This window comes from Mycobacterium sp. OAS707, from assembly GCF_014873705.1.
GTDB lineage: Bacteria > Actinomycetota > Actinomycetes > Mycobacteriales > Mycobacteriaceae > Mycobacterium.
Window position 1 is genome coordinate 1 of record NZ_JADBDS010000006.1, and the last position, 57,671, is coordinate 57,671.

The 57,671-nt window shown below is 65.1% G+C and carries 42 protein-coding genes and 1 tRNA gene (1 of these 43 running past the window's edge); 12 read left to right on the forward strand and 31 right to left on the reverse strand.

From position 1 onward, the window contains the following. Window positions 1-247: 247 nt before the first annotated feature. On the reverse strand, window positions 248-1,501 hold the full coding sequence (gene murA / locus GGC64_RS31320; RefSeq protein ID WP_192726508.1) for a UDP-N-acetylglucosamine 1-carboxyvinyltransferase: 1,254 nt from the start codon (window positions 1,499-1,501) through the stop codon (window positions 248-250). Window positions 1,502-1,583: 82 nt separating this feature from the next. Here murA and GGC64_RS31325 point away from each other — a divergent pair, with 82 nt between their 5' ends. Then, on the forward strand, window positions 1,584-2,162 hold the full coding sequence (locus GGC64_RS31325) for a cob(I)yrinic acid a,c-diamide adenosyltransferase (protein ID WP_192726509.1): 579 nt from the start codon (window positions 1,584-1,586) through the stop codon (window positions 2,160-2,162). Here the strand turns inward: GGC64_RS31325 and GGC64_RS31330 are convergent. The 15 genes from GGC64_RS31330 to rpmE form a co-directional block, all read right to left on the reverse strand. Then, entirely contained in the window at window positions 2,159-2,605 is a 447-nt protein-coding gene (locus GGC64_RS31330) for a DUF2550 domain-containing protein (RefSeq protein WP_192726510.1), read from the reverse strand. The genes GGC64_RS31325 and GGC64_RS31330 overlap by 4 nt on opposite strands. A gap of 11 nt (window positions 2,606-2,616) precedes the next feature. Continuing rightward, window positions 2,617-2,982 carry a F0F1 ATP synthase subunit epsilon gene (locus tag GGC64_RS31335; protein ID WP_192726511.1) on the reverse strand — a complete coding sequence of 122 codons (366 nt, stop codon included), beginning with the start codon at window positions 2,980-2,982 and terminating at the stop codon, window positions 2,617-2,619. Between the two features lie 29 nt (window positions 2,983-3,011). Further along, complete coding sequence (atpD, locus tag GGC64_RS31340) at window positions 3,012-4,517, reverse strand: F0F1 ATP synthase subunit beta (protein ID WP_192726512.1); 1,506 nt, start codon at window positions 4,515-4,517, stop codon at window positions 3,012-3,014. 20 nt (window positions 4,518-4,537) lie between these two features. Beyond that, window positions 4,538-5,464 (reverse strand): F0F1 ATP synthase subunit gamma, encoded by a 927-nt coding sequence (locus GGC64_RS31345; RefSeq protein WP_192726513.1) that lies wholly within the window; start codon window positions 5,462-5,464, stop codon window positions 4,538-4,540. Window positions 5,465-5,470: 6 nt separating this feature from the next. Continuing rightward, window positions 5,471-7,117: a F0F1 ATP synthase subunit alpha gene (gene atpA, locus GGC64_RS31350; protein WP_192726514.1), complete on the reverse strand. Its 1,647-nt coding sequence runs from the start codon at window positions 7,115-7,117 to the stop codon at window positions 5,471-5,473. A 52-nt stretch (window positions 7,118-7,169) separates the two neighbouring features. Further along, complete coding sequence (locus tag GGC64_RS31355) at window positions 7,170-8,507, reverse strand: F0F1 ATP synthase subunit B/delta (RefSeq protein WP_192726515.1); 1,338 nt, start codon at window positions 8,505-8,507, stop codon at window positions 7,170-7,172. A 5-nt stretch (window positions 8,508-8,512) separates the two neighbouring features. Next, window positions 8,513-9,025, reverse strand: coding sequence for a F0F1 ATP synthase subunit B (locus tag GGC64_RS31360; RefSeq protein ID WP_192726516.1), 513 nt, complete (start codon window positions 9,023-9,025; stop codon window positions 8,513-8,515). A gap of 9 nt (window positions 9,026-9,034) precedes the next feature. Further along, complete coding sequence (locus tag GGC64_RS31365; RefSeq protein WP_059158422.1) at window positions 9,035-9,280, reverse strand: F0F1 ATP synthase subunit C; 246 nt, start codon at window positions 9,278-9,280, stop codon at window positions 9,035-9,037. 65 nt (window positions 9,281-9,345) lie between these two features. Further along, window positions 9,346-10,101: a F0F1 ATP synthase subunit A gene (gene atpB, locus GGC64_RS31370; RefSeq protein WP_192726517.1), complete on the reverse strand. Its 756-nt coding sequence runs from the start codon at window positions 10,099-10,101 to the stop codon at window positions 9,346-9,348. Further along, on the reverse strand, window positions 10,098-10,547 hold the full coding sequence (locus GGC64_RS31375) for an ATP synthase subunit I (protein WP_192726518.1): 450 nt from the start codon (window positions 10,545-10,547) through the stop codon (window positions 10,098-10,100). Before GGC64_RS31375 ends, atpB begins: the two co-directional genes overlap by 4 nt. Window positions 10,548-10,784: 237 nt before the next feature. Next, window positions 10,785-11,996, reverse strand: coding sequence for an MraY family glycosyltransferase (locus GGC64_RS31380; RefSeq protein ID WP_192726519.1), 1,212 nt, complete (start codon window positions 11,994-11,996; stop codon window positions 10,785-10,787). Between the two features lie 7 nt (window positions 11,997-12,003). Next, window positions 12,004-12,657: an L-threonylcarbamoyladenylate synthase gene (locus GGC64_RS31385; RefSeq protein WP_192726520.1), complete on the reverse strand. Its 654-nt coding sequence runs from the start codon at window positions 12,655-12,657 to the stop codon at window positions 12,004-12,006. Between the two features lie 81 nt (window positions 12,658-12,738). After that, window positions 12,739-13,575, reverse strand: a complete 837-nt coding sequence (gene prmC / locus GGC64_RS31390) for a peptide chain release factor N(5)-glutamine methyltransferase (protein WP_192726521.1) — start codon at window positions 13,573-13,575, stop codon at window positions 12,739-12,741. Then, window positions 13,572-14,645 carry a peptide chain release factor 1 gene (gene prfA / locus GGC64_RS31395; RefSeq protein ID WP_192726522.1) on the reverse strand — a complete coding sequence of 358 codons (1,074 nt, stop codon included), beginning with the start codon at window positions 14,643-14,645 and terminating at the stop codon, window positions 13,572-13,574. Before prfA ends, prmC begins: the two co-directional genes overlap by 4 nt. Before the next feature lie 87 nt (window positions 14,646-14,732). Further along, complete coding sequence (gene rpmE / locus GGC64_RS31400; RefSeq protein ID WP_192726523.1) at window positions 14,733-14,969, reverse strand: 50S ribosomal protein L31; 237 nt, start codon at window positions 14,967-14,969, stop codon at window positions 14,733-14,735. A 265-nt stretch (window positions 14,970-15,234) separates the two neighbouring features. Here rpmE and GGC64_RS31405 point away from each other — a divergent pair, with 265 nt between their 5' ends. Continuing rightward, complete coding sequence (locus tag GGC64_RS31405) at window positions 15,235-15,840, forward strand: TetR/AcrR family transcriptional regulator (protein WP_192726524.1); 606 nt, start codon at window positions 15,235-15,237, stop codon at window positions 15,838-15,840. Between the two features lie 7 nt (window positions 15,841-15,847). Here the strand turns inward: GGC64_RS31405 and rho are convergent, their stop codons facing one another. From rho to argS, 6 genes are all read right to left on the reverse strand, one after another. Then, window positions 15,848-17,758, reverse strand: coding sequence for a transcription termination factor Rho (gene rho / locus GGC64_RS31410; RefSeq protein ID WP_192726525.1), 1,911 nt, complete (start codon window positions 17,756-17,758; stop codon window positions 15,848-15,850). A gap of 292 nt (window positions 17,759-18,050) precedes the next feature. Then, window positions 18,051-18,995 (reverse strand): homoserine kinase, encoded by a 945-nt coding sequence (gene thrB, locus GGC64_RS31415; protein ID WP_192726526.1) that lies wholly within the window; start codon window positions 18,993-18,995, stop codon window positions 18,051-18,053. Between the two features lie 2 nt (window positions 18,996-18,997). Then, window positions 18,998-20,080, reverse strand: coding sequence for a threonine synthase (thrC, locus tag GGC64_RS31420; protein WP_192726527.1), 1,083 nt, complete (start codon window positions 20,078-20,080; stop codon window positions 18,998-19,000). Then, complete coding sequence (locus tag GGC64_RS31425; RefSeq protein WP_192726528.1) at window positions 20,077-21,402, reverse strand: homoserine dehydrogenase; 1,326 nt, start codon at window positions 21,400-21,402, stop codon at window positions 20,077-20,079. Before GGC64_RS31425 ends, thrC begins: the two co-directional genes overlap by 4 nt. Then, a complete protein-coding gene (gene lysA, locus GGC64_RS31430; protein WP_192726988.1) occupies window positions 21,399-22,730 on the reverse strand; it encodes a diaminopimelate decarboxylase in 1,332 nt (443 codons plus the stop codon). The genes GGC64_RS31425 and lysA overlap by 4 nt, the downstream gene beginning before the upstream one ends. A gap of 86 nt (window positions 22,731-22,816) precedes the next feature. After that, window positions 22,817-24,469 (reverse strand): arginine--tRNA ligase, encoded by a 1,653-nt coding sequence (gene argS / locus GGC64_RS31435; protein ID WP_192726529.1) that lies wholly within the window; start codon window positions 24,467-24,469, stop codon window positions 22,817-22,819. Window positions 24,470-24,574: 105 nt separating this feature from the next. On the opposite strand from argS, the gene GGC64_RS31440 reads away from it, so the two are divergent. Continuing rightward, a tRNA-Arg gene (locus tag GGC64_RS31440) sits at window positions 24,575-24,647 on the forward strand. Between the two features lie 131 nt (window positions 24,648-24,778). On the opposite strand, the gene GGC64_RS31445 is transcribed toward GGC64_RS31440, so the two are convergent. The 4 genes from GGC64_RS31445 to GGC64_RS31460 form a co-directional block, all read right to left on the reverse strand. Further along, window positions 24,779-25,201 carry a nitroreductase family deazaflavin-dependent oxidoreductase gene (locus GGC64_RS31445; RefSeq protein WP_192726530.1) on the reverse strand — a complete coding sequence of 141 codons (423 nt, stop codon included), beginning with the start codon at window positions 25,199-25,201 and terminating at the stop codon, window positions 24,779-24,781. Window positions 25,202-25,240: 39 nt separating this feature from the next. Continuing rightward, window positions 25,241-27,178: a M48 family metallopeptidase gene (locus GGC64_RS31450; protein WP_192726531.1), complete on the reverse strand. Its 1,938-nt coding sequence runs from the start codon at window positions 27,176-27,178 to the stop codon at window positions 25,241-25,243. 13 nt (window positions 27,179-27,191) lie between these two features. After that, window positions 27,192-27,794, reverse strand: a complete 603-nt coding sequence (locus GGC64_RS31455) for a LemA family protein (RefSeq protein ID WP_192726532.1) — start codon at window positions 27,792-27,794, stop codon at window positions 27,192-27,194. A 124-nt stretch (window positions 27,795-27,918) separates the two neighbouring features. Beyond that, entirely contained in the window at window positions 27,919-32,172 is a 4,254-nt protein-coding gene (locus GGC64_RS31460) for an Ig-like domain-containing protein (protein ID WP_192726533.1), read from the reverse strand. Window positions 32,173-32,558: 386 nt separating this feature from the next. On the opposite strand from GGC64_RS31460, the gene GGC64_RS31465 reads away from it, so the two are divergent. The 3 genes from GGC64_RS31465 to GGC64_RS31475 are packed head-to-tail and all read left to right on the forward strand — an operon-like array spanning window position 32,559 to window position 36,229. After that, window positions 32,559-34,181: a class I adenylate-forming enzyme family protein gene (locus GGC64_RS31465; protein WP_192726534.1), complete on the forward strand. Its 1,623-nt coding sequence runs from the start codon at window positions 32,559-32,561 to the stop codon at window positions 34,179-34,181. Continuing rightward, window positions 34,178-34,948 (forward strand): class II aldolase/adducin family protein, encoded by a 771-nt coding sequence (locus GGC64_RS31470; protein WP_192726535.1) that lies wholly within the window; start codon window positions 34,178-34,180, stop codon window positions 34,946-34,948. Before GGC64_RS31465 ends, GGC64_RS31470 begins: the two co-directional genes overlap by 4 nt. Before the next feature lie 12 nt (window positions 34,949-34,960). Beyond that, window positions 34,961-36,229 (forward strand): amidohydrolase family protein, encoded by a 1,269-nt coding sequence (locus GGC64_RS31475; RefSeq protein WP_192726536.1) that lies wholly within the window; start codon window positions 34,961-34,963, stop codon window positions 36,227-36,229. Here the strand turns inward: GGC64_RS31475 and GGC64_RS31480 are convergent. Then, on the reverse strand, window positions 36,226-40,452 hold the full coding sequence (locus tag GGC64_RS31480) for an Ig-like domain-containing protein (RefSeq protein WP_192726537.1): 4,227 nt from the start codon (window positions 40,450-40,452) through the stop codon (window positions 36,226-36,228). The genes GGC64_RS31475 and GGC64_RS31480 overlap by 4 nt on opposite strands. A 527-nt stretch (window positions 40,453-40,979) precedes the next feature. On the opposite strand from GGC64_RS31480, the gene GGC64_RS31485 reads away from it, so the two are divergent. After that, on the forward strand, window positions 40,980-41,354 hold the full coding sequence (locus tag GGC64_RS31485; protein ID WP_192726538.1) for a hypothetical protein: 375 nt from the start codon (window positions 40,980-40,982) through the stop codon (window positions 41,352-41,354). 334 nt (window positions 41,355-41,688) lie between these two features. Next, a complete protein-coding gene (locus GGC64_RS31490; RefSeq protein WP_192726539.1) occupies window positions 41,689-42,081 on the forward strand; it encodes a hypothetical protein in 393 nt (130 codons plus the stop codon). 3 nt (window positions 42,082-42,084) lie between these two features. On the opposite strand, the gene GGC64_RS31495 is transcribed toward GGC64_RS31490, so the two are convergent. Beyond that, window positions 42,085-43,167 carry an aldo/keto reductase gene (locus GGC64_RS31495; RefSeq protein ID WP_192726540.1) on the reverse strand — a complete coding sequence of 361 codons (1,083 nt, stop codon included), beginning with the start codon at window positions 43,165-43,167 and terminating at the stop codon, window positions 42,085-42,087. 160 nt (window positions 43,168-43,327) lie between these two features. On the opposite strand from GGC64_RS31495, the gene GGC64_RS31500 reads away from it, so the two are divergent. Both GGC64_RS31500 and GGC64_RS31505 read left to right on the forward strand, forming a co-directional pair. Further along, window positions 43,328-44,227 (forward strand): AraC family transcriptional regulator, encoded by a 900-nt coding sequence (locus GGC64_RS31500; RefSeq protein ID WP_192726541.1) that lies wholly within the window; start codon window positions 43,328-43,330, stop codon window positions 44,225-44,227. 287 nt (window positions 44,228-44,514) lie between these two features. After that, window positions 44,515-44,961, forward strand: a complete 447-nt coding sequence (locus GGC64_RS31505) for a hypothetical protein (protein WP_192726542.1) — start codon at window positions 44,515-44,517, stop codon at window positions 44,959-44,961. Here GGC64_RS31505 and GGC64_RS31510 read toward each other — a convergent pair. Next, entirely contained in the window at window positions 44,947-45,837 is an 891-nt protein-coding gene (locus GGC64_RS31510; protein WP_192726543.1) for a LysR family transcriptional regulator, read from the reverse strand. The two genes, GGC64_RS31505 and GGC64_RS31510, sit on opposite strands and share 15 nt — an antisense overlap. A gap of 98 nt (window positions 45,838-45,935) precedes the next feature. Between GGC64_RS31510 and GGC64_RS31515 the strand changes: the two genes are divergently transcribed. Next, window positions 45,936-47,033: a zinc-binding alcohol dehydrogenase family protein gene (locus GGC64_RS31515; protein WP_192726544.1), complete on the forward strand. Its 1,098-nt coding sequence runs from the start codon at window positions 45,936-45,938 to the stop codon at window positions 47,031-47,033. Here GGC64_RS31515 and GGC64_RS31520 read toward each other — a convergent pair. Together GGC64_RS31520 and GGC64_RS31525 are read right to left on the reverse strand one after the other, a co-directional pair. Then, window positions 47,030-51,295: an Ig-like domain-containing protein gene (locus GGC64_RS31520; RefSeq protein ID WP_192726545.1), complete on the reverse strand. Its 4,266-nt coding sequence runs from the start codon at window positions 51,293-51,295 to the stop codon at window positions 47,030-47,032. The two genes, GGC64_RS31515 and GGC64_RS31520, sit on opposite strands and share 4 nt — an antisense overlap. 178 nt (window positions 51,296-51,473) lie before the next feature. After that, the gene (locus GGC64_RS31525) at window positions 51,474-55,637 is read right to left on the reverse strand and encodes an Ig-like domain-containing protein (RefSeq protein ID WP_192726546.1); all 4,164 of its coding nucleotides are present in this window, start codon (window positions 55,635-55,637) and stop codon (window positions 51,474-51,476) included. A gap of 1,054 nt (window positions 55,638-56,691) precedes the next feature. Between GGC64_RS31525 and GGC64_RS31530 the strand changes: the two genes are divergently transcribed. Next, a protein-coding gene (locus tag GGC64_RS31530) for a hypothetical protein (RefSeq protein WP_192726547.1) crosses the window boundary here: on the forward strand, window positions 56,692-57,671 show its 5' portion. It continues 574 nt past the right edge of the window; the window shows 980 of its 1,554 coding nt (coding positions 1-980); its start codon is at window positions 56,692-56,694; its stop codon lies beyond the right edge, outside the window.

Below are 57,671 nucleotides of genomic sequence, written 5' to 3' on the forward strand. Positions count from 1 at the left end.
ACCCCCCAAACGGGAAAAAAGAGGGCGGCAAAAACAACAACAAACAAAAACCACCAAACACACTATTGAGTTCTCAAACAACACACCCGCGCTGCAGGCAACCCTGCCACTGTACTCCACGTGGACAGAGACGTCAAACCCCGTCCTCCAGTCCTAATGCCCTGGGGCCGTTGGCTTCTCGATAAACAATACGCCTTTGTCCCACCAACCCCAAAACGGGCCTACCGGCCGTCTCAGGGAGCGAGATTCAGACCACTCGCTCGATTTCCGCGCCGAGACTCACCAGTTGCTCGACGAACAGCGGGTAGCCGCGATCGATGTGGAAGACGTCGTGGACCTCGGTGTCACCATCGGCGACCAGCCCCGCGAGCACCAGGCCGGCACCGGCCCGAATATCGGACGACCAGACCGGTGCGCTGGACAACTGCGGGATGCCCCGGACCACCGCGTGGTGGCCATCGGTCCGGGCATCGGCGCCCAACCGGATCATCTCCTCGACGAAACGGAACCGCGCCTCGAACACGTTCTCGGTGATCATCGACGTGCCATCGGCGATCGAGGCCAGGCCGATCGCCATCGGCTGCAGATCCGTCGGGAAACCAGGGAACGGCAGCGTTGCGACGTTGACCGCCTTCGGCCGCTCGTACTGCACCACGCGAAACCCGTCGTCGGTCTGCGTCACGGTGGCGCCGGCGTCGTGCAACTTGTGCAGCACCAATTGAAGGTGCTGCGGGTCGACGCCCGTCACCGAGATGTCCCCACGAGTCATCGCGGCGGCGATACCCCACGTGGCGGCCACGATGCGGTCGCCGATGACCCGGTGCTCGGTGGGATACAGCCGCTCGACTCCGGTGATGGTCATCGTCGGCGTTCCCGCACCCGAGATCTGGGCGCCCATCTGGTTGAGCATCGTGCACAGGTCGACGACGTCTGGCTCGCGCGCGGCGTTGTGGATCGTCGTGACGCCCTCGGCGACGACCGCCGCCATCAGAATGTTCTCCGTCGCACCCACCGAGGGGAACTCCAGCTGAATCTCCGCGCCTCGCAGGTGCTCCGCCTCGGCCACGACACAGCCGTGCTCGATATTGCACCGCGCACCCAGCTGCCGCAGACCGGCCTGGTGCATATCCAACGGCCGCGACCCGATGGCGTCGCCGCCCGGCAGCGCGACTTTGGCCCGCTTGCACCGTCCGACCAAGGGGCCGAGAACACAGACCGACGCGCGGAACTGCCGGACCGCCGCGAAGTCCGCGTCATATTTGGGTTCGTCGGGCGAGGTGATCCGAACGGTGTCACCGTCAAGCTCGACTGTCGCACCCAGACCGCGCAGCACCTCCGCCATCAGCGGCACGTCCAAGATGTCCGGGCAATTGGTGATGGTGCTTGTTCCCTCGGCAAGCAGCGTTGCGGCCATCAGTTTCAGGACACTGTTCTTGGCGCCCCCGACAGCAACTTCGCCCGATAACCGGTTTCCACCGGTCACCACGAATCGCTCGCTCACGCGGCTTAGTGTAAACAGCGGCACCCGACGGTGTCAGATTCCCGACCATTGTGCGAGCCACCGTGCCCGGTACGGTTTGACCATGGCAGTTCACCTGACCCGCATATATACCCGGACCGGCGATGACGGCACCACCGGCCTGAGTGACTTCAGCAGGGTCTCAAAGAATGACGCGCGACTCGCCGCGTACGCAGATTGCGACGAGACCAATGCCGCGATCGGCGTGGCGGTTGCGTTGGGTAACCCCAGTGAGCAAATTCGCAAGGTGCTGCGGCAGATTCAGAACGACCTTTTCGATGCGGGCGCTGACCTATCGACTCCGGTGGTGGAGAACCCCGAACACCCGCCGCTGCGAATCTCGCAGAGCTACATCGACCGACTGGAATCGTGGTGCGACGAGTTCAACGAACCGCTGCCGGCGTTGAATTCGTTTGTGCTGCCGGGCGGTACACCGCTTTCGGCGTTGCTGCATGTGGCACGCACGGTGGCCCGCCGCGCCGAGCGGTCGGCCTGGCAGGCGGTCGACACGCACACAGACTCGATCAGTGTGCTGCCCGCCAAGTACCTCAACCGGCTGTCGGATCTGCTGTTCATTCTGTCGCGGGTCGCCAATCCGGACGGTGACGTGCTTTGGCAACCGGGCGGTCCCGCAACAGATTAGAACGTACGGCGCCGTGCCCGTGGTGACGGACGCGACTCCAACCACGACAGGAACGCGGTCAGCGCACCGCGATCCAGCGCCACTTCGTAGCCGCGGCGACGTTCGGGATCCGTGTCTCGCAGTTCCAGTACGACGATCTCTTCGGTCATGATGTCGAATTCGTCGCCCCGAGGCGATCGGCGCGACACGATCTCCAGCCCGCGACGACTGAGTGTTCGATCGGGCCACCACCGCAGGCTGGACAGCCGATAGAAGCCGGCTTCCCCACCCCGGTAACGCATTACACCGTGCCGCCAGCCATGACCGCCTACGGCCGGAACGTCACGCAGGATCGCGGCCGTCCCGCCCACCTGGCGCAGCTTCCACAACCGGTAACTGAGTGCGATCGAGACGCAGAGCAGTACACCGATCAGCGCGACCATCAACAGCATGGACGCGCTCATCGGCGGGACCTCTAGTCGATCTGGCCCAGGGCGCGAAGTCTCGCTCGGCCCTTGGCAGCAGTTGCGGGATCGTCGGATTCGGCATCACGCTGCGCGGCGGCTTCGTCGATCTCCGAATCGAATTCAGCGCTCTCGGCGAGAACGGTCACGGCCTGCTCGGTGACAGACAGGAAGCCCCCGTCGACAGCGATGCGCAAGTCGTCTTCGCCTTCACGCTCGACCCGCACCATCGCGTCGTCGACCAACTGCGCGACCAACGGGATGTGGTTGGGCAGAATGCCGATCTCTCCCGAGGTGGTGCGAGTGAACAGGAAGGTGCCCTGGCCCGACCAGATCTTGCGATCGACCGCGACGATGTCGATGTTCAGTTCGGCCATCTCACATCACCTTTCGGTGTGGGCAGGAGCTAGGCATCCTTCTTCTCGTCCTCGTCCGACTTCGAGGAGCCGTTGCCGCCACCCTCGAGCTCCACACCAAAGCCCTTGGCCTTCTTTGCCAAGTCGTCCAGACCACCGATCAGGAAGAATGCCTGCTCGGGGACGTGGTCGAATTCGCCCTTGGTGAGTCGGTCGAACGCCTCGATCGTCTCCTTGACCGGAACCGTCGAGCCTGGCTGGCCGGTGAACTGCTCGGCCGCCATCATGTTCTGGCTCAGGAAGCGCTCGATGCGACGGGCACGCTGCACCAGCTGCTTGTCCTCTTCGGACAACTCATCGATACCGAGGATCGCGATGATGTCCTGGAGGTCCTTGTAGCGCTGCAGGATTCGGATGACTTCCTGCGCCACGCGGTAGTGCTCGTCGCCGACGACCGAGGGGTCGAGGATCGTCGAGCTGGACGCCAGCGGGTCCACTGCCGGGAAGATGCCCTTCGAGAACACCGCGCGGGACAACTCCGTCGTGGCATCCAGGTGCGCGAACGTGGTCGCGGGCGCCGGGTCGGTGTAGTCGTCGGCGGGCACGTAAACGGCCTGCATCGAGGTGATGGAGCGACCACGCGTCGAGGTGATGCGCTCCTGCAGCTCGCCCATCTCGTCGGCCAGCGTCGGCTGGTAACCCACGGCAGACGGCATACGGCCGAGCAGCGTGGACACCTCCGAACCGGCCTGGGTGAACCGGAAGATGTTGTCGATGAACAGCAGCACGTCCTGTTGCTGTTCATCGCGGAAGAACTCCGCCATGGTCAGCGCGGACAGCGCGACGCGCATACGCGTGCCGGGCGGCTCGTCCATCTGACCGAACACCAGCGCGGTGTCCTTGAGCACATCGGCGTCGGCGAGCTCGACCCACAGGTCGTTGCCCTCACGGGTGCGCTCACCCACACCGGCGAAAACCGAAGTGCCGCCGAAGTTGCGGGCAATACGGTTGATCATCTCCTGGATCAACACGGTCTTACCCACGCCGGCGCCGCCGAACAGGGCGATCTTGCCGCCACGCACGTACGGGGTCAGCAGGTCGACGACCTTGAGGCCGGTCTCCAGCATCTCGGTGCGGGGCTCGAGCTCACTGAAGGCCGGAGGCTTGCGGTGAATCTCCCAGCGATCGAAGTCTTTTCCGTACTCCGTGTCGTCAAGGCAGGCGCCAAGCGCGTTCCACACGTGGCCCTTCACGCCGTCACCGACGGGCACCGAGATGGACGCGCCGGTGTCGACGACGTCGACGCCGCGGACCAGGCCGTCGGTCGGCTGCAGCGAAATGCAGCGCACCAGGTTGTCACCGAGGTGCTGTGCCACCTCGAGGGTCAGCGTCTTGGCGAGCTCCTCGAAGGTGACCTCGGCGTGCAGCGCGTTGAACAGTTCAGGCACCGAGCCGCGCGGGAACTCGACGTCCACCACGGGGCCGGTCACCCGCACCACGCGTCCGTTGCTGTCCTTTTTCTTTGCCTTGGCTGGCTTTTCGGCGGTAGCAGTCATCTCTTCTTCTCTCTAATGGGCTAACGTCCGGCGGCGTCGGCCAGCGCGTTAGCACCACCGACGATCTCGCTGATTTCTTGGGTGATGTTGGCTTGGCGCTCCCGGTTGGCCATCAAGGTCAACTCTTTGATGAGGTCGTCGGCGTTGTCCGTCGCCGACTTCATCGCCCGCTGACGCGACGCCAGCTCCGACGCCGCCGACTCGAGCAGCGCGGCATACACGCGTGTGGCCAGATACCGCGGCAGCAACGCGTCGAAAAGCGTTGTCGCGTCCGGCTCGAACGAGTACAGCGTGCGAGGGCCCGAGTCCTCTTCGACGTACTCCACCACCATCGGCGCGATGCGATGCGCGACCGCGTTCTGCGACATCATCGACTTGAACTCGGTGGAGACGATGTGCAGCTCGTCGAGTCCCAGGATGCCGTCGGGCCCCGGGTCGTCGCCGTGGTCGTCGGCGCCCGCCATGAACGCATCGACCAACGTCGAAGCGATCTCCTGAGCGTTCTCATACGTGGGCTGCTCGGAGAACCCGTTCCACGAGTCGGTGATCTTCCAGTTGCGGAACGTGTAGTAGTTCAACGCCTTTCGCCCGACGGTGTAGACGATCGGCGTCTTGCCCTCCTGCCGGATCAGCGAGAACAGCTCCTCGGCGCGCCGGAACACGTTCGAGTTGTACCCGCCACAGAGCCCGCGGTCCGACGAAACCACCAGCACGCCTGCCCGTTTCGGATCTTCCCGCTCAACCAGCAACGGATGATCGAGCGCCGCCTCATTGCCGAGGTTGGTCAGCATCGCGGTGATCTCGAAAGCGTACGGCCGCGCCGCCTGAAGGCGGTTCTGCGCCCTACCGATACGCGAGGTAGCGATCAGCTCCTGAGCCTTGGTGATCTTCTTGATCGACCCGGCCGAGCGGATGCGCCCGCGCAATTCGCGAAGTGTGGCTGCCATGGTTGCTTACTTCTTCTTCGGCGCCGGCTTGCGGACCTTCACCGATTCCTTTTCGAGGTCAGCTTCGTCCAGTGCCTCGACGTGCTCATCGGGAACGACCGAGCTGCCGTCGGAGGCGGCGAAGCCCTTCTTGAACTGGTTGATGACCTCGACGAGCTTCTCGCTGAGTTCATCACCGAGCTTGCCCGATTCCCGAATCTGCGTGAGGATCTCGCCCTCCGAAGCCCGCACGTGGTCGAGGAGCTCGGCCTCGAACCGGCCGACGTCTTCGACCGGGACCGAGTCGAGATGGCCCTCGGTACCGAGGAAGATCGACACGACCTGCTCCTCGACGGCCAGCGGTTGGTACTGCGGCTGCTTGAGCAGCTCCACCAGCCGGGCGCCTCGCTCCAGCTGAGCCTTCGACGTGGCGTCGAGGTCCGAGGCGAACGCGGCGAACGATTCCAGTTCGCGGTACTGCGACAGGTCGAGGCGGAGACTTCCCGCTACCTCTTTCATCGCCTTGATCTGTGCGGCGCCACCGACGCGGGACACCGAGACGCCGACGTTGATGGCCGGCCGCACACCCTGGTTGAACAGGTCGGACTCCAGGAAGCACTGGCCGTCGGTGATCGAGATGACGTTCGTCGGGATGTAGGCCGAGATGTCGTTGGCCTTGGTCTCGATGATCGGCAGTCCGGTCAGCGAGCCGCCGCCCAGCTCATCGGAGAGCTTCGCGCAACGCTCGAGCAGCCGCGAGTGCAGGTAGAACACGTCACCCGGGTAGGCCTCGCGGCCCGGCGGGCGGCGCAGCAGCAGCGAGATCGCGCGGTACGCCTCGGCCTGCTTGGACAGGTCGTCGAACACGATCAGCACGTGCTTGCCGTTGTACATCCAGTGTTGGGCGATGGCCGAACCGGTATACGGCGCAAGCCATTTGAAGCCGGCGGAGTCCGATGCGGGCGCCGCGACGATGGTGGTGTACTCCATCGCGCCGCCCTCTTCCAGGGCGCGGGCGACCGAGGCGATCGTGGTGCCCTTCTGGCCGATGGCGACGTAGACGCAGCGCACCTGCTTCTTCTCGTCGCCCGACTCCCAGTTCTGCCGCTGGTTGAGGATGGTGTCCACGCAGACCGCGGTCTTACCGGTCTTGCGGTCACCGATGATCAGCTGGCGCTGGCCGCGACCGATCGGGGTCATCGCGTCGATGGCCTTGATACCGGTCTGCAGCGGCTCGCTCACGCCCTGGCGCTGCACCACCGACGGTGCCTGAATCTCAAGCGCGCGACGGGTTTCGGGCTCGATGTCTCCCTTACCGTCGATCGGCTGGCCCAGCGGGTTGACCACGCGACCGAGGAACTCGTCACCGACGGGCACCGAGAGCACCTCGCCGGTGCGCTTGACCTGCTGGCCCTCTTCGATCTTCTCGAAGTCGCCGAGGATAACGGCGCCGACGCTGTGCTCGTCGAGGTTGAGCGCCACGCCAAGCACGCCGCCGGGGAACTCCAGCAGCTCCTGCGTCATCACGGAGGGCAGACCCTCGACGTGGGCAATACCGTCGCCCGCATCGATGACCGTACCGATCTCCTCGCGCGCGGTGTCGGCGGTGAAACTCGAGACGTAGTCCTCGATCGCACCCTGAATGTCGTCAGCGGAGATGGTCAACTCTGCCATGGGTTTTCGTCTTCCTGCTCTTACGGTGTGGGGTCTTGTCGGTCGTTGTCTGTCAGTCGGGCAGCTTGGTCTGGGCGGCCGCCAGTTTCGATGAGAGCGTGCCGTCGATCACCTCGTCGCCGACGGTGATGTTCAGCCCGCCCAACAGGTCGGGGTTGATGTGCAGCTGCACCGAAACCGGATGCCCGTAGATGCGGGTCAGTACCTCTGTCAGGCGCGTGCGCTGGTCGTCGCTGAGGCTCGCCGCGGCGCTGACGTGAGCCACCACCTCGCCTCGACGGGCCACCGCAAGCTCGGCGAGATCGAGGACCGCCTCGTCGGCGCGTTCGCCACGGAGCAACTCGATGGTCTGCGAAAGCAGTTGAGCAGTCGTCTTGTTTACGCTAGAGCCGCGGGGCAGCACGTCTTTCAGCAGCTTGATACGACCCTCGGCAGGCGCGCTGTAGTCGCTGAGCAGCGTGCTCAGCTGTGGCTGCCCGTCGAGAATCCGGTTGAACCGGAAGAGTTGCTCTTCGACGTCGCCGGCAACGTCTTCACGCTCGGCACGCACCAGCAGTGCCAACCGCGCGACGTGCTCGACAGCGTCGACCAGGTTCGCGTCCGACGACCAGCGTCCGGACACCGCGGCCTTGAAGATCTCCAGCGCCGTGTCGCCGATCTTGCCGTCGAGCAACGTGTCGACGAGGCCGAGCTTGGCCGACGGGTTGTCGGCCGGGTCCGCGAGATGACGAGTCAGGATCGGCTCGCTCGCCAGCAGCTTGGCGACGGACGCCAAATCGTCGGCTACCGAGGACAATTGATCGGCGCCAAGGTCGGCCGTCAACTCGTCGAACTTGTTGACCAGTGCCGCCAGCGACTCCCTGCTCGCCGAGCGCAGCCGTGCCGTCGCGCGGTCTTCGATCACCGTGTCGGACGGCGCCATCGCATCGAGTTCGTCGATGAATCGGTCGACGGTGGCCGACTGGGCATCGGCATCCGAGACGTGGTCTTTGACCAACTCGGTTGCGCGACGAACCGCCTCGGCTCCGAGGTCACCACGAAGCTGACGAACCAGCTGGGCACGCAACAGCTGAACCTGCTGCGCGCCTTGCACTTTGATCCGCTCGACCTCGGCGTCGGCCTGGGCGTGCAGCTGCTCGACGATGCGTTCGGCGTCGACCCGCGCCTCCTCGGTCACCTGCTTGGCCTCTGCCTTGGCCCGTTCGAGCGCCTTCTCGTGGGCCTTCTCGGCCTCGCCCAATCGCTTCTTGGCCTCAGCGCTGTCCTCGAGCTGCTTGCGCACGGTCTCCTGCTGGTTGGTCATCATTCGACGCACCGGCGGGACGACGTAGCGCACCACCAGGAACACGATGACCGCGAACCCGACGAGCTGACCGATGAATGTCGACATTTGCCTTACCGTCCCGAGGCCGTTGTGGCCGCGTTGATTTCGACGCCGAGCACCCGGCTGGCCAAGGTCGTGGACAACGTGTCGACCGACGACCGAAGGTCCGCCTGGATCGCGAGGGCTTGATCCTTCAGCTCCGAGTCAGCCTCCTGCAGCGTCGACGACACCTCATCCGAGGCCCGGCTCCGCATGTCCTCCAAGACCTTTCGACCTTCGGCGCGCGCCCCGTCACGAAGTTTCGAGGCCTCGCCGCGCGCCTTGGCCATCTCGGACCGATAGTCGTCGTCGGCCGCGGTGAACTGGTCTGCTGCCTTGCGGCTGTCCTCGACGGTCTTCTTCACCATCGCGTCGCGTTCGTTCAGCACCTTGGAGACAGGTGGGACTACCCACTTGCCGATCACGCCGAGCACGATCAAGAAGATGAACAGCACGACGAAGAAAGTGCCGTTGGGGATGAGGAAGTTGCTGGTACCTCCCCCGCCTTCCTCAGCCGCCAAAAGGACGACGTTCGGGTCAGCCATGCCGGCGAACTACTTGACCGGCGTGGCGAACACGAACAGGGCCATGAACGCCAAGTTGATGAAGTAGGCCGCCTCGACCAGACCAACCGTGATGAAGAACGGCGTGAACAGTCGGCCTTGGGCCTCCGGCTGACGGGCGATACCGGCGATCAGCGCGTTACCCGCAATACCGTCACCGATACCGGCACCGATTGCGCCGCCCGCCATGATCAGTCCACCGCCGATAAGCGCGCCGGCAGCGATTGTGGGATCCATTCCTTATCCTCCTTGATAACTGGCAGTGGTCCTACCAGGTTGTGGGTCCTGCATATTCGGGTCGGCTAGTGATGGTCCTCTTCGAGTTCCATCGATTGGCTGAAGTACAAGATGGTCAGCAGCGCGAAGATGAACGCCTGGATCGCACCGACGAACAGGTCGAAGCTCTTCCAGATCGCGTTCGGCAGCCACAGGATGTACGGCGGGAACAGCGCGATCAGCGCGACCAGGATGCCGCCCGCGAAGATGTTGCCAAAGAGTCGCAGCGACAACGAGATCGGCTTGGCCAGCTCCTCGACGAGGTTGATCGGCGCCAGCAGCGTGACGTGTCCCTTGAGCAGCTTCACCGGGTGGCCGATGATGCCGCGGCGCCAGATGCCCGCCGCGTGGTAGCAGATGAAGACGAACAGCGCGAGCGCCAGCACGAAGTTGATGTCCGATGCCGGCGGCTTGAGTAGCTCGTGAATGGCGCCATGCTCGTCGGTGTACTGCACCGGGATCACCGAGAGCCAGTTGGCGATCAGGATGAACACGAACAGCGTCACCGCGAGCGGTAGCACGAACGGCGCGATCTTCATGCCGATCGCACCCTCGATCTGGTCGCGCACCTGAACCGTGATGGCTTCCCAGAACAGCTGCACGCCACCGGGAACGCCGGTCGATGTGACCTTTGCCTTCAAGAAAAATGCCAGCGCGAGCACGATCACCGCGGCGATGGCCGTCGCCAGCACGGTGTCCGTGTTGACCGTCAGCCCGAACCAGTTGGCCTCCGTGTGGTGGCCGACCTCGATCGCGCCCTCGGCTTGGTACGTCTGGGTCATTGCTGCGTGGCCTCCCCTTCGAGTCCTTCATCAGCGGCACCGGCCTTGATCTTCTTCATCACGGGCAGCGCGGTCGCGAGGACCAGCACCACCTGGAAGAGGGCCATTCCGAATACGACGCCAAGCCCCTGCGGTCGGAAGAGGAAGGCGATCGTCAGGCCGATCACCGTCATCACCAACAGCCGGGTGGCGGAGTTCAACGCCATCTTGCGTTTGAGCGGGTGCGCCTCGGCGGTGATCGATTCCACCGACCGCTGCACGAGCACCGCGTTGAGCAAACCCAGTCCGAGGCCGATGCCGAAGAAGACACCGACCATGACGTGGCCGAGAAGTCCGGCGGCGAGCATCACCAGACCGGTCAGCGCGACACACACTGCAAACAGGCGCAGCGGCCTGAAAGCAACGGACGGAAACACCAACGGCGCGTCTTGCGCTGGCGTCGTCACTGCTTCACCTCAATCCCGCGGTCACGAGTTGCTGTCCCGATGATCCTGTGATTCGCGCCACGAGCGTATCGGAGGGCGACGGGCTCGCTGGAATCACCCACGGGGCAGCTCCCTTTGTCGGTCGTTGTTCCGTTCCAATCGGCGGCAAACCGTTGGTCTGGAGGCCGGCAACCCGCGAGGTTTTTTCGGGTTCTAATCGAACCCTAACACATGGTTAAGGGCAGATAAGAGGGCCTACTACTTTTCGTCGTACATTTCCCCGACGGGGTCTTCGCGACGCCGCAGAAGCGGAATCAGGGTCACCACGATCGCGACCAGAATCGCTGCCAGCATGACGGCTCCGGTGTAGCGGGGATCGAAGAAGATCGTGCTCGCCGCGCCCAGCGCGATGATGCCGACCCACAGATAGACGAGCAGCACCACTCGCCGGTGCGAATGACCGATCTGCAGCAACCTGTGGTGCAGATGCATCTTGTCCGGCGTCGAGAAGTGCACACCGGCGCGCGTCCGGCGGATGACAGCCAGCAGCATGTCGAGCGCGGGCACGAACATCACCGCAACCACCAACAGGAACGGCGACAGCAGAGCGAACACGTCGCGGGCGCCGTATGCGGTCTGCGAGATCGGCCCGGCCGCGGTCGTGGACGCCGCGGCAAGCATCAGCCCGATCAGCATCGAGCCGGAGTCGCCCATGAAGATCTTCGCCGGGTGAAAGTTGTGCGGCAGGAAGCCGAGGCACGCGCCGGCCAGCACGACCGAGATGACCGCGGGCGGGTAGAACAGGACGTCGCCGCCGTGGTCGCGCAGCAGGCCCACCGAGAAGATGCAGATCGCCGACGCGGTGATCAGCCCCAGACCCGCGGCCAACCCGTCGAGGCCGTCGACGAAGTTCATCGCGTTGACGATCGCGACGGTCAGCGCCAGCGTCAGCAGGATCGACGACACCTGGTCCAAGACGATGGTGCCGACGCCGCCGATCGGGATGTACAGCACGCTCCACGCGACGCCCATCGTGACGAGCACGCTGGCCGCGGTTATCTGGCCGGCGAACTTGGTCAACGCGTCCAGACCCCAGCGGTCGTCGATCAGCCCGATGAACATGATCAGTCCCCCGGCCACCACGACCGCGGGCATGCCGGACGAGTAGACGAAACCGCGAGTGAGCGCCGGAAGTTGCGACGCCAACAAGACCGCTGCGACCACGCCGATGTACATCGCCAGCCCGCCCATCCGCGGGATCGGTTGCAGATGCACGTCGCGTTCGCGTGGATAGGCGACTGCGCCCAGTCGACGTGCCAACACCCGCACCCACCCCGTCGCGAAGTAGGTGATGATCGCGGCAGTCAGCCCGACGAGGGCGAGCTCACGCAGCGGCACACCGGCGCCGCGATCGTTGAGCGCGAGCAAGCTTTCCGCGGCATAGACCACCGTCGCACCGTACTGCTGCACGCTGAGATCAATCCGTGAGCGACTCGGGTTCCACGCCGAGCACCTTCGCGATGGCCTCGAGCGTGACGGGGCCTTGTCTCAGCACGCGTGGATGCGCGCCGGTGAGGTCGACGATCGTCGACGCTGCCTGCTCTTCGGCGACTCCACCGTCGAGATACACCTCGACGAGTTCGCCGAGTTGATCGCGCGCCTGCTTGGCGGTGACCGCCGCGGGGCGCCCGGAGATGTTCGCACTCGACACGGCCATCGGCCCGACCTCACGCAGCAGTTCGATCGCGATGGGATGGTTCGGCATGCGCAGCATCACCGTGCCGTGCGCATCGCCGAGATCCCACTGCAGCGACGGGGCCTGGCGCACCACCAGACTCAGCGCGCCCGGCCAGAACGCCTGAATGAGTTCGCGCGCACTGTTGGGCACCGAGTAGACCAAGCCGTCGATGGTGTGCCACGAACCGACCAGCACCGGGACCGGCATATCGCGGCCGCGTCCCTTCGCCGAGAGCAAGGCGGCGACGGCGCCGTTGTCGAAGGCGTCCGCACCGATGCCGTAGACGGTGTCGGTGGGCATGACGACGAGTCGACCGCCCTTGAGCGCGCTGATCGCCGAGGCGATGCCGGTCGCACGCTGGGCGGGGTCGCTGCAGTCGAACAGTTCGGTCATGCTCGACTCCCCGCTCGCTCCGGTCCTCGCTCGTACCTCGCTGCGATCCTCACTCGCGGTCGCCTTCGGTCGGTCACGTTGTCAGCCTCTCACGCGTCTCGCGGTGACGAACCGCGGCCGGCCGGTCAAGTCGTGTCGCGCGGTGACATCGACGAATTGGCCTGTCCGGGTGAACGCTTCGACGGTGCGGACCGAGGTGGTGTCGTCGTGTTCGACCGCGCAGACCCCGCCGTCGCGCAACAGGCGCGCTGCGTGGTCGACGATGCTGTTGATGACAGCCATGCCGTCCGGGCCGCCGAACAGTGCGTGCGCCGGATCATGTTCGGCCACTTCGGGTTCCAGGTCCGCATCGTCGGGAATGTAGGGCGGATTGGCCACGATCAGGTCCACTTGGCCGTCGAGGTCTGCGAGCAGGCCCGGCGCGGTGACGTCGGCGAGGATCAGTTCGACCGCGGTCCCGGTGGTGTTGCGTCGCGCATAGGCGAGCGCGTCGTCGGAGTCGTCGACGGCGATGACGCGGGCGTCGGGCCATGCCCTTGACAGTGCCAGCGCCAGCGCACCCGAGCCGGTGCAGAGGTCGACGACCATCGGTGAAGCCGAAAGCTGTTGCCCGGCAGCCCATTCCAGCAATGATTCCGTCTCGGGCCGTGGGATGAACACCCCGGGGCCGACATGCACCGTGACCGGTCCGAACGCCGCGGTGCCGATGAGGTGTTGCAGCGGAATTCGCTTGGCACGCTGGGCGACCAGCCCGTCGTAGCGCTCCTGAAAGTCAGGTCCGGCGTCGGTGAATGCCAGCCGGCCTCGGTCGATGCCTGCCACGTATGCAGCCAGCAGTTCGGCATCGGTGCGGGGTGAGCCGACGCCCGCCTCGGTCAGCGCCGCCTCGGCGGCGTCGATCACCTGGCGCAGGGTCATGCCTGTTGCAGCCTGGCTTGCTTGTCGGCGGCGGCCAGCGCGTCGAACAACGGGTCGAGGTCACCGTCGAGAACCTGATCGAGGTTGTGCGCCTTGAAGTTGATGCGGTGATCGGCGATCCGGTTCTCCGGGAAGTTGTACGTGCGGATGCGCTCGCTGCGGTCGACGGTGCGGATCTGGCTGGCGCGGTCGGCGGACGCGTCGGCCTGCGCCTGCTCCTCGGCCAGCGCCTGCAGCCGCGCGGCGAGCACCTGCATGGCGCGGGCCTTGTTCTGCAGCTGGCTGCGTTCGTTCTGGCAGGTCACGACGATGCCGGTGGGTAGGTGCGTGATGCGAACAGCAGAGTCGGTGGTGTTGACGCCCTGACCACCCTTGCCCGAGGACCGGTAGACGTCGATGCGCAGATCGGACTCGTCGATCTGAACTTCCTCGACCTCTTCGGGTTCGGGGTAGACCAGCACGCCCGCGGCAGACGTGTGCACACGGCCCTGCGACTCGGTGACCGGTACCCGCTGCACGCGGTGCACACCGCCTTCGAACTTCAGCCGCGACCAGACACCGTCGGCGGAATCGCCCTTGCTTCGGATCGACAGCGTCGCGTCCTTATAGCCGCCGAGGTCCGAGGTGGTCTCGTCGAGCACGGTGACGGTCCAGTTATGCCGCTCGGCATAACGGATGTACATGCGGGCGAGGTCGGCGGCGAACAACGCGGACTCCTCGCCGCCCTCCCCGGACTTCACCTCGAGCACGATGTCATCGGAGTCGTGCGGATCGCGGGGGGCCAGCAGGTCGGTCAGGTGTCGGTCCAGCTCTTCGACGGTCGACTCGAGGCCGGGAATCTCGGCGGCGAACGATTCGTCGTCGGCGCCGAGTTCTCTGGCAGCTTCCAGGTCGCCGCGGGCGGTTTCCAGCTTGCGATAGGTCGAAACGATCGGCGAGAGCTGCGCGAAGCGCCTGCCCACTTTGCGGGCCGCCGCGGGGTCGGCGTGCAGGTTCGGATCGGAGAGCTGCTTCTCCAGGTCGGCATGCTCGGTCAGCAACGCCTCAATTGCCGGCGCAGTGTCCGTCATGTCGCCCTCCTTCGGAGAATCCTTTCGCCAAACGCAAACCGACGCCCGGCCTGCGCATGAGCGTCAGATCGGGCGTCGGAAAGGTAGCTATTTGTCGTCGGCCTTATCGGCAGCAGCCTTGCGCTTGCCGTAGCGCTTCTCGAAGCGGGCCACGCGGCCGCCGCTGTCGAGGATCTTCTGCTTGCCGGTGTAGAAGGGATGGCACTGCGAGCAGACCTCGACGTGGATCTGTCCGCTCTTCTTGGTGCTGCGCGTGGTGAACGTCGCGCCGCAGCCACAGTGCACCGTCGTCTCGACGTAGTCAGGGTGAATACCCGTCTTCATGGTTTTCCTCTGCAATCGTGGCCCGGGTCGCCCCTCCCCGATTGGGAGGTTTTGGCGTGAACCGGAACCGAGGGGTCGGCGGTCCATTATGCCAGTTCAACCACCAGCAGCCTAAACGCCTGCCGAGCCCCTGGTATTCCGCGCGAACGTGGGTTACCCGCACGCTTTCGCGCCCTCAAGCGTGACGGTAACCCACGTTCGCGCCGCAGGGGGTATTGCGCGGTGAACACATCCCGAAAAGTGTCTACGGTGGCACAATGCTGAGGTGACGACCGCTACCGCAGCCCGCAACGTCCGCGATCGGCTGATCGACGCCGCGGAAGTCTGTCTTCGCGCGAAGGGTATCCGGGCGACGACGGTGTCCGAGGTGGCCGAGGTCGCCGGGGTTTCCCGCGGCTGGCTGTACCGGCATTTTCCCGACAAGGTGACGCTGCTCGGCGCTGCGATCGTGCGCCTCAACGACGCCTATTGGTCCGAGGCGCATGCGGTGCTGGAGCAGATCGAGGGCCTCGATCGCCAGATGGGCTTGGGCATTGCTCGCGCCCGCGGCGCCTACGACGATCCCGGCACGCTGCTGATGAAGCTGCGGATGGAAGAGCCCGAGGAGTTCGCGGCGTGTGCAGGCGCAGGCGTGCAGGGGTTGGTGCCCGACCTGGCCGACTTCTGGTCGCGCTATCTGATCGCCGCTCGCGACCGCGGTGAGATCCACGAGCGCACCGACATCGCCGAAGCATCGGAATGGATTGCGCGCGTTGTGCTTTCGCTCGCGACGGTGCCCGGCGACAAACTCGACCCCAGCGACGCCGACGCGGTGGCGGCACATATGCGCCGCTACGTCATGCCGGGCTTGCAGGCCGAGCCGGCGGTGTGACCTCGAGTTAGTCGGCGTCCATCGAGCCCGGCGCGGTCTTGGAGACCTGCACCAGGAACTCGTAGTTGTTCTTGGTCTTGCGCAGCTGGCTCATCAGCAGGTCGATGGCCTGATGCGGATCGAGACCTGAAAGCACGCGACGCAGCTTGTGCACGATCGCGAACTCATCCGGCGACAGCAGCAACTCGTCCTTACGGGTGCCGGACGGGTTGACGTCGACGGCCGGGAAGACCCGGCGCTCGGAGATCTTGCGGTCGAGCTTGAGCTCGGCGTTACCCGTGCCCTTGAACTCCTCGAAGATCACCGTGTCACCGGTCGAACCGGTTTCCACCATCGCGGTGGCGATGATCGTCAGCGAGCCGCCCTCTTCGATGTTGCGGGCCGCGCCGAGGAAACGCTTCGGCGGGTACAGCGCGGTCGAGTCGACACCACCGGACAGGATCCGGCCGGACGCAGGCGACGCGTTGTTGTACGCGCGGCCGAGGCGGGTGATCGAGTCGAGCAGCACGACGACGTCCTTGCCCTGCTCCACGAGCCGCTTGGCGCGCTCGATTGCGAGCTCGGCGGCCTGGGTGTGGTCTGACGGCGGCCGGTCGAAGGTCGAGGCGATGACCTCACCCTTGACCGAGCGCTGCATGTCGGTGACCTCTTCCGGACGCTCGTCGACGAGCACCACCATCAGGTGGCATTCCGGGTTGTTCTTCGTGATCGCGTTCGCGATGTCCTGAAGGATCGTGGTCTTACCGGCCTTGGGCGGCGACACGATCAACGCACGCTGTCCCTTGCCGACCGGCATGATCAGGTCGATCACGCGGGTGGTCAGCTTCTCGGTGGTGGTCTCCAGGCGCAGCCGCTCGTTGGGATAGAGCGGGGTGAGCTTGGTGAAGTCGGGCCGCTTCTTGGCCTCTTCGATGGGCTTGCCGTTGATGGTGTCGAGCCGAACCAGCGGGTTGAACTTCTGGCGCTGGTTGGGCTGCTCGCCGTCCTTCGGCACGCGCACGGCACCGGTCACCGCGTCGCCGCGACGCAGGCCGTTCTTGCGCACCATGTTCATCGACACGTAGACGTCGTTCGGGCCTGCCAGGTAGCCGGACGTGCGAACGAAGGCGTAGTTGTCGAGGACGTCGAGGATGCCGGCGACGGGCTGAACGACGTCGTCCTCACGCAGTTCGGTGTCGCGGTCGCCACCGCCGCCGCCCTCACCGCCGCGCTCGCGGCGCCTGCGGTCGCGGAACCGACGGCCACGACGGCCGCCACGGCCCTCGCCGTCGTCATCGGCGTTGCCGCCGCGGTTCTGGCCGCCCTGATCGCCTTGCTGATCGCCGTCGGCCTTATCTGACTTGTCGGACTTGTCGGGCTTGGAATCCTGCTTCGGGGCCCTCTCACCCTCGGTGGCGGGCTTGTCCTGCTGCGCGGACTCCTGCTTGTTGTCGTCTTTCTTGTCGTCTTTGTCGTCGGCGCCGCCGGGTGAACCCGGGCCACGCGAGGCGCCACGACGCTCGCGGCGCGGCGGGGCCTGCTGCTCGGCGGGCTGCTCAGGCGCTGCGCTCTCGGTCGCGGTGTCGGCTGCCGCAGTGCCATTGGCCTCGCTGGCAGCTTCGGTCTTCGGGCGGCCGTTGGAATCGCCGCGACGCTCCTTGATGGCGGCGACGAGCTCGCTCTTGCGCATGCCGGACGCGCCCTCGACGCCGATCTCCTTGGCGAGCGCACGCAGTTCGGGCAGCACCATGGTCGACAGCGCCGCACGGCGGTCGCCCGACGCGACGTCGGCGGTCGGCGCGGTTTCCGCGGTGCCGTTCGTCGCGTCCGCACCGGAGGTGTCCGGGGCGGTTGAAATGTCTGAAGTCACGGATTGGTTTTGCGGCAGCTCAGTGCTTTCGCTGCTGCCACCAGCCGTGAAGAGGTCCGTTTCTGTCACGGATTTCCTTTCTGATCCCCCGCTGGTCAAGCCGACGCGAGGGTCCGGGGCATTCAGCTGATGCGCTGAATGCGGAGGTCCCACCATTGCCTCTGCAACGGTGATCGCCGGGATTCGCCGGTATGCGGCGAACCGTCAGTCCACAAGATTGAACACCTAAAAGGGAAGTGGTCGTCCTAGTGTCGGCGCAGGCAGAGACGCTGCGATTGCTGGACAGCTGCGAGAATAACCCGCATTGGAGCCGGAAGCAAGAAACACGCTGATTCGCATGTGACTCGTGTGATCCGCAAAGTCAGCTCCTGGCGGCCACGCCGGACGTCCACCGGACGCCCGCGCCCACTGCCATCTTGTTGACGGTGAACCCGTTGGCGGCGCCATACTCCAGGGCCTCTGCAGGCAATTCTGGCTGGGAACTCAGCGCCAATACCGCAGGACCAGCCCCGGATAGCACCGCTGCAACCCCACAACGCCGGAGGATCCGCAGGTATTCCGCGGAGGCAGGCATGGCTGCTGCTCGCTGCGGCTGGTGCAGCACGTCCTCAGTCGCTTCCATCAGCAGATCCGGACGCTCGGTCAGCGCCAGGACGAGCAGCGCCGCCCGGCTGAGGTTGAACCGGGCGTCGGTGTGGCTGACGTGGTCGGGAAGCAGCACGCGGGTCTCCGCCGTCGACGAGCGCACCTCGGGGATCGCGGGAAACAGGTGGATGTCGGGGTGCAGCCGCAGCGAGGCGGCCGCATATCGCGGCAGCACTCCCTCGTGCTCCGTCCACGACACCACCGCGCCGCCGAGGACTGCCGCCGACGCGTTGTCCGGATGCCCCTCGAACTCCGACGACAGCTGGATCAACTCGGACTCGCTCAGTGGAGTCGAATTCGCTTGCGCGACAAGGCCGTTGACGACGGCTAGACCGCCGACGACGGCAGCGGCCGATGATCCCAACCCGCGGGAGTGCGGAATCTCGTTGCGGCAGAGGACCTTGAGGCCGCTGGCGGTGACGCCGGCTGCCTGCAGGCCGTGTTCGATGGCGCGCACCACCAAGTGCGTGGCATCGAGTGGAACCTGGCCGGCGCCCTCGCCTTCGACCTCGATCGCGAGGCCGGATTCGGTTGTCTCGACGACGATTTCGTCGTATAGGCTCAGCGCAAGACCCAGGCTGTCGAAACCGGGTCCGAGGTTGGCGCTCGAGGCCGCCACGACGGAGCTGGCCGTCAGCCCGGCCGGCAGGGTCCTTGGCACGTTCAGACCAAACCCAGTTTCTCGACGACGACCGAGGGATCGACGGGCACGGGCGTGACGGACGGCATGCCCTTGAGCGCGGTGTCGGGATCCTTCAGCCCGTTTCCGGTCACTGTGCACACCACGGTCGAGCCCTTCGCGACCCAGCCATCCTCGATCGACTTGAGCAGGCCGGCGATGCTGGCCGCCGACGCCGGCTCGACGAACACGCCTTCAGTGCGCGCCACCAGGTGGTACGCGGCGAGGATCTCCTCGTCGGTGGCGGCAAGGAAGCGGCCGTTGGACTGCTGCTGCGCCTCGACGGCGGTGGCCCACGACGCGGGCGAGCCGATGCGGATCGCGGTGGCGATGGTCTCGGGGTGGCTGACAGGCTCGCCCAGCACCAGCGGGGCAGCGCCTGCGGCCTGGGTGCCGAGCATGCGCGGCAGCCGGTCCGATACCCCGTCGCGGTGGTACTCGGTGTAGCCCTTCCAATACGCCGTGATGTTGCCTGCGTTGCCGACAGGCAGGGAGTGCACGTCGGGGGCGGTGCCGAGCGCGTCGACGATCTCGAACGCGGCAGTCTTCTGGCCCTCGATGCGGTACGGGTTGACGGAGTTGACCAGCGAGACCGCGGGATAGTCAGCGGTGAGCTTGCGGGCAAGCTCGAGGCAGTCGTCGAAGTTGCCGTCGACCTGAATGATCTTCGCGCCGTGCATGACTGCCTGCGCGAGCTTGCCCATCGCGATCTTGCCCTGCGGAATCAGCACCGCACACGTGATGCCGGCCCGCGCGGCGTAGGCCGCCGCGGACGCCGACGTGTTGCCCGTCGACGCGCACAGCACGGCCTTCTGACCGCGGGCCACCGCCTCGGTGACGGCCATGGTCATGCCGCGGTCCTTGAACGAGCCGGTCGGGTTGAGGCCTTCGACCTTGAGATGCACTGTGCAGCCGGTGTATTCGGATAGCCGCGGCGCGGACACCAACGGGGTGCCGCCCTCGAGAAGGGTGATCGCGGTCCAGCTGTCCTCAACGGGCAGGCGGTCGCGGTAGGCGGCGATCAGGCCCGGCCAGGGCTGGTGCACCGCGGTCCTGGGTGCGCTCATTCCGTCGTTCCTTCCATGCGCAGCACGCTGTTGACGCTCTGCACAACATCGAGATCGGCCAGCGCTGCAACGGTTTCCGACTGTGCTGCATCCGTGGCCCGGTGCGTGACGACCACGATGCGCGCCCCGCACCGCTGACCGCCTTCGTCGACCATGCCTTCCTGCCGCACTTCGGCGATGCTGACTTCACGCTTGCTGAATTCAGCTGCCACAGCGGACAACACGCCGGGCCGGTCGGCCACGTTCATGCTGACGTAGTAACGGGTCGGGATGAAGCCGATCGGCGAGATCGGCAGCTTGGCGTATTTCGACTCGCGCGGTCCGCGGCCGCCCTGTACGCGGTTGCGGGCCGCCATCACAACATCGCCCATCACTGCCGACGCCGTGGGCGCACCACCTGCGCCCTGGCCGTAGAACATCAGTCGACCCGCGGCCTCGGCCTCCACGACGACCGCGTTGAACGCACCGTTGACGGTGGCCAACGGGTGCTCGAGTGGCACCAGCGCCGGGTAGACGCGGGCCGAAACCCGTTCCTGCCCTTCGTCGGTGGTGAGCCGCTCGCAAATCGCCAACAACTTGATGGTGCAGCCGAGTGCGCGCGCCGACTCGAAGTCGGCGGCCGTCACGTTGGTGATGCCCTCGCGGTAGACGTCGTCGGCGGTCACCCGGGTGTGGAACGCGATCGAGGCGAGGATCGCGGCCTTGGCGGCAGCGTCGTAGCCCTCGACGTCGGCCGTCGGGTCGGCTTCCGCGTAGCCGAGCGCGCTGGCGTCGGCGAGCGCGCTCGCGTAGTCGGCTCCGGTGCTGTCCATCTCCGAAAGGATGTAGTTGGTGGTGCCGTTGACGATTCCGGCAACGCGCAGCACCCGGTCACCTGCCAGCGACTGGGTCAGCGGGCGGATGACGGGGATGGCGCCTGCGACGGCGGCCTCGAAGTAGAGGTCGACGTGAGCGTGCTCGGCGGCCTGGGCGAGTTCGCCAGTGGAGATTGACATCAGCGCCTTGTTCGCGGTCACAACCGACTTACCCTGTTCCAGCGCACTGAGAATGGCCTTGCGGGCGGGCTCGACGGGGCCCATCAGTTCGACGACGATGTCGACGTCGTCGCGCGAGACCAACTCTTCGATGTTGTCGGTGAGTAGGTCGACGGGCACCCCGCGATCGTCGGCAACCCTGCGCACCCCGATACCGCGCAACTCGAGCGGCGCGCCGATGCGCGCAGCCAGGTCTTTCGCATCCTCCTTGATGATGCGGACCACTTCACTGCCGACGTTGCCGAGGCCCAATACGGCTACGCCGATGGGCTTTTCGTGGTTGGTCATTTCGTTACCTCCAGACTCAGCAGATCGTCGACCGTCTCCCGGCGCAGAATCAGGCGGGCCTGCCCGTTGCGCACGGCCACCACAGCGGGGCGGCCGATCAGGTTGTAACGGCTCGACATGGAATAGCAGTAGGCGCCCGTTGCCGCGACACCGAGCAGGTCGCCGGGCGCGACGTCATCGGACAGCCAGGCGTCTTTGACGACGATATCGCCGGTTTCGCAATGCTTTCCGACGACGCGGGACAGGGTGGCGGGCATTTCGCTCACGCGCGAAACCAGGCGCACGTCGTATTCGGCGCCATACAGCGACGTGCGGATGTTGTCACTCATGCCGCCGTCGACGCTGATGTAGCGGCGGTGCTTGTCGGATGCGATGTCGACGTCTTTCACGGTGCCGACCTGGTACAGGGTGATGGTGCCGGGGCCGGCGATGGCGCGGCCGGGTTCGACCACGAGTCGCGGCGAAGGCAGGCCGACCGCGGCGGATTCGTTGCGCACGATGGCACCGAGTTTGGCGGCCAGATCAGTGATCGGCGGCGGATCGTCCTGTGGCAGATACGAAATGCCGAGACCACCGCCGAGGTCGACGGTCTCCAGTTGGCTGGTCTTGTCGACGCCGAACACGGCCACGACATCGCGCAGCAGGCCGATCACCCGGTGGGCGGCCAGTTCGAAGCCGTCGACGTCGAAGATCTGTGAGCCGATGTGGCTGTGCAGGCCGACCAGGCGCAGGTTGTCGGTGGCGAACACGCGGCGAACGGCGTCCATCGCGGCGCCGCTGGCCAGCGACAGACCGAACTTCTGGTCCTCGTGGGCAGTCGAGATGAACTCGTGGGTGTGCGCCTCGACACCGACGGTGACGCGCACCAGGACGTCCTGAACCACACCGGCCGCGCCGGCGATCTCGTCGAGACGCTCGATCTCGATCATCGAATCGAGCACGACGTGACCGATCCCGGCCTTCACGGCGGTCGTCAGCTCATCAACAGATTTGTTGTTGCCGTGCAACGTGATTCGATCAGGAGGGAAGTCGGCGTGCAATGCGACTGCGAGCTCACCGCCGGTCGCTACGTCGAGGGAAAGCCCCTCCTCGGCCACCCAGCGCGCCACCTCGCTGCACAGGAACGCCTTGGCGGCGTAGTGCACGTTGTCGCCGCCGCCGAACGCCTCCGCGATTTCGCGGCAGCGGGCGCGGAAGTCGTCCTCGTCGATCACGAAGACGGGAGTGCCGAATTCGGCGGCGATGTCGGTGAGGGGAACGCCTGCGATCGTCACGACACCGTCGTCGCCGCGAACGGTGCTGCGCGGCCAGACGTTCGGGGCGAGCATCAGCACATCCGCTGAGGACTGCGGCCGGGGTGGGGCGCCGCCGTGGTGGATCTCCTCAGCGTGCCGGGGCCCGGCGGGATGAGCGATCACATCCGCTCCGGAGCGGTAACGCCAAGGATGCCAAGGCCGTTCGCGATGACCTGGCGGGTGGCCTGGCACAAAGCGAGGCGGGCGGCGTGCAGATCGTTGGGTGCCTCGTCACCTTGTGGCAGCACCCGGCAGGAGTCGTAGAACCGGTGGTAGTCGCCGGCCAGATCCTCCAGGTAACGGGAGACGCGGTGTGGTTCACGAAGTGCCGCAGCGGTTTTCAGGACGCGCGGGAACTCGCCGAGGTTACGGATCAGCGTGCCCTCCTTGTCGTGCGTCAGGAGGTCGAGGTGCTCGGTGCTGGGGCTCAAGCCGAGTTCGGCGGCGTTGCGGGCCAGCGCTGACAGCCGGGCGTGCGCGTATTGCACGTAGTAGACCGGGTTTTCGTTGGAGGCCGAGGACCACAGTGCCAGATCGATGTCGATCGGGCTGTCGACCGACGACCGGATCAATGAGTAGCGCGCGGCATCCACGCCGATGGCCTCGACGAGGTCGTCAAGGGTGATGACGGTGCCTGCGCGCTTGCTCATCCGGACGGGTTGGCCGTCGCGGACGAGGTTGACCATCTGTCCGATGAGGACCTCGACGGTGGCGGGATCCTCGCCGAGCGATGCGGCGACGGCCTTGAGTCGGGCGATGTAGCCGTGGTGGTCGGCGCCGAGCATGTAGATGCACAGGTCGAATCCGCGCTGACGCTTGTCGAGGTAGTAGGCGATGTCGGCGGCCACGTATGCCGGGTTGCCGTCGCTCTTGATGACGACGCGGTCCTTATCGTCGCCAAAGTCGGTGGTGCGCAGCCAAACTGCGCCGTCTTTCTCATAGATGCTGCCGGCCTCGCGCAGCTTGGCGATGGCCTGCTCTACACGCCCGGACGTATGCATCGAGTCTTCGTGGGTGAAGATGTCGAAGTCGGTGCCGAAATCGTGCAGCGACTGCTTGATGTGGGTGAACATCAGGTCGACGCCGATGGCGCGGAAGGTCTCGCGCATCTCGGCGTCGGGCAGGCTCAGCGCGTCGGGCTCCTTGGCGAGCACCTGGGCGGCGATGTCTTTGATGTAGTCGCCCGCGTAACCGTCGTCGGGGGTGGGCTCGCCCTTGGCGGCGGCGATCAGCGAGTTGGTGAACCGGTCGATCTGGGCGCCGTGGTCGTTGAAGTAGTACTCGCGCACGACGTGCGCACCTTGGGTCGCGAGCAGGCGGCCGAGCGCGTCGCCGACCGCGGCCCAGCGGGTGCCGCCGATGTGGATGGGCCCGGTCGGGTTGGCGGAGACGAACTCGAGGTTGATGTTGTGGCCCTTGAACGCGTCGGAGTTGCCGTAGCCGGGGCCAGCCTCGATGACGTTGCCGACGATGACGTTCTGGGCGGATGCGTCGAGGCGGAGGTTGACGAAGCCGGGTCCGGCGACGTCGGCGGCGGCGATGCCGTCCTGCGCGGCGAGGGCGGAGGCGAGCCAGCCGGCCAGCTCACGAGGGTTGGCGCCGACCTTTTTGCCGAGCTGAAGGGCAATATTGGTGGCGTAGTCGCCGTGCTCGGGATTGCGCGGGCGCTCGACGGTGACCGTCGCCGGAAGTGCTGAGGTGTCGAGGCCGTGCTCGGCCAGCACCGCGGCGGCGGTGGCCTTGAGCAGTTCGGCAAGGTCGGCGGGCGTCACGAGGGTCCATCCTATGGTCTGAGGTGGTCAGGCCCCGAATCCGTTTCCGGTCGCTCGGATGCGTTAGGCTGTCCCCTGCCCATCGGCGCAGTGACTTCTATATGCGCCCCCGTAGCTCAGGGGATAGAGCGTCTGCCTCCGGAGCAGAAGGCCGCAGGTTCGAATCCTGCCGGGGGCACTTACTTCACCGCAGCTCACAGTGCCTTATTGGCCGTCACGGCACGACACGCGTACGTATCGCAGCAACGAATCGTCGGCCTGCTGAATGTAAGTCGTACTCGCGGCTCGCAATACCGCCGTTGTGCCGGGTTATTCGACGACGAAGACGGGAATCTGTCGCGAGGTCTTGGCCTGGTACTCGGCATACGGCGGGTAGGCAGCCACGGCCAGCTTCCACCAGTGTTCGCGCTCGGCGCCTTCGAGCTCGCGCGCGGTCCCGGAAGTGACCTTGTCGCCATCCTGCACGGTGACCGCGGGGTTGGCCCGCACGTTGAAATACCAACTCGGGTGTTTGGGATCACCGCCCTTGGACGCCACCATCGCGTACTTACCGCCCTCTTCGACCCGCATGAGCGGTACATAGCGGGCCTTGCCGGACTGCGCGCCGATCGTCGTGAAGAGGACGACCGCGCGGTCCAAGATCTCGACGCCATCCGTCGTGCCTTGCGCCAAGATGCGCTCTGTCTGTTCGCGTACCCAGTCCGTCGGGCTCAGTTCCGGTTGCGTGCTCACAGAGCGGCCAACGCGGCGACAGCCCACGCTATTCCGCTGTCACGACAGCAATGCAGGAAGTGGAACGTGCATCAACCCGCACGCCGCGCGCAGCAGTTCGGCCTCCGCTGCTGTCACGGTGCCATCGGCGAGCACCGACACCACCATCGCCTCGACGAGCGCCTGCTTGGCCTTCGGCTCCAGTGCGTCCAGCGCGGGCCAGCCGCCGTCGAGTGTCTGCTGCCAGCTGAGTCGACGCGGGCTGTCGGCCGTGGCCGTATCGCCGTAGAGGCGTCGCATCGCGCCGTGAAATGCTCGCTCTCCGGTGTCTTGGTCGCCGCCGCTCGCGACTGCAAGCGTCGCCAACAGGGTCCTGACCACTGGGCGCACGTCATTCAGCGAGCCGTTGCCGACCTTGCTGCGACGCGAAGGGTCGGCCGTGTCCAGCAGGTAGTTCCACACCAGGCGGGTGACGCAGTATTCGAACATGGTGACCGTGCCGTCGGCGACCGCGAGATCGTTCAACACCGCAACCAGACGGTCGTGGTAGTCGCGGGGATGATCCGCCAACTGCGGCAGGGCCAACGCGACGAACGGCAGGCGCAACTCATGCGGCAGCTCCGCCATCCGGCCGCCAAGGGCTGCCGCCTCCCGGGCCTGCGCGGGTCCCAGTCGCTGAGCGATCGACGTGAGCTGGCGAGCCTGCAGCGGTTCACCGGGCGGAGCGAGGAGCATGGCGATGACGGCCACGGGCGCCGTGGTCGGCTGGGTGGCGAGCTGTCGGACGTCGTCCGGCAACCGCGCCTGAAGGGCGGCACCGTATTTCAAGTCGGCCGGGGTGAAAGTGCCTGCCCGGGCGACGACCTGCTCGGGGCTGAGGACGTGCCTACCAGCCGCGGGGTCAGGTGCCGGGGGCTGGGTCGGACGGCCCAATGCCGTTCCGGCGGGGGCGAATCCGGCGGCGAAGTCCTCAGCCAACCCGTCAGGCGGCTGCTGCGCATAGCGCTGTTGCAGCTCGGTGATCTCGCCCGGGTCGAAGCTCGGGTTGAGCGCCTTTATCCGAGACGTCAGCGGCGGATGCGTCGCGAGCAGCGAGGCGAACGACTTTCGCACGCCCTCCCCGAACAGCATGTGGCTGACCTCGTTCGCACCGCGGGCGTCGCGCAGCCGCGAGCCGGTCGGGATGCCGCCGATCTTTTTCAGTGCGCCCTCGAGCCCGTCGGTCTGACGCGTGAACTGCACAGCGGACGCATCCGCGAGCCACTCGCGCTGTCGCGACACCGCCGCCTTGATCAGGTTCGCAAAGAACACGCCGATGAATCCCAGCACCATCATGGCGAACGCGACGATCACGATCGGTGCGGCGCCTTTACTGTCGCTTCCGCGGCCTCCGAACTGCAGGACCCGCAACCCGATCATGCCGATCAACAAGATTCCGGAGAGCAGCCCGATCAGGCGGATGTTCAGCCGCATGTCGCCGTTGAGAATGTGGCTGAACTCGTGCCCGATCACGCCCTGCAACTCGTCGCGGTTGAGTTGGGCCAGCGCTCCTGCGGTGACCGCGATGGCGGCGTCGGCCGGTGTAAACCCCGCCGCGAATGCGTTGATGCCGGTCTCGCGCGGCATGACGAACAATCGCGGCGCGGGAACGCCCGAGGCAATCGACATCTCCTCGACGATGTTGACGAACCTGCGCAGCTGTGGATCGGTGCTAGTGGGGTCGACGGGCACCGCCCCGACCGACGCGGCGACGGCCGCTCCTCCCTGACGGAGCGCGATCGTCTTGAAGAGCATGCCGCCGGCGATCACCAACAGCGTGACCACCGTGACGACGATGACCACGGCGAGAATCGATGAGGCATCGGCATTCTCGTATCCCATCGCGAGCGCGGCGGCGGCGTCGACGCCTGCGACCAACGCCAACACAGCTGCGGCGAAGAGGAACACCAGCTTCAGCGTGGTGCCCTTGGCCGCCCGCTGGTGATCGAAGAAGTTCATGACCGCCGATCGGTCAGAACTGTACCTTCGGGGCGTCCCGCATCTCTGGGCGATCGGGCGGGATCTCCAAAAGCGCTGCGGGGGTGAAGTTGAACATGCCCGCATAGACGCTGCCCGGGAAGGTCTCCCGCTTGTTGTTGTAGTTCATCACCGAGTCGTTGTATGCCTGCCGAGCGAACGCGACCTTGTTCTCCGTGGAGGTCAGCTCCTCCGACAGCTGCATCATGGTCTGGCTGGCCTTCAAGTCGGGATACTGCTCGACGACCACGTTGAGTCTGCTCAGGGCGCCCTCCAGCGCCTGCTGCCCGGACGCCAACTGCTGCATCGCTGCCGGGTCGCCCGGATTGGCCTGGGCAGCCGCGAGGCCGTTCATTGCGGCGCCGCGGGCCGCCACCACAGCCTCCAACGTCTGGCGCTCGTGTGCCATGTATCCCTTGGCGGTCTCGATCAGGTTGGGAATCAGGTCGAATCGCCGCCGCAACTGGACGTCGATCTGCGCGAAGGCGTTCTTGTATGCGTTGCGCGCGCGGACCAGACCGTTGTAACCGGCGATGACGAAAACGGCGAGCAGCAGCAGTATTACGACGACGACGATGATGCCGATGGTGAGCCCCACGAAACATACCTCCAGGTCAGGCCTGCAAAGTTGTGCGGTTTGCCGAAGCTTAGCTGCTCGCGGTACCCGCCGCGTCGATTCTCGTTGGCGCCGAACGTCGAGCTCGGATGTGCTGCGGTCACCCCTACAGCACGTTGTTGTTCGCAGCGGCCTCGATCGCGTTGTTTTCCGCAATCACCTGCTCGACCGTGGTGAGCGCCGGCTTCGGCGTCCAGTCCTGATGGAACAACCCCATCGACGCCTGAATCGGGTCACTCGACGGATAGTCGGCCAGCGTGTGGATGAACGCGGGACCGGCGAATTCGAGAGTGCGCCACGTCCGCAGGAAGTCACCGACGAACGCCGACTGATTCGCTTCGGAAACCACCGACGACGGCTGACCATACTCCGTCGCCCAGATCTTCTTGTTCCCATCGCCATTGGCGACCATCACCGCATACAACTGCTCCGCCTGCGTGATCGGCACACCCGCATGGCCCTCCCCCGCCGAGAACGGAACCGAGTAAAAGTACGGGTGATACGAGATCGCATCGAAGTATCCGCCGGCGCCCGCCGCGTACATCTCCGACAAGTACGTCACCGGGTTGATCGTCGGACCGCCCGGCGTCTCAGCTGCCGAAGCGACCGACGCCGCAATCACCGTCGCATTCGGATCCGCGGCCTTGATCTTCGTGTACGCCACCTTCAGTAGTTCGGTGTACTGCTGCGCAGACGGAGTGGGAGCCCAGAAGATGTTGGCGTTGGGCTCATTCCAGATCTCGTAGTCAGCGACCTTGCCCTTGTACCGCGTCGCCACCGCAGTGACGAAGTCACCGAACGCGTTCAGGTCCGCCGGGTGTCCCGCCCACGTCGGCTGGTCGGGAACCGCCGCCCAGTCAGGTGTCGAGTTCAGCACGGCGAGAACCTTGATGCCTTTGGCGTTGGCGCTGTTGATCATTCGGTCCGTCGCGGCCCAGTCGAATGTATTGTCTGCGGGTTCGACTCCGGCCCAAGGCATCAGGATCCGGATCGTGTCGATGCCGGCATCCTTCAGCAGACCCATCGCCTTATCGGTGTCGGTCTGCGAGTAGAAGTACATCTGCTGGGCGGTGACGGCAATCTCCGTTGGCCGCTGGTCAATCGCCGACGCCGACGGCGGCGCGATGTTGACATTCACCGTCGTGGTGGTCGTTCCACCCCACGGATCGCTGATCTTGACGACGAAGCTGTCCGTGTCGACGCCCGGCGTCACCAAAGCCCGATACCTGGCGTCCACGTCGGGTGTGTAGGTGAACTGTCCGGTGGGCGTCACCTTCACCGTTCCGAAGGCCGGACCTGAACCGAGGCTGTACGAAAGATTGTCGCCGTCTGGATCGGTGGCCGTCACCGTACCGGTGACCGTTCCGATCGCCGTCGACGTACCCGTGACTGTCCCATGGCCATTCGTCGGCGCCGTGTTGGTTGTCGGGTTCGGCGCAATGGAGACCTTGACCGATGTTGTTGTGGTGCCGCCGAATCCATCGCTGACGGTGACGGTGATGGTTTCCGACTTGGTGGTCGACGATGCCCCTGCCGCCGAGGCCGCCGTGCGGGCCGCGGCCGTCGGCGTATAGGTGAACGTGCCGTTGGGGTTGATGACGATCGTTCCCTTTGTCGTCGCGCTTGCCTTGTACGACAGCGGATCACCGTTCGCGTCCGTCGCGCTGATCGCACCGGTGACGACGCCGGTGCGCGGGTTCGGGTTCGACACCGTCGACGTTGCCCCCGTGGGTTTGGCGTTGGCTGCGCCGATCCTGACGTTCACCGTCACCGGCACCACACCGCCGTGGCCGTCGTCCACCGTGACGACGAACGTATCCTTCGTGGCGTCGTACGGTGCACCGGGTGCCGTCGCGGCAGCACGCGCCGCCGCCGTTGGCGTGTAGGTGAAGGAGCCGGTCGACGTGAGGGTGACCGTGCCCTTCGCCGGCGAACCGGTCACGGTGTATTTCCGGGTGTCGTAGTCACCGTCGGTGCCCTTGACACTGCCCGTGACGACTCCTGTCGAGCTGTTGGGAGTCCCGATCGTCGTCGTCACGACCGGCACCTTGTTCGCAGGCGGAATCGCGACGGTGATCGTCTCGGTCAACGAGCCGTTGCGACCGTCGGAGACCGTGACAGTGAACGAGTCCGTCTTCACCGAATCGGGCGCGGTCGGTACGGCCGCCGCGTGCCGGGCCGTGGAAGTCGGTGTGTACGTGTATGTTCCGTCAGCCTTGAGCACCAAGGTGCCCTTCGTCGGCTTGGTGTTCACCACATATGTCAGCGGATCACCGTCGTAGTCGACGACTCCCACCTTGCCGCTCAGCACGCCCGTCGACGGGTTGGACACGCTGTAGTACGGATCGCTGGAGAACGGCGACGTATTGGGCGGCACGAGCGAGACCACGTGGACACTGTCGGTGTCGTAATCGGTGACGAACATCAGCGTGCCGTCGGGGCTCAGTACGACGCCGGGTTGGACCGACATCGGCGTCGCGGTGTTCCGAATACTGATCGCTCCCAACGTCGAGCCGTCGGTGGAACTCAGTGCGGCGACGAGGCCGGTGTTGCTCGTGACCATGACCGCGCTGCTGTCGTTGGTGACCGCGAGACCGGCGAGCGGAACACCGAGGTTTCTGGTGATCGCGGTGCCCGCCGCAGTGTCGATGACGGTGACCGCACCTGCGGTGTCGGCGACGAACAACCGAGGATAAGTCTGACTGATCGCGATACCCGTTGGCGCACCGCCGATGTCGGTGATCGACGTCGCCGTGGTCGCCGAGGACGCGAACACCGAGACGTTGCCCCCGCCGGTCGACTTCGTGCTCGCGACGTAGATCTTGGTGCCGTCGGGGCTCACCACGAGCTCCGTCGGCTTCAGACCCGTTGGGAGTTTGACCACGCTGCTCGAGATCGTGTTATACGCCGTACTGATCTTGCTGATCGTCCCTGCGCTGCCGCTGGCGACGTACACGGTGGTGCCTGCCGGATTGATCGCGATCGCAGTCGGATTGGCGATCGTCAGCGTCTTCTTCGTGGCGCCGGTCGCGGTATCGATCACGGTGACCGTGTTGTTGGTCGAACTCGACACATACAGCCGCGTGCCATCCTTCTTGACCGCGATGCCATCGGGTGATGCGCCTACTTGATACGTGCCGACGACGGTGTTCTTGACCGTGTCGTAGACGGTGACGGTGCCTGCGCTGCGATTGGTGATGTACGCGCGGTTGCTCGTGACCGCAACGGCGCTCGGGTCGCTGACGTTGGTGAAGTCGGTGCTCTTGTAGAACGGCGACGGGCTCACCGGGATGTTGATCGGCACGTCGACGGTGTTCGTCCCGTCGGACAGCGTGATCGTCATCGCGATCGTGTCATTGGGATTGGACGTCGTCGCGGCGACGAAACGCTGTGCGCTCGTCGGGGTGTACGTGATGACCTTTGTCGTGGCGTCGTAGGCAAATGTGCCCGCGCTCGGACCGCTCTTCAGCCCGACCGTGACCGCCTGCCCTTCGGGATCACTGGTGCTCAGCTGCCCTAACACCTTGCCCGTCGTCGCATCGGGCCTGCCCCAGGCCACCGACGCGGTCGGCGGTTGGTTCGCGGCCGCCGCCGCAAGGGTTTGGCTGACCGCCATCTGCTGAGCGGACAGGTTGGTGACGTCCTCGGTCTGGCCCACTTGACGACGGGCCGCGGCAAGCAACACCCACGACAGCGGTGACTCCGTCGAACCGCCGGGAAGCATGCCGAGGAACGTCGACAACACGGGCCGCACGACGCCGTCGAGCAGGCTGCTCATCCATGTCTGAACCGGGTTCGGCACAGTCGGCTGCACCGCCGAGAGCGCAACGGGCACCTCGGCGACCGACCGCTGCGTCGCGGCGACCGAGACGGTGGCCTGCGCAGTCGGGCCCGAAACGTCCTCGGACGCCGTGATACCGGTCGTCGTCTGGGCCTGCGCCTGCTGAGCGGGCTCGCTTGTCGTCGTTGCGGATTCGGAAACTCGGGCGTGAGGTTTGAAAGTCGACTTCTTCTTCGGCTTCGGCTTCGGCTTGGCTGTCTCGTCGGAATGCGCACCGCCGGAACTCGACACGGTGACCCCAGGTGCCACCTCTTCGGAACTCGAGGAGCCCGGTGTCGCGCCGGCGGGTTGGGTGGTTGTCGATTCGGCAGTCGGCGGCGTGACTGCGGCGCCGCCGGCGGTTTCGGTGCTCGCGCCGGGCTCCTGGGTAGTCCCGTCGGTCCCAGCAGTCGTGGTGGCAGTCGAATCCTCAGGAGCGGCCCACGCGATACCGGCCGGGGCCGCGACAGCGGATCCGATCCCAAGCGCAACGGCCAGGGCGCCGACGCGTCCGACATATCTGCCGTATCGCAATTGCATTGTTTCCCCTAATTGCCCAGTAAACGTAGGTTGCTGAGCATGGGCGGCGGCTTAGCTCGGCGAAACGTCACGAATCGCTGGCCAGTGTAGCGGCTTGCACATACCCGCCGGAATGGTCTTCAAGAATTTGCCGTAATCAGTAAGAGATGCACCTATTACCAGCTAGATCGTCATATTGGCTGAGTATCTGCGGTCGCTCGGGCGACCATCTTGAGTTGGCGACCGGAAGTCCACTGAAAAACCGACGAAAAAGGTTTGGCATCGCCACGGTTAACCAGCCGGTTTGCTGATCGAATTCCGCTTGCGCGCGTGTCTCTGCAGTTCAGGGTCAGAGAAGCGGCCCGATACCAGTCTGACCCGCGTCTCCAATCCATATGATCTTGCGAATGGGCGTCGACGCGGCCGCCGTTACGAGTGAAGAGGCGGCGCACTACCGGGCTGCCGGTTGGTGGACCGACACCACGCTGTCCGACTGCGTCAGGCGCAATGCCAATCAGACACCGGACAAACCCGCCTACATCGACTTCTCACTCCACTCCCCCGAGACGGTGCTCACCTGGTCCGAGTTCGACCACGCCGCCACCAACCTCGCCAAGCGCCTGTTGACGTTCGGCGTCGCACCCGGTGACGGCGTTGCCGTTTGGCACAAGGACACATCGGCCGTCCACGTCCTGCTGGTCGCCATCGAACGCTGCGGCGCGACCGCGGTTGGCCTCGGCGCCCGATCCGGCGTCCGCGAAGCCACCGCGATTATGCGCACCGCTCAGCCGACTCTCGTCGTCACCGACCAAGAACGCCTCGCACCCGCGCAGCAGGCCGCCGCCGAGGCTGACGCGAGGCTGCGGGTCGCGGCCATCGCCCACGACCTCGACACCACACCCGAAGTCGACGGAACGAACGGCCTGACGCCCATCGGCCCCGACGACGTCTTCCTGATCAACTCGACGTCCGGCACTACAGGACTGCCGAAATGCGTTGTGCACAGTCAGAATCGGTGGCATTACTTTCACCAGAAAGCGGTGGCCAACGGCGAACTCACTCCCGACGACGTCTTCCTCTCGGTCCTGCCCATGCCGTTCGGCTTCGGCATCTGGACCTCGCACACCACGCCGATCTACCTGGGCGCCACCGCGATCAGAATCGAGAAGTTCGACGCCGCGGCGGCATGTGCCGCGATCGCCAAGCACCAGGCAACCGTATTGTGCTGCGTCAGTACGCAATTGGCGATGATCCTGGCGAACCAAGCCTCGCGCGAGTACGACCTGACCAGCCTGCGCGTGGTGTTCACCGGCGGTGAGCCACTCCCCTACAGCCAGGCCGCCCGGTTCGAGGAGTTGACCGGCGCCACGATCCTGCAGTTCTACGGCTCCAACGAGACCGGGATCCTCAGCGCCACCACCGTCGCGGACCCACTACACCGACGGTTGCGCACCGCAGGCCGGATAGTGCCCGAGATGCAAGTCCGCCTGTTCGACGGCGACCGCGACGTCACACAGTCGGGGCGCGGACAACCCGCGTGCCGCGGTCCGGCCCTGAGCCTGGGCTATCTCGGCGGCACCGATCACGACAAGTTGTTCACCAGGGACGGCTGGATGCGGATGGGCGACATCTGCGAACTCGACGCCGACGGCTATCTCACCCTGACCGGCCGAACCTCGGACTTCATCCTGCGGGGCGGCAAGAACATCAGCGCGGTGCAGGTCGAGGAGGCCGTCGCCACCCATCCCGCGGTCGCCGTGGCCGCGGCGGTCGCGATGCCCGACGCGGTCTTCGGCGAGCGTGTCTGCGTATTCGTCGAGCTCACGGACGCCGCCGCCCTGGATCTGCCCACCCTCGTCGAACACCTTCTGCAACAGGGCGTTTCCAAGGAGCTGCTGCCAGAACGCCTTGAAGTTCTCGACGAACTGCCGCGCTCGTCGGGCGGCAAGATCGCCAAAGGCCAACTTCGCGACAGAATCCGGTCAACACTCGAGGAGAGCCTCGAAATTCAGCAGGAGCAGGTGAAATGAGCAGCGAAGTGCGACAGGGCGGCCTCGAAATCTGGGCGCCGGCCAAGACGCCGCCCATCGGGGTCGACCTGACCGACGAACAACAGATGGCGGTCGCGTTCCGCCATCTCGCCGAAATCGGCTTCGCCGAAAACATGGCCGGGCACATCACCTGGCAGCCCGACGGTCAGACCGACATGTACGTCAACCCGTGGGGGCTGTGGTGGCAAGAGCTGACCGCGTCGGACATCTGCGTCGTCGACGAAGACGCGCGGGTGGTCCGCGGCCGCTGGGACGTCACACCTGCCATCCACATCCACACCGAGCTCCACCGGCTCCGGCCCGACGCCCGCGTGGTCATCCACAACCATCCCTACTACGTCAGCCTGATCGCGGCCCTCGGCAGCCTTCCCGAGCTGGTTCATCAGACCGGCGCGCTGTTCCTCGACGACATGTATCTGGTCGAGAAGTATGACGGCGAGATCGACGCCCCTTGGCGCGCAGCCGAACTCGCGCAACAGGTCGGTTCGGCCAACCTCATCATCCTGGCCAACCACGGTGTCATCGCCACTGGCCGCAACCTCGCTGAGGCCGTCTATCGCGCCGTGTCCATCGAACGGGTCTGTCATCTCGCGTACGACGTGATGGTGACCGGGCGGACCCCGACGAAGATGAGCCGCGGCGACATGGTCGGCATGCAGGCATCGCTCATCGAACGCGCCGCCGACGTGTATTGGGCGGGCGCGGCACGCATGACCATCAAGGCAGACCGCAGCGTTCTGACGTAGAGAGGATCAGCCATGGCCTCGATCGACGAGATGTCGGCGAATCTGAATTTCACCACCGCCAAAACCGGAGGCGACCGCAGCGTCACCTTCCTGGCCGAACCCGAGCGGGCCGACCGCCTCTACACCGTGATCTCCGTCGACGACCACATCGTCGAACCCCCCGACACCTTCGAGGGTCGGGTGCCGCAGAAGTTCGCCGACCGCGCCCCACGGGTCGTCGACACCGACGACGGCGGACAGACCTGGATGTACGACGGACAGTCGCTGCCGAACGTCGGCTTCAACGCGGTGGTGGGCCGCCCGGTCGAGGAATACGGGTTCGAACCGGCCCGCTTCGACGAAATGCGCCGCGGCGCTTGGGATATCCACGAACGCGTGAAGGACATGGACCTCAACGGCGTCTACGCGTCGCTGAACTTCCCGTCGTTCCTGCCCGGCTTCGCAGGGCAGCGACTGCAGCAGGTCACCAACGACCGTGACCTCGCGATGGCATGCGTGCGCGCCTGGAACGACTGGCACATCGAGGCGTGGGCAGGCTCCTATCCGGACCGGATCATCCCGTGCCAGCTCCCGTGGCTGCTCGACCCCGAGGTCAGCGCGAAGATGATCTACGAGAACGCCGAACGCGGCTACCACGCGGTCACATTCAGCGAGAACCCGGCGTTGCTCGGCCTGCCGACCATCCACTCCGGATACTGGGAGCCGATGCTGGCGGCATGCGCCGACACCGGGACAGTGGTGAACCTGCACATCGGTTCGTCAGGTACCTCGCCGTCGACGACCGACGACGCTCCACCCGACGTCGTCGGTGTGCTGTTCTTCGCCTACGCCATCTCGGCGGCCGTCGACTGGCTGTATTCGGGCGTCTGCACCCGGTATCCCGACCTCAAGATCTGCCTCTCCGAGGGTGGGATCGGTTGGGTGGCAGGACTTCTCGATCGACTCGACCACATGCTCAGCTACCACGAGATGTACGGCACGTGGCGGGCGCTCGGTGAAACGCTGACACCCGCTGAGGTGCTGAAGCGCAACTTCTGGTTCTGCGCGGTCGAGGATCAGTCATCGTTCATCCAGCACGACCGGATCGGTTCGGACAACATCCTGCTCGAGGCCGACTACCCGCATTGCGACTCCACCTGGCCACACACCCAGCGAACGATCCACGAGCAGATCAACGGACTGCCCGCCGACATCATCCGAAAGGTCACCTGGGAGAACGCGTCTCGGCTCTACCAGCACCCGGTTCCGGCCGCGATCCAGGCAGACCCTGACGCGTTCTAGAGGTTGGTCGCGGACTGGGCTTCCTCCTCGGCGATGATGGCTTGGTTCTCCTCGATGATCTGCTCGATCACGGCCACGGCCAGCTTCGGAGTCCAATCCAGGTGGTACACACCGAGAGTCGACGAATTGTCGTCGGCGCTGCCGGTGTCTTTGATGGTGTCGATGAACGCGGGTCCGGCGTACGACAAATTGCGCCATGTCCGCAGGAAGTCGGCGATGTAGTCGGCCTGGTTCTGCTCCGAGACGTAGTCGGAGGGCTGGCCGTACTCGGTGGCCCAGATCTGCTTGGCGCCGTCCCCGTACTCGACCATGATCGCGTGCATCGCTTCGACCTGATTGATCGGCGCACTCGCATAGGGGCTGGGCGTCGAGAACAGTTTGGAATACAGGTACGGGTGGTAGGCGACTGCGTCGAAATACCCTTGTGCCCCAGCGTCGTACATCTCCTGAAGGTAGGTGACCGGGTCGATGGTCAGCGTGCCGAAGGAGATCACCGAGCCGAGGCCGGCGGCGATGACGACCGCGTTCGGGTCCGCGGCCTTGATCACCGGATAGGCCGCCTTCAGCAGTGCCGTATACGCCGCGGCATCGGGCGCAGGCGACCAGAACTGGTAACCGTTCGGCTCGTTCCAGATCTCGTAGGCACCGATCTTCCCCTTGTACCGCGTGGCGAGCGCGCCCATGAACGAGGCGAACTCGGCCGGATCGGCGGGCGCGGCGGACAACGGCGCCCCGCCGGAGACGCCGGCCCACGTCGGCGTCGAATCCACCACACCGAGAATCGTCATATCGTGTGCGACAGCGGAATTCACCATCCGGTCGATGGCCGTCCAGTTGTAGGTGTTGTTGGTCGCCTCGACGCCCGCCCACGGGATCAGCATGCGCACGCTGGTGACGCCGTCCGCCTTCAACAGGTCGAACGCCTTGTCGGTGTCGGCCTGCGAATAGAAGTACATCTCTTGGACGTTCATCGCGACGGTGGTGCCGCGCTGATCGATCGACGAAGCCGACGAATCCGGCGGTGCCACGGTCACGGTCACGGTCGTCTGGACGGTGTTGCCCGCGTTGTCGGTGATGTTCACCGTGAACGAATCGGTGTCCGCGTCTGTGGTCGCCGCCGCGAGATACCGGGCCGCAACGTCGGGGGTGTAACTGAACTTGCCTGTCGTCGCATTCAGGGCCACGCTGCCCAGATTCGGTCCTGTCTTGACGGTGTAGCTCAGGGCGCCGCCCTCGGGGTCGGTTGCAGACACGGTGCCGTCCACCTCACCGATTGCCACCGTCGGGTTGTTCACCGACGTCTGCACGTTGGTGGGCGCCTGGTTGACGGTGCTGTACGGAGTCACCGGCAGCGAGAACGCGACCGTCGTCGTGCCACCGTAGCCATCGGAGATGGTGAAGGTGACCGGATCGACCTTGGCCGAGTCCGGGGCGGTCGCGGCCGACGCGGCCAGGCGCGCCGCGGCCGTCGGCGTGTAGCTGAAGGTGCCGTCGGAGTTGATGGTCAGCGCTCCCTTGCCGGGCGCCGAGGAGGTGACGGTCAATGCGTCGCCGTCGGTGTCTACCGCGGTGACCTTTCCGGTGACCGTGCCCGTGGTGGTGTTGGTGCTGGTGACGGCGGCCGACCCGCTGGTGGGTGCGGCGTTGGCGCCGGGGATCGACACTGTGACCGTCACGGTCGCGGTGCCGCCGTGGCCGTCATCGGCGGTGATGGTGAACGTGTCGGTCTTGTCGGCCGCGGTCGCCCCGACCTTGGCCGCTGCGTGCCGCGCCGCGGCGGTGGGCGTATAGGTGTAGATGCTGCCCGAGAACGTTACGGTGCCCTTGGCAGGCGTGCTCGACGTGTACGTCAGCTTGTCCCCGTCGGCGTCGCTGCCGACCGCCTGGCCCTTCGACTGGCCGGTCGTGCTGCTCGCGATCGGGGTGGTGGACCGAACCGTCGGGACGGTGTTGGTCGGCGAGATGTTGATCGTCACGGTCGCGGTCGTCGTCCCTTGTCGGCCGTCGGACACGGTGACCGTGAAGGTGTCGGTGGTCAGCGACGTGGTCGCGCCGGTGGTGGCCGCGGCGTGGCGTGCCGTGGCGGTCGGCGTGTAGGTGAACGTGCCGTCGGCGTTGAGGACCAGCGAGCCCTTCGTGGGCGCACCTGCGACGGTGTAGGTCAGCGAGTCTCCGTTCGGGTCGCTGCCGTTGATCGCTCCCGACACCGCACCCGTCGTGGGATCTGCACTGCCAACCGTCGGCGCCGCCACCGGAGGTTGGTTGACGGTGCCGCCGCCCGCAACGGCGGTCAATGACACCACGCGGACTCGATTGAGGTCGTAATCGGTCAGGACGAATTTCGTCCCGTCCGGGCTCATCGCGAGGCCGGGCAGTTGCGACATTGTTGTTGTCACCGAGCGCGTCGACAGCGTGGAAAGCGTTGCGCCCGTTGCCGAATTGAGCGTGGTGATCTTGCCTTTGGTGTCTGCGACGATCAGTGTGCTGCCGTCGTTGCTGACGGTGACGCCCGAGAGCACACCGCTGACCGCGAAACTGCCGACTGTGGCCTTTGTCGTGGTGTTGACGACGGTAACCGTGCTGTTGGTTCCGTTGTTGGTGGTGATGTACAGCCGCGAGTTGTCCGGACTGACAACGGCACCCGTCGCCGTACCGCTCAGGTTTGTCCATGCCGTTGCCGACGAGGACGACAAGGCGAACGCGGACAGCCCGGTCGAACCGTCAGCCATGACGCTCAGCACATAGATCTTGGTCTTGTCGGGGCTGACCGTGATCTCGGTAGGATGCGAGCCCGAAGGCAACGTGACGGCCGCGCCGGACACCGCATTGGTGGTCGTGCTGATCTTGGTCACGGTACCGGCGTCGTAGTTGGCGACGTACAACACGCTGCCACTCGAATTGATCGCCATCGCAGTGGGTTTGGCCACGGCGATGGTGGTCACCACCGTGTTGGTCGTGGTATTAACCACGGTCACCGTGTTGCCGTCGGTGCTCGACACGTAGAGCCGAGTGCCGTCGGGTTTCACCACCAGGCCGTCCGGTGTCGCGCCGACGTTGATGGTGCCGACGACGGTGTTGGTCGTCGTGTCGATCACGGTCACGGTGCCGGTGCTCTTGTTGGTGACGTAGGCCCGGTTGTTGGTGGTGGCGACCGCGCCGCCACCGGTTACGGTCAGGTCGCCGGTCTTGGTGATGGCGGCTGCGCCGACCGGAATGTTGATCACGGAGGCCACGGCATTGGTCCCGTCGGACACCGTGACTGTCATCGCGATGGTGTCGTCGGCGGTGGTCAGTCCCGCGCTTATCCGCTGGGCCGTTGTCGGGGTGTACGTGAAATTCCCTGTCGCACTGTCTAATGACAGAGTGCCCGAACTCGGCGCACTGCTCACGGTGTACGACAGCGGCTGGCCCTCGGGATCGGTCGCTCCCAGCTGACCGGTGACCGTGCCCGTCGTGGGATCTGGCGTGCCGAACGTCGGTGACACCGTGGGCGGTTGATTCGTCGCAGCAGCCGCCACGACGGCGGACGTCGTCGTCGCGCTCAACGTCGTCGTGGTTGTCTCTTCGGTTTCGCCTATCTGTCGTCGCGCCGCGGCCAGGAACACCCATGCCAATGGTGACTCCGATACACCGCCGGACACTGCTCCGAGGAACGACGACACCAGATTGCGCACGACGGCGGCGACCGGGGACGCAACCGTCTTCTGCACGGACTCCTGGCGTGTGGTCGTCGTCGCCGGGGACGTCGTCGCGGCGGCGGTGGTGACGACGGCCACCGAATCCTGTTGGACAGCAGCAGAAGTAGCGGTCGACGCTGGCGCCTTGGACTCCGCGTCCTTCGCGGGCTTCACCCTGCGGTTGTCGACGTGCGTGGTGGCGCCGCTGGTTTCACGAGTGGTCTTGCGTGCAGTCGGCGGCTTCTTCTTTTTCACGCTCTGTTCGGCGGTGTCGGACTTATGTGCTTCACCTTCACCGGTGCTCGACGCGGTGGTGGTCTTGGCGGTCGATGTGGATTCGGCTGTTTTCGAATCAGTTTCGGCGTTCGACGGTTGATCCGCCGTCGCCGCACTGGAATCCGACGTTGCGGTCGAGGTGTCGGACTCGGTCGGCGTTGCCCACGCCGATCCCGCAGGCGCCGCGATGGCGGTCCCGATGCCTAGCGCGACAGCCAACGCTCCGACGCGTCCGATGTATCTACTGTGCCCCGCCCTGCTGCATGCCATGGCCACCGCCCCTTTTCGTCGCTAGTCGTCAGGACGCGAGTCCGCTACACGGCAAACTACTGTTTGCTGCGCAAGCTATTCGGTTCGGGCAAAGCTGTGCGTAACGGCTCGATGAATCCTGACAGTAATCTCTCAAAATTCAACGAAACCGTCAACACTCCAGCTCAAAGCTATGAAATTGCTGTGGGGCCCGTGCGCGAGCGAACGCGCCGTGGAATGCTGATTCCCGACGCCGCACGCAGGCTAAATTTGCTGTACCCACTAACGTACCGTGTTTGCTGGATTTGCTGAGCAACACGATTAGTCGAGTTGAGACGCAACGTAATCGATGGGCCCGCTGTCGCGGCGCCGTCTGTCAGCAAGCTCGGTGACGACGGCGTTGGCAGGGGATTCTCAACGACATCAGAGGTTCGCACAGCGTGGTCAGGCCGTCACAGCACTCCTCAAGCGCACATTGTTCGCGTTCCCAACCAATCGACTTAGCGTCGAGATGCATTGCACCACTGGGTAATGAAGGGAGTAGATCCGTGTTGAGAAGACCATCGCTACATGCGCTTGCGGTGGCGGCAGCAGGAGTGTCGATCGCAGCCACCCTGGTCGCACCTGGCGTCGCATCAGCGGCAGTTCCCGTTGCAGCAGCGGGCGGCTTCGCGACCGACTGGGGACCGTACGGGCCGGGTCGACCACACCCGGGCGACTGGCATCACCCGGAATGGGGCCCGGGCTGGAACGACGGCTACCCAGCACCCGGTTGGGTGCCGCCGATCGGCTGGGCGCCACCTCCGGACTGGACCCCACCTGCAGGCTGGTATCCACCGCCAGGCTGGGCACCGCCGCCAAGCTGGGTCGGGCCTTGTGCCGGACCACTTTTCGACCTGTTGCACCCCCTGCGCTGTGCATAGCCTCCGCCCTGAGCCTGCCTCGTTGGGGGCAGGCTCAGGGGTGGACTGCAGAATTCCGATGATCGCGCAGCAGTTTGGAAGTTCGTCGCTAACGACTGCTTACTTTGCCACCGTGCACGGGCGGTGTGCCGACAGCAAGGTCTCTACCCGTTGGCTGCCCCCGAAGGACATTGCCCGCGTTGACTCCGGCGATAATTGACGCCGCCGCCCGAAGTCGAAATCGGCTTGGTCGCAGCGACATTCGGCATTTCTACGCCTATTGTGAGCGGGTCGACACCTAGGAGTGATCTTGAACTTGAGGCTCATCGTGGCTGGAGCAACTGTCGGAAGCGCGATGAGCTTGAGCGCACTGCTCCACGGCGCCGGTATCGCGGGCGCTGATCCGGCCGGTCCGGAACTAGCCACCGAACAGACCGCGGCGTCCGATCCCGCCAACCACGAAGGCGAGAGCCAGCGCGACGAACAACAGGCCGAACCCATCCACGACAACGGGCTGCCGTGGCCGCTGAACAACTTGGATCTGCCTCCGGCACCGTTCGACGTTCCGCCTCCGCCGCCGATCGACATTCCGTCGCCGGTGCAGGTTACGGTCCCGGTCGGGGTATCGCTCGGTCTGCCCGCGATCCCGCTGGGGCTCCCGCTGCCGCCTCCGCCGCAGCTGCCGCCCCCGCCCGAGGTGCCGCTGCCGCCCGCGCCGTCGATTCCGTTGCCGCCGCCGCCGTTCTGACGGTCAGTAGCGCATATCGCTTGCGAGGAGGGGCGGATACACGGTGGAAGGTTCACCGTCGACCGTTGTCCCCGCGAACTGCAGCATGGACCGGATCGTCCCGTTTACTTCTGCCGGATAGTTGAGTGTCGGCGCCGAGACGGCGTCGAGCGCACGAAGGTGCTCGGCAGTCAGTGTCACGTCGAGCGCGGCGAGATTGCTCTCAAGGTGGTGCAACCGGCGGGCTCCGACGATCGGCACCACGGTCTGCGACCGTGAAAGAAGCCACGCTAAAGCTACTGCGGCTGAAGGTGTTTCGAGGGCGTCGGCAATCGCGCTGACGGTGTCGATCACGTCGAACTCTTCGTCGGTTGGCCCACCGACGAAGGCGGCGCGCGCCGAGTCGACCACGTCGGCACCCCGCCGATACTTGCCCGACAGGAAGCCGTTTTTCAGCGGGCTCCACGGAACCAGCGCCATGCCTTGTTGTTGGGCCAGCGGCGCGATCTCACCCTCGACTGTGCGGGCCAGCAGCGAATATTCGACCTGCAGGGCGATGAGAGAAGTCCAACCCCGCAGCATCACGGTGGTTTGCGCTTGCGCAGTCACCCATGCCGGCGTGTTGGAGAACCCGATGTAGCGGATCTTGCCTGCCCGCACCAAGTCGTCGAGAGTACGCATCGTCTCCTCGATCGGCGTGTGCCGGTCCCAGTTGTGCAACCAATACAGGTCCACGTAGTCGGTGTTGAGGCGGCGCAATGACTCATGCAACTGGGCGATGATCGAGCCGCGGCCCGCCCCGCCACCGTTCGGGTCGCCGGGAAACATGTTGCCGAAGAACTTCGATGCGACGACGACGTGCTCGCGCCGACCCGGATGCGCCGCGAACCAGTCGCCAAGGATCTTTTCCGAGTGGCCATTGGTATAGAAGTTCGCGGTGTCGATGAAGTTTCCGCCGCGATCGAGGTAGGTCTCCAGGATCTTCTCGGACTCCTCGACACTGGTGCCGGCGGCGCCAGGATCCTCGCCGAAGGTCATCGCGCCGAGTGCAAACGGGCTGACGCGCAACCCAGACCGGCCGAGGGTGACGTAGTGATCGAGTGGCATGATCGTGCTCCTGATTGTTGAAATGGACGCATCGATCACATCGCAGACCCCCAGCTTGACGGTAGGCCAATAGTTGCAAGGCCTTGCACAATCCTATTTGACTTGCCCGGATCGTGTTGCAAGCCGATTGGTCCGCATGATTGGGTGAGGTGTGTCCGACATGCGCCTGGTCGAGATCCGCGACCGCATCGCGGCCCATGCCCGGCCGGACATGACGACGCCAATCGACGGGCTGCTGCTGTCAAAGACGCGGATCACCGTTGCGGCACCGGAGTATTCGCTCACCGAGCCGCTGCTGGTCATCATGGCGCAGGGCGGCAAGCAGCTGCTTCTCGGCGACCAAATGCACGAATACCGTGCAGGTGATTGCCTTGTCGTGACGGCGAACCTTCCGGTTACCGGCCACTGGATCGACACCGAGGACAGCGGCCACGCATTGGGAATGGCTCTGGTCCTGCGGCCGGCCGCCATCGCCGCGTTGCTGCTGCAAGCGGCGCCCAGCCGGTGGCCGCGCGGCGGCCCAACCGCGCCCGCGATCGCGACGGGCAAGGCGGACGCTGAACTGCTCGACGCCGCGGCGCGGATGCTGCGGTTGCTCGATCAACCCGCGGACGCGCCAGTGCTCGCGCCCCTGATAGCCCAAGAGATCCTCTGGCGGGTGCTCGGCGGGCCGCTGGGAGGCACCGTTCGCCAAATCGGCCTGGCCGACAGCGACCTGTCACATGTCAGCCGCGCGATCGGCTGGATCCGCGACAACTACGCGGAGCCAATGCGAGTCGATAACCTCGCTCGCCTGTCCGGGATGAGCGTCTCGGCGTTTCATCGGCACTTTCGTGCGGTAACAGCCATGAGCCCCTTGCAATTTCAAAAACGCATCCGTCTGCAGCAAGCGCGTTCATTACTGCTCGCGCACCCAGGAGACATCGCAGGAGTCGGGCATCGCGTCGGCTACGACAGTCCCTCACAGTTCAATCGCGAGTATCGGCGCCTCTTCGGCGCACCGCCAGGGCAGGACGCAGATCGCTTACGGGTCGAGAGGCCGATGGCCGCATCCCTGTGAATGTGAAACCAGGCTCCCGCCTCCCCCGCGCGGGGCCCGGTCCCACAACAACCAGTTTGGCTAACAGCGGGCTCCAAGGAATCAGGTGTTTCCCTACTTCAACACGCAAAGGGCACTACAGGGGTTATCAAAGTGGCCCGGGCGGCGCAGTAGCGCGGCGTTATGTCACACCAGCCCCACAAACACCTTCAGTAAGAGTCGGCCAGCAGCATCCGTACGGCGGCCTCTGCGGCCGATCGTCCGGCGAGCTTGCCATGCGCGTGTGACACCGCTGATACCTTCGGCCCGTGCACGCCAAGTTCGAATTCGACTTCGTGACCACCGCGACCCCCGAACAGGTCATCGAACTGATGACCGACTTCTCGGCCCGCCGGATCGACCGCTGGCCTGCGTCGTCGGCGAAGGCGTTCGAGGTGTATCGCCTCGGTGAGACCGACGCCGATATCCGTGAGGGGCAGGACTTCCCGAAGGTGTGGGCGACATGGCACTACGACTGGTCGACTCCCGGATCGGTCACATTGACGATCATCGACAGCGACTCGCTCCAGCCGGGCGGATACATGAAGTTGGCCGCGACACCCCGAACCGGGGGCGGCAGCGCAGTGCACGGCGAGTGGGAGCAGACCTCGAAGAGCCTGACCTCCGCGATCGGGGTGACCATGATGCGGTTCGTCGGCCCACGGATCTTGTCGTCGTACTACAAGAAGGTCTACGACGGACTATCGAGTGCGTAGGGCGTCGACTACAGCGGCGACGGCCGGTGTCGGCCGGCTCGGCAGTCGCGCCACCAGCGTCCTCCGTCGCTCGGCCTGCGAGGCGTCTTCAACGTGAAGTATCCGGATCCCCTCAGGCAGCACCGCGGTCAGGTTCGGCGGCACCGTCGTCAGCCCGCAACCAGCGGCGACCAGCTGGAGTTTTGTCAGCCAATCCCTGGCGGTGTGCCTGATTCTCGGCCGTCCGGCCAGGCCCGGCCACACACCCAGTAGTGACTCGCCTCCAGTGGTCGGGCTTGCGATCCAGTCGACGCCTTCGAGTTCAGCCGTCGTAACCGTGGTGCGACCGGCGAACCGACCGGTCGCCGGTGCGGCAATGGCGAGTGTGGTCTCGTCGAGGACAACGGTCGCCAGTGCCGGCAGTTCATAGTCGGGAGGCCGATAGGGCGGGCGCGATGCCACGACGGCGAGATCGATGGTGCCTGCCCGCAGGGCACGCACGAGCGCGGGCGTCGTACCCTCGCGCGTGATCACCCGGATATCCGGCCGGGCGTCACGCAGGGCGCGCAGAGTTCGCGGCAGCAGGACGGCGCCTGCGCTCACATAAGCGCCCAGCCGGACTTCCTGGACACTGGCATCCTCTCCTTCCAGTTCGCGCTTGGCCGTGGCGATTTCGTCGAGGATCACCCGAGCGTGCCGGAGGAGGACCAGGCCCTCAGCGGTAAGCCGCACACCGCCTGCCCGCTCGAAGAGCATTGCACCTACCTCACGTTCCAGGGTGGCGACCTGCCGCGAGACCGCCGACTGGGTGTATCCAAGCTCTCGCGCAGCAGCGGTGAAGCTGCCCCTGTCCGCGACCGCACGAAGAATGCGCAGACCTGTCAGTGAAGGCTCCATGACGTTTTGTCATAGCACGTATGACGATGTTTCGTTCGCCGCATGGCATGAATATTCGTAGCGTCGCTGTTGAGCCATGACGAGGGAAGGAGAACGACATGAAAGCAGCTGTACTCGAGGCATTCGGAAAGCCCCTGGTGATCGGTGATGTACCTGACCCGAAGGTCGGCACTGGCGAGGTGCTTGTGGACGTGTTGGCTACGTGCATTCCGCCTTATGCCGCCGAGATATTCAGCGGAGGACGCAATAATCCCCTTGAGCCACCAGTGATTTCGGGTGTCGGCGCGATCGGTCGGGTGGTTACGGCGGGCCCCGATGCAACCGCCCTGCGCGCGGGCGACCTAGTCTGGTGCGACTCCACTGTGAGGTCTCGCGACGACGCCCACACGCCGGATATCACGCTGCAGGGCTGGGCTTCGCGCGGCGAAGGCGGATTACGGTTGTCGCGTTACTTCCACGATGGGCCATTCGCCGAGCAGATGGTGGTCCCGACCGAAAACGCTGTCCCTCTTGGCGACGCCGACATCGCGGATCTCCCGCGCTTGAGCGCGATCGGCATCGTGCTTGTACCCTACGGCGGCCTGCTTGCCGCAGGCTTTCAACCGGGCGAGACGCTTCTTGCCAGCGGGGCTACCGGGAACTTCGGCAGCGCTGGAGTCGCCGTCGGCTTGGCGATGGGCGCCGCGACGGTCATCTGCCCCGGGCGAAACGAAGCGGTCCTCGCCGACTTGGAGTCCCGGTTCGGCGACCGGATCCGGACGGTCAAACTGACCGGCGACGTGGAGGCCGACCGAAGCGCGATGCAGGCTGCCTCACCCGAACCCATCGACGTCGTGCTCGACCTTCTTCCGCCGAACGCGCCTGCATCAGCGGTTCGGGCAGCGGCAATGACGGTTCGCGAGTACGGACGGGTCGTGCTGATGGGTGGGGTGGGCATGGCCGGCGCCGATGACCTGGCGCTGCCCTACCCGTGGCTGATGCTGAACTCGGTGACCGTCCGCGGTCAGTGGATGTACCCGAGAACGGCCAATGCGCAGATGATTCGGCTGCTCCGCAGCGGTGTGCTCGACCTCGACCACGAACGCGTGACGACGTTCTCTCTCGACGATGCCAACGAAGCGGTCGCTCACGCGGCGGCACACGCGGGCGCCTTTGACCGGACCGTTCTGCTCCCGAATCAGCCTCGCCCGGCCTAGAGTTCGATGCCCCCGCCCCCGGCCAGGAACGCCTGGTTCTCATCGATGATCGACTCGATGACGTCCACTGCCGGCTTCTCCGTCCAGTCCTGGTGGTAGACGCCCATCGTGCCCTGGGCGAGATCGAATGTGGCGAGATCTCGAATGGTGTGGATGTATGCCGGACCGGCATAGTCGAGATTCCGCCACGTGCTCAGGAAGTCGTCGATGTAGGCGGCCTGGCCGGCTTCTGTCACCAGCTGGGACGACTGACCGTACTCCGTGGCCCAGATCTTCTTGTTTCCATCGCCGTAGGCGACCATCACGTCGTGGATCTGATTGGCCAACAGTAGCGGCGAACCGGATACCGAGCCACCTTGGGAGAACAGCGTCATGGAGTAGGGGTGGAAGGACAGCGCGTCGAAATAGCCTGCGGCGCCGGCCTCATACATCCCGGTGACGAACCGCACGGAATCCATGGCCTGGGTACCGGAGTCGGGCGCCGCCGCAATACCACCGGCTACCACAACGGCATTCGGGTCTGCCGCCTTGATCGCGGTATACGCAGCCTTGAGGATCACGGTGTACGCCGCCGGATCCGGTGTGGGTTCCCAGAACCGGTAATAATTCGGCTCGTTCCACACCTCGTAGGCCGCGACCTTTCCCGCATAACGTGTCGCGACCATGCTGGCGAACTCGGCGTATTCCGCGGGATCGGCGGGCGGACCACCAAGCGTCGGCGATCCGGGCACCATCGCCCAATCCGGCGGCGAGTTCAGTATGCCGATCACCGACATGCCACGTGCGTTGGCGGAGTTGACCATCCGGTCCACCGCCGACCACGTCCAGACATCGTTCGACGCCTCGACACCCGTCCACGGAATCAGGACCCGAATGGTGTCGACGCCATCGGCCTTCAACAGGTCGAGCGCCTTGTCGGTCTGGGATTGCGTATACCCATACATCTCTTGGGCGTTCATCCCCACTGTGGTGCCGCGCTGGTCGATGGCCAGAGCCGACGTCGACGGTGGCGCAACGGTGACTGCGACGGTGAATGTTGTTGTCCCGCCGTAACCGTCGTCGGCTGTCACCGAGAACTGGTCGGTGTCCACGCCCTCGGTGGTCTTTGCGCCCCACCTTGCTTCGACATTCGGCACGTATGTGAATGTCCCTGTCGGATCGAGGGTCACGACGCCCTTGCTGGGCCCGGTAGCCAACGAATAGGTCAGCAGGTCCCGCTCGGGGTCGTCGGCGAGCAGGGTGCCGTTCACCTGTCCGATGCCGATGTTAGGGTCGCCCACCGTCGCGCTACCATTCGTCGGCGCCGAGTTCACGTGGCCGTACGGGGCGACCGCAAGTTTCAACGCGACGGTGGTGGTTCCGCCGTATCCGTCGGCGATTGTGACGGTAACCGGGTCGGTCTTCGTGGCGGTGGTGGCATTCGGGGCCGATGCCGCCTCGCGAGCCGCGTCCGTCGGCGTGTAGGTGAACGATCCGTTGGCGCCGAAGACCAACGCCCCCTTGGTCGGTGTCGTCGAGCTGTAAGACAACGGGTCGTTGTTCACGTCGGTGGCGGCCACCGTGCCGGTGACACGGCCATCGTTGAGGTCGGTGAACAAGCCGCTGACCGTGGCTCCGGTAGGTGCATAGTTGGTTGGGCTGATCCCGACCGTCACCGACACCGGGACGACGCCGCCGTGGCCGTCGCTGATTGTGACCGTGAACGTGTCCGTCTTGTCGGCAGCGCTCGCACCGAGTTTGGCGGCGGCGTGGCGCGCTTCGGCCGTCGGCGTGTAGGTGAACGTCGTCGATGACGTTGTCGACTTGAGCACGACGGTGCCCTTGGCGGGAGTGCTCGCGGTGAAGGTCCGCACGTCATAGTCTCCGTCAGAGGCGGTGACCTTGCCTGTCACGACTCCTGTTGCGCTGCTGGGTGTTCCGGTGGACAGGGTATAGGTCGGCACCTTGTTGGCAGGCAGGATGCTGACGGTGGTGGTCGGCGTGACAACACCACCTCGGCCGTCGGACACCGACACCGTGAAGGAGTCGGACAGCGCGGACGCCGGCGCATTGTCTGCCGCGGCGGCATGTCGTGCAGTTGCGGTCGGGGTGTAGGTGAACGTTCCGTCGGCTTTGAGTGTCAGTGTGCCCTTCGTCGGCTTGGCGGTCACCGTATACGTCAACGGATCGCCGTCCTGATCGGTCACCACGACCTTGCCGGTGAGCGTGCCTGTCGTAGCACTTGGCGCGTTGATGATCGGGGTGCCGACCGTCGGCGGAGTGTTGGGTGGCACCATCGCGACCACGTAGACCTTGTCGGCGTCGTAATCGGTGATGTACAACTTCCTGCCGTCCGGGCTCAGCGTCGTTCCCGGCGCGACCGACATGGCAGTGGTGGAGGTGCGGGTGGCGACGGTGGTCAGCAGTGATCCTGTCGAAGCGTCGAGAGCAGCCACCCGACCGACGGTGTCGGTGACGAAGAGCGTAGTGCCGTCGTTGCTCACGTTCACTCCGGCGGGCACGCCTGCGACGGTTTGCGTGGCCAGGACGGCGCGTGTGGTCGTGTCGAAGATGGTGACCTTGCCATCGGCGGAGCTGACGTACAACTTCTTGTTGTCCGGGCTGACCGCCAAACTGGTTGGAGCAGTGGGCAAGTTGGCGATCGTGGTGACGGTGGAAGAGGTGTACCCGAACACCGCGACCGTGCCGCCGCCGCTGGCCTTGTTGCTGATGACATAGATCTTCGTCTTGTCGGGGCTGACGACGATGCCGGTGGGCAGCGATCCGGCGGGAAGCGACACGGTGCCGGAGACGGTATTTGTCGACGTGGTTATCTTCGTTACCGTGCCAGTGTCGCGGCTGGTGACGTACAAGACGCTCCCGCTCGAATTGATCGCCATCGCAGTCGGTTTGGCAACTGTGATGGTCTTGACTATGGCCTTGGTGTTCGGGTCGACGACGGTGACGGTGTTGTTGTCGAGGCTCGAGACGTAGAGCTTCGTGCCGTCGGGTTTGATCGCCAATGCATCCGGCGTCGGTCCGACCGCGATGGTGCCGATCACGTTGTTGGTAGTGGTGTCGATCACCGTCACCGTGCCGGCAGACCGGTTGGTCACGTAGGCGCGGGTGGCCGTGGCGACCACCGCGTGAGCGTCGTTCACTACGCCGATCTCGGCCAGCTTCGCGACTGGCAGCGGGGTGACAGGGATGTCGACGACTGCGGGCACGCTGTTCGTGCCGTCGGACACCGTGACCGTCATCGGGATGGTGTCCGCAGTGGACGTGGCGCCGGCGCCTATCCGCTGCGAAGTGGTCGGCGTGTAGGTGAATTTCGCTGTGCTGCTGTCGAATACCAATGTTCCACTCGTCGGCGCTGCCGTGAGCGCATAAGTCACGGGCTGCCCCTCGGGATCGGTGCCGACGACTTGACCGCTGATTGCGCCGGTCGACGAAACGGGCGTGTCGAAAACGACATCGACCGTCGGAGCCTGGTTCTCGACCTGGGCGGTGGTGAGGGCAAAGGTGGTCGCCTGCGTCGTCAGCGGCTCTGCCACACCGATCTGACGCCGCGCCGCCGCAGCGAAGATCCACGCCAGCGGTGACTCCACCGGAATGCGCGGAATCGCCCCGAGGATCGATGACAGTATCGGCGCCACCACCCTGCTGAGCACGGCAGTGACAGGAGACACGGTGGTTTTCGGCGGAACAGGCTGTGTGGCAACGGCTGTCATCGGCTTGAGATCGACAGTTGCCGCGGTCACGGCGACCGGAGCAACGGGCGCAGCCGTCGCCTTCGGTGTGGCGTCGTCGGCCTTCGTCGTGTTGGTTTGCGCGGTCGCCGCTGCGGCGACGACCTTCTTGCCGCTCAGTGACCGGGCGACAGGCCGAGGCTTCGCCGTCTTATGGGGCGTCCGCAAGTTATCCGGTTTGGAGGTGTGCGCTCCGCCGGAACTCGACACTGTTACGCCAGGCGCGACCTCGTCGGTCGCCGACGATGTCGGTTTCTGCTCGGACTGCTCGCCGGCCCCGGCGCCATCTGGCGCGGCGGATTCCAGCCCTCCGGAGGCGTCCTGGTCGTTCTGGTCCTGCTCGCCGTCAGCCGCAGGCGTGGCCCCACCACCGACTGTGTTGTCGTCAGCGTTATTATTTGCGGAATCATTAACTTCGGTACCGGATTCGACGGGAGCCGCCCAAGCGATTCCGACCGGCTCCGCGACGGCAGTCCCTACTCCCAGCACAACCGCCAGCGCACCGATGCGTCCGACATACTTGGCATAGCCCATTCCCCCGACCTCCCCTAATACCCCAGAGATCTTATCGGGCACAGGTCAGACGGCAAACGCCCGACCGGTCACCCGGTCCCCTTTTCTCTGGTGGCCGCACCAACTCTAGTGGCTCAAATGCATCCAGAACTGACTTTGATCAGAATTTGCTGAAACTTGGTCCAGCTGTCTACCGACGCTAGAGTTCGATTCCGCCGCCGCCGGCCAGGAACGCCTCGTTCTCGTCGATGATCCACTCGATGACGTCTGCCGCGGGCTTCGGCGTCCAGTCCGAGTTGTAAACCCCGAATGACGCAGCAATGGGATCCAACGAGAAGTAATCACGGACGGTGTGGATATACGCGGGCCCGGCGTAGTCGAGATCTCGCCACGTGCGCAGGAAGTCGTCGATGTATGCAGCCTGAACCGCGTCTCCACCCAGTGACGACGGTTCGCCGTATTCGGTTGCCCAGATCTTCTTGTTGCCATCGCCATTCGCGACCATCACGTCGTGAATCCCATTGACCAGTGTCAAGGGCGACGACGGCATGCCACCGCCCTGGGAGAACTTCACGAAGTAGTTGTACGGGTGGAAGGACAACGCGTCGAAATAACCGCCCGCTCCGGCCGCATACATTTCGGTGACGAACCGGACGGCGTCGACCATCTGAGTTCCGCTGTCGGGGGTGGCGGCGATACCGCCCGCTACGACAACGGCGTTCGGGTCTGCCGTCTTGATCGCCGTGTAAGCGGCCTTGAGGATCTCAGTGTAGGCCGCCGCGTTCGGAGTGGGTTGCCAGAACACGTAGTAGTTGGGCTCGTTCCACACCTCGTAGGCCGCGACCTTGCCCGCGTAGCGCGTGGCGACCATGCCGGCGTACTCCGCGTATTCCGCCGGATCAGCGGGCGGACCACCAAGCGAGGGCGTCCCCGGTACCATCGCCCAATCCGGCGGGGAGTTCAGTATGCCGATCACCGACATGCCACGTGCGTTGGCGGAGTTGACCATCCGGTCCACCGCCGACCACGTCCAGACATCGTTCGACGCCTCGACGCCCTTCCACGGGATCAGGATCCGGATCGAGTCGACCCCATCGGCCTGCAACAGGTCGAGCGCCTTGTCCGTCTGGGCTTGGGTATAGAAGTACATCTCTTGTACATTCATCGCCACTGTGGTGCCGCGCTGGTCGATGGCCGACGGGGCGGTAGACGCGGGCGCGATCGTGAGGCCGACGTTGAACGTTGTTGTGCCGCCGTTGCCGTCGCTGACGGTGACGGTGAACGTGTCGGTGTCGACGCCTGGGGTCGTCAATGCGCCCCATCGGGCTTCGACATTCGGTACGTACCGGAACGTTCCGTTCGGATCGAGGTTGACGACGCCCTTGCTCGGCCCCGTCGTGACGACGTAGGTCAGGGTGTCGCCTTCTGCATCGTTGGCAACGACGGTGCCCTTGATTTCGCCGATAGCAGTGTTCGGGGTTCCGACCACCGCGTGGGCGTTCGTGGGAGCTGTGTTGCCGTAGGGAACCACTTGAAGATTCAGCGCAACCGTTGTGGATCCGCCGTAGCCGTCCGCCACGGTGACTGTCACGGAGTCGACCTTCGTGGCAGGGTTGGCGCCCGGCACCGCAGCGGCCTGGCGAGCCGCGAGAGTCGGCGTGTAGGTGAACGTTCCGTTCGCGCCGAAGACGAGTGTGCCCTTTGTCGGTGTCGTTGACGAGAAGGACAACGGATCGTTGTTGGCATCGACGGCAGTGACGGTGCCGGTCACCACGCCGTTGTTGACGTTGGTGACGACGTTGCTGACTTTGGCTCCGGTTGGCGCAGAATTGGTCGGGCTGATCGCCACTGTGACCGACACCGGGACGACACCGCCATGCCCGTCGTTGATCGTGACGGTGAACGTGTCCGTCTTGTCCGCCGTGGTTGCATCGAGTTTGGCGGCGGCGTGGCGCGCCGCTGCTGTAGGCGTATATGTGAACGCACCTGTCGACGTGACCACCACGGTGCCCTTGGCGGGCGTGGTCGAGCTGAAGGTCCTCACGTCGAAGTCAGCGTCAGAGGCCGTGACCTTGCCGGTCACGACGCCCGTTGTCGTGCTGGGTGTTCCGACCGTCAACGTGTATGTCGGCACTTTGTTGGCGGGCAGGATGTTGACGGTCACGGTGGACGCGACCACACCACCGCGGCCATCGGAGACAGACACCGTGAACGAGTCGGTCAGCGCCGACGCCGGTGCATTGACTGCCGAGGCGGCGTGTCGTGCCGTTGCGGTTGGCGTGTAGGTGAATGTGCCGTCGGTCTTCAGCGACAGAGTGCCCTTCGTCGTCGCCGACGTCACCGTGTACTTCAACGTATCGCCGTCCGGGTCGGTGACGCCGACCTTTCCGGTGACGGATCCGCTTGTAGCGTTGGGCGGATTGAGGACAGGAGTGCCAACAATCGGCGGATTGTTGGGCGGAATCAGCGTTGCCACATAAACCTTGTCGGCATCGTAATCGGTGACGTACAGCTTCAAGCCGTCCGGGCTTGCGGCCATCGCCGGTGCGACCGACATGGCAGAGGTCGATGTCCGCGTCGGGTACGGGCTGAGAACGGTGGCCGTCGCGGTGCTCAGAGTCCAAACTCGTCCGACGGTGTCAGTCATGAACAGGGTGCTGCCATCCTTGCTCACGGCAAGCGCAGCGGGGACCGCGGCGACGGTGTTGGCGGCGAGGGCGGCGCGCGTGGTCGTGTCGAAGACCGTGACCTTGCCGTCCGCGGAACTCACGTACAACTTCTTGTTGTCCGGACTGACTGCCAAACTGGTCGGGGCGCTGGCGAAGTTGGCGATCGTGGTGACGGTGCTCGAGGTATACCCGAACACTGCGACCGTGCCGCCGCCGCTGGCCTTGTTGCTGATCACGTAGATCTTGGTCTTGTCGGGGCTGACGACGATGCCGGTGGGAAGCGACCCGGCGGGCAGGGTGACGGTACCTGCGCTGGTGTTCGTCGAGGTCGTAATCTTCGTCACCGTGCCGGCGTCTCGGCTGGTGACGTACAGGGTGCTACCGCTTGAATTGATCGCGATCGCACTGGGTTTGGCAATCGCGATCGTCGCGGTGATGGTCTTGGTGGCAGTGTCGACGACCGTCACCGTGTTGTTGGCAAGGCTCGTCACATAGAGCTTCGTGCCATCGGGCTTGATCACCAAGGCATCTGGTGTCGGCCCAACAGCGATCGTGCCGATCACGCTGTTGGTGGTGGTGTCGACCACGGTGACCGTGCCGGCGGTCCGGTTGGTGATATAGGCGCGGGTCGCGGTCGCGACCACAGCGTGGGCGTCGTCTACGGAAGAAATCTCACCCGATTTGGTGAGCGCGGTCGGGCTGATCGGGATGTTGACGACCGTAGGTACGCTCGTCGTCCCATCCGACACCGTGACGGTCATGGCGATGGTGTCGACGGTGGATGTGACGCCAGCGCTGATTCGCTGTGCCGTCGTCGGCGTATAGGTGAATTTCGCTGTGGTGCTATCGAATACCAGGGTTCCGCTAGCCGGCGCCGTCGTGAGGGCGTACGTCACCGGCAGACCCTCTGGATCAGTGCCGACGACCTGACCCGTGATCACACCCGTCGTGGCGTTCGGGGTGTTGAAGACGGTGCTGACCGTCGGGGGTTGGTTCACCACCAGCGCAGTCGTCGTGGCAAGCGTTGTCACCTGGCCGGTTTCGGGCTCTGTCACGCCGAACTGGCGGCGCGCGACGGCAGCGAAAATCCAGGCCAGCGGTGACTGCGCCGGAATTCGCGGGATCGCTCCGAGGATCGACGACAGGATGGGTGTCACGATCCTGTTCACGGCAACGGTGATTTGAGCCAGCGGCGCCTTCGCCGGAACAGGCTGTGCGCCAACCAGTGCCGCCGGAGCTGCGTAGGCAGAGACCGACGCGGTGGCGGTCGGCGCCCCCGCTTCCTGAGCCGTCGCGCTGTCGTCATCGGTCCGCGCGGTGTTGGTTTGCGCCGTCGTCCGCGCTGCGGGCACGGCGGCCTTCTTACCGGTCGACGCGCGCGTGGCACCCTGCGGTTTCGCAGTCTTGTGTGCACCACCCGAACTCGACACAGTCACACCGGGCGCGACCTCGACTGTGGACGAAGTGGCCGACTTGTCATCGGACTGCTGGCCCGTCGTCTCGTTGGTGGCCCCGCCGGCGGTCCCGCTGCCCTCGGTGCCCCCGCTTGCGTCCTTGACATCGGCGGTGGTTTTGCCCCCCGTGTCGGCGGCGTCGGTCGAAGCGGTTGCGGTGCCGTCGGCATCGGTCGATGTGCTCGCAACGCTGGAGTCGGCGGGCGATGCCGAGGCGATTCCGCCCGGCGATGCGATCACGATTCCGACACCAAGAGCTACGGCCAAGGCGCCTACGCGCCCCACATAATTGCTGTATCCCATTTCGGGCCCAACTCTCTTCGCTCAGCTATCACGAAGAGGCCCAGGCCGGCACGCAAAACACCCCGACTTGCTTTCCGCCCCACGCCTCCGGGGCTACTCATAAGGTAGATCTTCGCAGGTCAGAATTATTGACTTTCACGAAAATTTATGAACGGGTGCTAGAGCAGGAAAACAGTTCCGCTAAATGATCTAGTTAGCTGCCGTAGCGCCGAAATGGGGTTGGCCGATGTTGAACGCCGTCGCAGTTCGACTGTCTCCGTCGCTGTGGACGACCGCCTCGGCATGACACGTATGTGCGGTTTGATTGCGCAATCAACGACAGTTGGGCTCCGGTTCGCGCCTGCGAGACGGCAGCCGTCGTAACCGCCCATCGATGTTTGCTCACAAAACCCGAATACCGCGCAACCAGCTTTGCGTGTCGCGACGCCGCTGGCACCGCATAGACGTTTCATCAAATTGCTTGAGCCCCTCCTTCGAAGGCCGGCGAGCAATGCAGCGGCCAACTGGCCGGTCCACCCGGCGCGCGCGACCCGCGACCGCCACTCCAGCGATGCACCGCGTCACCCCACAATTCAGCAAATGTCGAATCGGGGGATAACTCGGGCCGTCCCGACAGCAAATCCTGCGGCAACATCTGCCTGTCTGCAGGCGCACGGTCGCTGGCCAGCGCGAACACTGCGCAGCCTGCGGTGAATTGGGCAAATCCCCATATTGACTTGACCGTCAGTTCTTACAGCAATTAGCGGGTCAGCGCGCGGGTTCAGCTACTTCCCAGGGCCGAGTGACCCAGCTCGAAGTGATTACGCCAACCGCCCACCGACCCACGGAACAATTTCATTTCTACCCAAGTTAATTAGCGCATTTAGTGGAAACAACCCATTCATATCGCCGCCATGGCGACACGAAACAGATTCTGCACAAATTTGCCCTCTAAACGGTTAACGGCGGCGTAAATTCTTTGCTGTCTACTCAACCGGACAAGGGGGTCCAAATGGAACTTGCACTTCGCCCATACGTCACCGCTGGGATCGCGGTCGTTGGAGCCACCGCACTCATCGCAAGCCCGATCGCGCCGGCCCCGCCCGATATCCAAGTGCCTGCGCCACCGTCGGTCACGGCCGATCCCCAGCTCACGGGCATCGCCTCCGACATTGCAGCGGCGTTGTCATTCCTGGTCACGCAGACCTCGGACCTCATCAACTTCGGCCTGATCACCGTCGCTGACGGGGCGACGTTCGGGGCTCAGCAGTTCGCCAACCTCATCGCGTTCGGCGCCAACGGCGTCAGCGCGTTGACTGCTGCTGCCGCTTCGATGGGTGTCTTCATCACCGACTCCCTCGCCCAGCTCATCGTGTTCGGCATCAACCAGACCGCGACGCTGGTCAACTTCGGCTTGGCTCAGACTGCGGGAGCCATCGCCTTTGCGGCCCAGGGCGTCGCGGGCCTGGCGGCAGCGGGTGCGACGGCGTTCTCGGGTCTGGTGGCCGCCGCAGCCCAGGCCGGGGTGTTCGTCAACACCTCCATCGGTGGGCTACTGACCTTCGCGATCAATTCGGTGCTTCCCGCACCCATCGCGGGAGTCCTGACACCCTTCGTGGCAGGGCTCACCGGCCTGATCAACTTCGGGATCGGCCAGACTGCGGCCGGGCTTACCTTCGGCGCAGAAACGTTCGCGGGTCTGGTCGCCGCCGGCGCCACGTTGGCCACGGGGCTCGCCACAACCGCGGCGACCGTTGGGACGTTCGCGACCACGGCACTGGCCGGCCTCGCCTCGTTCGCGGTGAACGAGGGCGCGGCTCTGGTCGACTTCGGCATCACGCAAACCTCGGCCGCGATTTCCTTTGCCGCACAAGGCATCGCCGGCCTGACCGCCGCAGGCGCGCAGGTGTTCTCCAACCTCGTCACCGCGGCTGCGGGCGTCGGTGTCTTCGTCAGCACTGCGGTCGCCGATGCCTTGGTGAACATCATCAA

Coding starts and splice junctions, on each gene's coding strand:
- GGC64_RS31360 (WP_192726516.1), bottom strand. CDS start 9,025: ATGGCTGACCCGAACGTCGTCCTTTTGGCGGCTGAGGAAGGCGGGGGA.
- GGC64_RS31460 (WP_192726533.1), bottom strand. CDS start 32,172: ATGCAATTGCGATACGGCAGATATGTCGGACGCGTCGGCGCCCTGGCC.
- GGC64_RS31465 (WP_192726534.1), top strand. CDS start 32,559: ATGGGCGTCGACGCGGCCGCCGTTACGAGTGAAGAGGCGGCGCACTAC.
- GGC64_RS31510 (WP_192726543.1), bottom strand. CDS start 45,837: ATGGAGCCTTCACTGACAGGTCTGCGCATTCTTCGTGCGGTCGCGGAC.
- atpA (WP_192726514.1), bottom strand. CDS start 7,117: ATGGCAGAGTTGACCATCTCCGCTGACGACATTCAGGGTGCGATCGAG.
- GGC64_RS31385 (WP_192726520.1), bottom strand. CDS start 12,657: ATGACCGAACTGTTCGACTGCAGCGACCCCGCCCAGCGTGCGACCGGC.
- GGC64_RS31480 (WP_192726537.1), bottom strand. CDS start 40,452: ATGGCATGCAGCAGGGCGGGGCACAGTAGATACATCGGACGCGTCGGA.
- GGC64_RS31325 (WP_192726509.1), top strand. CDS start 1,584: ATGGCAGTTCACCTGACCCGCATATATACCCGGACCGGCGATGACGGC.
- GGC64_RS31345 (WP_192726513.1), bottom strand. CDS start 5,464: ATGGCAGCCACACTTCGCGAATTGCGCGGGCGCATCCGCTCGGCCGGG.
- GGC64_RS31495 (WP_192726540.1), bottom strand. CDS start 43,167: ATGCCACTCGATCACTACGTCACCCTCGGCCGGTCTGGGTTGCGCGTC.
- GGC64_RS31365 (WP_059158422.1), bottom strand. CDS start 9,280: ATGGATCCCACAATCGCTGCCGGCGCGCTTATCGGCGGTGGACTGATC.
- GGC64_RS31520 (WP_192726545.1), bottom strand. CDS start 51,295: ATGGGCTATGCCAAGTATGTCGGACGCATCGGTGCGCTGGCGGTTGTG.
- GGC64_RS31515 (WP_192726544.1), top strand. CDS start 45,936: ATGAAAGCAGCTGTACTCGAGGCATTCGGAAAGCCCCTGGTGATCGGT.
- rpmE (WP_192726523.1), bottom strand. CDS start 14,969: ATGAAGACGGGTATTCACCCTGACTACGTCGAGACGACGGTGCACTGT.
- GGC64_RS31330 (WP_192726510.1), bottom strand. CDS start 2,605: ATGAGCGCGTCCATGCTGTTGATGGTCGCGCTGATCGGTGTACTGCTC.
- GGC64_RS31500 (WP_192726541.1), top strand. CDS start 43,328: ATGCGCCTGGTCGAGATCCGCGACCGCATCGCGGCCCATGCCCGGCCG.
- GGC64_RS31450 (WP_192726531.1), bottom strand. CDS start 27,178: ATGAACTTCTTCGATCACCAGCGGGCGGCCAAGGGCACCACGCTGAAG.
- GGC64_RS31475 (WP_192726536.1), top strand. CDS start 34,961: ATGGCCTCGATCGACGAGATGTCGGCGAATCTGAATTTCACCACCGCC.
- atpB (WP_192726517.1), bottom strand. CDS start 10,101: ATGACCCAGACGTACCAAGCCGAGGGCGCGATCGAGGTCGGCCACCAC.
- GGC64_RS31335 (WP_192726511.1), bottom strand. CDS start 2,982: ATGGCCGAACTGAACATCGACATCGTCGCGGTCGATCGCAAGATCTGG.
- atpD (WP_192726512.1), bottom strand. CDS start 4,517: ATGACTGCTACCGCCGAAAAGCCAGCCAAGGCAAAGAAAAAGGACAGC.
- thrC (WP_192726527.1), bottom strand. CDS start 20,080: ATGAGCGCACCCAGGACCGCGGTGCACCAGCCCTGGCCGGGCCTGATC.
- prmC (WP_192726521.1), bottom strand. CDS start 13,575: ATGACCCTGCGCCAGGTGATCGACGCCGCCGAGGCGGCGCTGACCGAG.
- prfA (WP_192726522.1), bottom strand. CDS start 14,645: ATGACGGACACTGCGCCGGCAATTGAGGCGTTGCTGACCGAGCATGCC.
- GGC64_RS31470 (WP_192726535.1), top strand. CDS start 34,178: ATGAGCAGCGAAGTGCGACAGGGCGGCCTCGAAATCTGGGCGCCGGCC.
- GGC64_RS31490 (WP_192726539.1), top strand. CDS start 41,689: ATGAGCTTGAGCGCACTGCTCCACGGCGCCGGTATCGCGGGCGCTGAT.
- lysA (WP_192726988.1), bottom strand. CDS start 22,730: ATGCTCGCCCCGAACGTCTGGCCGCGCAGCACCGTTCGCGGCGACGAC.
- GGC64_RS31425 (WP_192726528.1), bottom strand. CDS start 21,402: ATGACCAACCACGAAAAGCCCATCGGCGTAGCCGTATTGGGCCTCGGC.
- GGC64_RS31355 (WP_192726515.1), bottom strand. CDS start 8,507: ATGTCGACATTCATCGGTCAGCTCGTCGGGTTCGCGGTCATCGTGTTC.